Below are 56,815 nucleotides of genomic sequence, written 5' to 3' on the forward strand. Positions count from 1 at the left end.
GGAGTGAGCATCAGGTCGTAGCGGCCGAACTGCGCCCGGGTGTTCTCCTGGAAGCGTGCCAGCACGGACAAAGCTTCCGCCAGCACCTCGGGCTTGCGCTTCGCGGCCCGGCGCCGGAAGGCCCGGGTGAGCGGCATGAGCTGATGTTCGCGCCCGGCCTCCAGTTCCAGCCGGGCCAGGCCGGAGGTCCACACCGTGGCGAAGGCATCCGGGTAGCGGTTGTCGTAGCGGATATTAGCGTCCGCCAGGTCGTGGCCCAGCCCCTGGAGCAACTCCATGGCCGTCTCAAGCGCCTGGCGCGCTTCCGGTTCCAGCCAGAGCGGGTAGGCGGACTCGAACGGCGAGTCGGTGCTCACACCGATCCGGAAGCGGCCTTCGGCGCGGAGCGCGGCACCGAGGAAATCCGGTTCCCCACCGGAGGCTGCCCGGGCCAGTGGTTCGTCGGCCATGGCATCCATGAGCAGGCCCGCGTCGGCTGCGGTGCGGGCCAAAGGGCCGGCCACCACCAGCTGGCCGGCGTCGTCGCCGGTGGTGCCGGCGGGCAGCCGGCCGCGTCCAGGCTTGAGCCCCACTAGCCCGGTGGCGGCCGCGGGGATCCGCACCGAACCGCCGCCATCCGAGCCCGGGGCAAACGGCAGCATGCCCGCGGCGACGGCGGCAGCGCTACCGCCGGAGGAGCCGCCCGGACTCAGCGCAGGATCCAGCGGGTTGCGGGCCGGAGGCGCCACGCGGTTCTCGCTGTAGGAGGTCAGGCCGAACTCCGGCACCTGGGTCTTGCCCAGCGTGATGCTGCCGGCGGATTCGAGGACATCGACCAGCGGGTGGTTTGCCAGCGCCGGCCGGTGTTCCAGTGCGGCGCTGCCGTGCGTGGTTGGAAGGCCTGCCACATCGCTGAGGTCCTTGTACGCCAGCGGGAGCCCGTGCAGCCGGCCCAAGGTTCCGCCGCGGACCTGGTGGTCGTCCGCGGCCCGCGCCTGCTTGAGCGCCTGGTCGGCACAGACCGTAATGAAGGCGCCGAGCCGCGGATTCAGGGCATCGATCCGGCGCAGGTAATGGTCGGTCAGTTCCCGCGCGGACACTTCGCCGCGGGCCACGGCGTCGCGCTGGGCAACGGCCGTCAAGTCGTGCAAGGCAGTCATCGCCCGTAAGCGTAGCCCCGCGCCACGGTCCGGGCCAATCCCTTTGCGGCGTGCTGTGTGGAACCCGGCGCGCATTCAGCCGAGTAAGCGGGCTTCTATCGGTTCCTCCACTGCGATGGCTTCCGGTCCGTCGCCGGCCTGGGCGGTCACCCGGTAGGCCAGTTTGCCTTCGGTCTCGCTGACTGCCTCGGTCAGCTCGATGCCGTGGTAGACCAGTCCCACGCCGTCGTCGGTGCAATGCGTTTCGCCCAGGATCCCGTCTGCCACCAGCCGGTGCACCAGCGGCCGGCGTTGTGGCTCGGAGTCGTAATGGACGCCGTTGTCATAGGGCAGCAGCGCCAGGCCGTTGGTGACCGGCCGCAGGTCCGGGCCGAAGGAGTCGGTGGTGCCGCCGCGGAACCAGCAGATGGAGCCCGCGGAGACGCCTGCCAGCACCACGCCGGCGTGCCATACCCGCCGGAAAATGGAATCCAGTCCGTGGACCCGCCACACGGCCAGCAGGTTGGCCACTGAACCGCCGCCCACCCACACCACGTCCTGGCCGAGCAGGTGCTCTTCGATGTCGGGCACGTTCGGCATGGTGAACAGGTTGAGGTGGCTCAGGTCGTAGCCGGCCGTCCGGGCGGCCTCGTCCAGTTCGGCCTGGACCCAGCGCTGGTCGCCACCTGCCGTGCCCAGGTGCGTCAACCGCGGCGCCCGCCCGGCTGCCCCTGACAATTCGACGGCGTGGTGCACCAGATGGTTGAAGGCCAGCCGGCTGCGGACCCCGGCTTTGATGCCGCCGGACGTGGCCAGGATGGTCGGCTGGTCTGCGGCCATGGATACCCCTGTCTCATTAAGGTGCAGCGGACGATCCCACTATAGGCTTGTGGTGCGGCCGAATTGCCGGGGCGCGTGCTAAAGAAATCATCAGCGGCGGCAGTGGCTGCCGCGCAATGCGGAGGTTGCCATGAGCGATGTCGAGAACGTGGACGTCAACAGCGTAGGCGGCGACGCCACCATTTTGGACGTCCGCGAGGATTATGAATGGGAGGCCGGGCACATCGCCGGCGCGGTGCACATCCCGCTCAACGAGTTGCCCCTTCGGCTAGAGGAGCTGGACCCGGATGTGGACCTGCACGTGGTCTGCCGCAGCGGCGGCCGCTCCTTCCGGGCCACCGAGTGGCTGAACGGAAACGGTTATTCGGCGGTGAACATCCACGGCGGCATGGGTGCCTGGCTGGATGCGGGCAAGCCGATCGTGTCGGAGAACGGGCAGGAGCCCCGGGTCCAATAATGACCGGCGTCTATACCTTCCTGGGGCCGGAGGGCACTTTCACCGAAGCAGCCCTCCTCCAGGTCCCCGGGGCCGAAGACGTGCGCCGAATTCCGGCAGCCAATGTCGAAGCCGCCCTGGATGCGGTCCGCTCGGGCGAAGCCGGCGCGGCTATGGTTCCGATTGAAAACTCGGTCGAGGGCGGAGTCAGTGCCACGCTGGACGCGATAGCCGGCGGCGAGCCGCTGCAGATCATCGGCGAACAGCTGGTGCCCATCCGGTTTGTGCTGGCCGTCCTTCCCGGGACGGAGCGCCACGCGATCTCCGTGGTCTCCACCCATCCGCATGCCTGGGCCCAGTGCCGAACCTGGTGCACCGCCAACATTCCGCAGGCGGAATATCTCCCCGCGTCCTCGACAGCGGCGGCGGCAGTGGGCCTGCTGGAACCGGGCGCCAGCCACCAGGCCGCGATCTGCTCTCCGCTGGTCGCCCGGCAGCGAGGCCTGCAGGTGCTTGCCGATGACATCGGCGATATTCCCGATGCCGTCACCCGTTTCATACTGGTCAGCCGGCCGGGTGCCCTTCCGGAGCCGACCGGAGCGGACAAGACCACGCTTGTGGTTCCGCTGCCGCAGGACCATCCGGGGGCGTTGGTGGCGATCCTGGAACAGCTTTCCAGCCGGGGCGTGAACCTGAGCCGAATTGAGTCGCGGCCAACCGGACAGTTTCTCGGCGACTATTTTTTCAGCCTGGACGCGGAAGGTCACCTGGCCGAGGAGCGCGTGGCCGACGCGGTGCGCGGGTTGCACCGGCTCAGCCCAGGGGTGAGGTTTCTTGGCTCCTATCCACGGGCCGACCGCCGCGGCCTCACGGTTCCGCGCAACAACCAGGACGAAGCATTCCTGAAGGCCGATGACTGGGTCAGGAAACTGCTGCAGGCCCGCTGAGAACCGGCGGCAGGCTATCCGCCGGGTTGTTATGGTCAGTATGCTGAGGAAAACCGGCCTCGGGATCAAAGATCGGAGCAGCATGACACAGCAGAACGATAGGGACCAGTACCACGACGGCGAGCCGACACCGGAGGAGGCGCTGACCCAGACCTCCAGCGAAAGCCGCGTGGGGGACATCGGAGACCAAGGAAACGACCTGCGCTTCGCCGAGGAGCAGCAGTTGATCAACCAGCAGGCAGCCGGTGAGTTCCCGATTCCGCCGGAGGAAGACCTGCAGCAGCCGGACGCGGACCTCCCGGCGCTGGAAGCCGACGAACAGGCGATCGACATCCCGGGCGAGGAGCTGCACGACACCAACCAGGGTGACGCCAGTGACGATCCGCTCAACGCGGGCGGCGACGACACCTAAACTCCCTGCCCTCAAACACCCTGCGCCGGCAGCGGCTGGCACCGTCCTAAGCGGCGGGGCGGACGCTGCCGGCTGCCGGGACCGACTCGGTGCGCACGGCCAGTGACCGCGGCCGGACCTCAACGGTCAGCGACGTCACCGGCCCCGAGTGGTCGCCGTCGAGCTGGGTGCCCATCTGCTCGTGCGCGGTGATCCGAACGGTGCGGCCGCGGTGGTATTCGATTACCGGAATCGGCGCGGTGTGCCGCACCAGGGTCTTGGCGGCGATCCAGAGCCAGCCGACCACGCTACGCGGGCTGAGCACCACGATGTCCAGTTCGCCGTCGTCAATTTCCGCGGTGGGGATGAAATCGATCCCCGCCGGCAGCCTGCCGCAGTTGGCCAGCAGGATGCTGCGCACCCTGCGCGGTTGAGCCGGGCCACCGTCAATGCTGACCATGACCCGCTTGCGCTGCCCGGCAAGGTGGCGGACACCGGCCTCGGAGTAGGCCACCCAGCCGAACCGGCGTTTGAGGTCGTCCCGGGTGTCGGCCAATACATCCGCATCCACCCCGATGCCGGCGATCACCAGGAAACTGTCCCGGACGCGCGCTCCGGTGGCCTCGTTCTCCAGCGTGATGTCCGCGGTGTCGATCTTGCGGATGACACCGTGCAGCGCCACGTTGATGTTGGCCTGCAGGGCACTAGGCTCAAGGCCGAGGTTCCGCGCCAGCAGGTTGCCAGTGCCCAGCGGCAGCACCCCCATCGGCACCTGGGTGCCGGCCAGTTCCGAGGCAACCACACGGATGGTGCCGTCCCCGCCGCCGGCAATGACGACGTCGGCGCCCTCCTCGAGAGCGCGTCTGGCCTGGCCACGGCCCGGGTCGTGGGGACTGGTTTCCAAGACCAGCGGAGGACTCCAGCCGGCGGCAGCGCAGGCAGCTTCCACTTGGACGCGGGCTTCGGCCGCGCCGTTCTTCACCGGGTTCAGGATGAACACCACGCGCTGGTCGGGCAAGGCAGGGGGCGACACCGGATTGACGGGCGCTGCCTCCGTGCGGCGCCGCGAGGTCCGGCGGACACCCCGCCACATCGCCACCACGGCGGCAGCCGCTGCGGCTACGGTGAGGGCGAGTATCCATTCGGCAGGCATGGTGCTCCTAGGATATCCAGCGCCGGCTCGGAGCAGCCTTGTGGGCCAGCTGCCGGTGCCGGGCGCCGCAGATCGAGGGCGCAACGTCTTTTTCGGTACCCTTAGCAAGTGATCGATGTAAACGAACTCCGCGCCAATCCAGAGATCTTCCGTGCCTCGCAGCGCGCCCGGGGCGCCGACGAGTCCGTCGTCGATGCCGTCATCGCCGCCGACGTGGCCCGCCGGGAAGCAATCAACCGGTATGAGGGACTGCGCGCCGAACAGAATGTCTTCGGCAAGAAGGTGGCGCAGGCCAAGGGCGAGGAAAAGGCTGCACTGCTGGCGCAGGTCAAGGAGTTGGCGGCATCGGTCAAGGAGGCGCAGGCGGCATCGGATGCCGCCCACAACAAGCAGGAGTCGCTGCTGCGCAGCATCCCCAACCTGATCGAGGAGGGGGTTCCCGCCGGCGGCGAGGACGACTTCAACGTGATCAAGACGGTGGGCAAGCCCCGCGATTTCGGGCCGGACGGCTTCGAGCCCAGGGACCATCTGGCCATCGGCGAATTGATCGGCGCCATCGACATGGAGCGTGGGGCCAAGGTCTCCGGCTCGCGCTTCTACTTCCTCAAGGGGGTGGGCGCCCGGCTGGAGATCGCGCTGATGAACATGGCGCTGGACCAGGCGGTATCTAATGGCTTCATCCCGATGATCACCCCCACCCTGGTCCGCCCGGAAACGATGCAGGGCACCGGCTTTGATGTGGAGCACGACGACGAGATCTACCGTCTGGAGCGCGACAACCTGTACCTGACGGGTACTTCGGAGGTGGCGTTGGCGGGCTACCACGCGGACGAGATCCTTGACCTCTCCGCCGGCCCGACCCGCTATGCCGGATGGAGCTCCTGCTACCGCCGGGAGGCCGGTGCCGCCGGCAAGGACACCCGGGGGATCATTCGGGTGCACCAGTTCAACAAGCTGGAAATGTTCATTTACTGCCCGGTCGAGGAAGCCGCCGACGAGCACGCACGGCTGCTGGCCTGGGAAGAGGAAATGCTGGCGAAGGTGGAACTGCCCTACCGGGTGATCGACACCGCCGCCGGCGACCTGGGCATGAGCGCGGCCCGCAAGTTCGACTGCGAAGCATGGGTGCCCACGCAGCAGGCCTACCGCGAGTTGACCTCCACTTCCAACTGCACCACCTTCCAGGCCCGCCGGCTGAACATCCGCGAACGCCAGGTCTCGGCAGAGGGGGAGCGGAAGGGCACCCGGGCGGTCGCCACGCTGAACGGCACCCTGGCCACCACGCGCTGGATAGTGGCCATCTTGGAACACCACCAGAACGCCGATGGCTCAGTGAACGTGCCGGCCGCCTTGCAGCCCTATTTGGGCGGCATGGAGGTGCTGCCGGTCCTCGGCTAAGGCCCGCTCCCGGAGCCCGATTCCCGGCCTCTGCTGCGCGTTGCAGTCTGCCGTCCGTTCACCGGCCCGTCATTCGCCGGTAGAAAAGTCCCTACCGGTCCGTAGCTATCTCATGCTTCACTAGGTGGATGACAACTACAGCTGATAAGGCTCACGCTGGCATCGACGACCAGCGGATAGCAGCAGAAAACAAGACAGATCAGTCCCGCGCGGCGAGGCGGGACAATTTCGTCGAGAACGGGGCCCGCAAGCTGGTGGCCTTGGACGTGGATGGCACCTTGGTCAACCACGACGGCCACATGAGCGATGCGGTGCGCGAAGCGGCCCGCGCCGTCGTCGACGCCGGCCACGAAGTGGTCGTGTCCACCGGGCGGTCGCTGAATGCAACGCTGCCGATCATCGAGCTGATCGGCCTGACCAAGGGGTACGCGGTCTGCTCCAACGGCGGCGTCACGCTGCGGATCGACACCTCGCTGGACAACGGCTACGAGGTGGAGGACCGGGTGACGTTCAACCCCGGCCCAGCCCTGCGGGTGATGCGCTCGAAGCTGCCCACCGCCAAGTTCGCGCTGGAAGACGAGGAAGGCAACTTCCTGGCCACCGAACGCTTCCAGGACGCCAGCTTTGGCATCGAAGCCAAGGGCGTGGACTTCGAAACACTGCTGGAATCCACCGCCGTGCGCGTGGTGGTATCCAGTGCCGAGAACACTCCGGAAGAGTTCAAGGCAGCCATCGACACCGCCGGGCTCAAGGGAGTGACTTACTCAGTCGGCTGGACGGCCTGGCTGGACATCGCGGCCAACGGAGTGACCAAGGCCAGTGCCCTGGAATCGCTGCGCCGGAAGCTGGATATTGAGCCGTCGCACACCGTGGCGATGGGCGACGGGCGCAACGACATTGAGATGCTGGACTGGGCAGCCCGCGGCGTGGCCATGGGGCAGGCGCCCGAAGAGGTCATCGCCGTCGCCCACGAAGTCACCGGCACGGTGGAAGAAGACGGCGCGGCGCGCATCCTGCGCAGCCTGCTGGACTAAACCATCCAGGCCTGACCGAGCCCCGGGTGCTGCCGCACCCGGGGCTCGCTGGTTCTCACCGGCAGGTCAGGCTGCGCTGATCCCGAAGAGGCCGATAATCAGGGCCATGACGAGGAACGTGACCAGTTCGTGCACGATGTTCAGCACGGTGAGCCCGACCGGCCGCCCCTCGAAGGCGTCATGGGTGACGAATCGGGCTGCGGTAAAGCCGGCCCAGAGGATCACAGCGGTCAGCACGGTGTTCCACAGGAAGTTGCCGCCATAAAAGTCCTGCGCAATCGCAGCCGAGCCTGCCAGCACCCAGGCACTGATGAAACTGACAATGACGGTGATGATGATGGGGCGCACGGCGTTCTTGCCTTCACCGGGACTCACCTCGGCGACCTTCATCCAGTAGTTGCCGAAGACCTTCGGCATGTACCAGATAAACCCGACGATCATGGTCGAAATGGTGGCCACGATGACCGCCCAGACGTTAATTTCAGGGACCATTTGTGCACTCCTTTGTTCCACGCCACTGACTGGAAGTCGGCGGCATTCTCAGACGGAGTCTAAACGCCGCACGGATCTGTTGCAGTGCACGCCCGTCAGTAGGGCAGTGCGGCAGCCGGTAGCGAGCGGGGCCCGTAGACCAGGTCCAGCAGCCGCGCTGCTGCCGGACGGCAGGCCCATTCCTCCACCCAGTGCGACCGGACCACCGCCTTGCTCACGGCCTGGCTGGTAATGCCCAGCTCCTCGGCAATGAACTTTTGCTGGCCACGCGCGCCCGGGGTCATCAGGTCCAGGACTTTCCACTCCGCGTCGGTTCGGGTGGCGACGATTTGGCCGAGCAGCCGCAGCACAGCCTCTGCCTCGGCCGCGACGTCCGCGTCGGGGCCGGCCACGGCCAGCGGGACGCGCTCGCCGGTTTTCTGCGCGCGGTTCACGGCACGGCGCGCGTACACCAGCCCGTACCCTTCGGCGTCCTTGATCTCCGACGGAAGCGGCAGCCGCAGTTCACCTACGCCTAGCCCCACATGCCAGCGCCGGCTGCGCAGCGCGATCAGCGCCGCGTCGATTGCCGTCGATGCTACCTCGACCGCACCGATGGCCTCATCGCCGACGGAGCGCTGGAAGGGGATGGCCGCCGGCAGGTGGCGCAGCGACTTGATCAGCTCGGGCACCAAGTCGCCCACCTCGCGGGAATCGCGCTGGTTGATGGTGAGCACATACATGGCACCAGTATTGCTTCCACCACGTTGAGGACAACCGATTTCGGTTGATGGCGTGTCCGCTGCGCAGCAGCTGAGCCGCAACGGCAGGCGGCCCGGACCTGCAAGGCCCGGACCGCCGTCGTTGTTGCCGCCGTCGCCGCGCGGGCCGGCGGAAGGGTCAGCTAGACGTCGCGGCCCTGCGGCTCGTCGTCGGCCGAGTCCTCGCCCTGCGCGGCAAAGCGCTTGATCGAGGCTTCCAGCTCGGCTTCGGCAGCGGCGCGGTCGGCCCAGCCCTCGGCCTTGACCCACTTGCCCGGCTCCAGGTCCTTGTAGCGGGTGAAGAAATGCTCGATCTCCTTGACCAGGAACTCCGGCACATCGGAGAGCTCCTGGATGTGGTCGAAGCGCTTGTCGGCCGGAACGCACAACACCTTGGCGTCGCCGCCGCCGTCGTCGGTCATGTTGAAGACGGCGATGGGGCGGGATTCAACCAGCACACCCGGCAGCAGGTCAAAGTCCTGCAGCATGACCATGGCGTCCAGCGGATCGCCGTCTTCGCCCAGCGTGTCCTCGAAGTAGCCGTAGTGGGTGGGGTACTGCATGGAGGTGAACAGCACCCGGTCCAGGCGGAGGCGGTGGGTTTCGTGGTCGATTTCGTACTTGACCCGGGATCCCTTGGGGATCTCGATGGTGACGTCATGCTGCATGGCTTCGCTCCTTGGAGACGTTCAGACTTTTGGTTTCGGCGCCGCCGGTGCACAACCGTTGCCGGCGCCGACTACGCTTAACGATATCGGTCCTGCCTTCGCCCCTCGGCATCGGGGATGAGCCGGGCGTTAAGCAACAATCACAATCCGCAGGAGGGGCAGCATGGGGCGTGGCTTCCGTGTGCTCACCTCAGGGCTGCTGGCCTTAGTGTTCGCCGCGCTGGCAGTGCCCGCCGGATTCAATCTGGCGCAGGCCATCGAGTGGCCTCAGCCGGAGCCGGTGATCAGCACGCCGGCCGCGCAGTTGCCGCCCACCGAACTGGACCCGCCGGCGGCCGGACCGAGCGACACGGCGCCGCTGCCCGATCCGGCCCTGCTGAAGCCTGCGCTGGACAAGGCCCTGGCGTACGACGGCGCCGGCAGCTTCACCGGGACGGTCACCGATGCGACCAGCGGCGAGGTGCTGTACAACAAGGCCGCCGCCGACCCGGTGGTGCCGGCGTCGAACTTGAAGACACTCACCGCCGTCGCCGCGCTGGAATCGCTCGGCGCGGACCGGCGGCTCACCACCGCGGTCAAGCGCGGCAGCAACCCGGGTGTGCTGTACCTGGTCGGCGGCGGCGACGCCCTGCTGGGAGCCGGGGAATCACGGCCCGGCGAAGTCTGGGGTGAGGCCGGACTGGCAACGCTGGCCGCCCAGGCCGCCGGGAAATTGACCGCCAGTGGCTACACCGGAAAGCTGACCGTGGTGGTGGATGATTCGCTCTACTCCGGGCCGACCGTCAGTGCCGCGTGGGATCCGGGCGACGTGGCGAACGGAGAGATCGCGCCGGTCTACCCGCTGGCGCTGTACGCCGGACGTGCACAGGCCGACGGCGGGGGCGACCTGGTGGCCGATGCGGCCGGCCTGGCCGGGGCCGCTTTCCGGGATGCGCTGGCCCACGCAGTAGCCGGCAAGGATTTGACCGTGGCGGCCCAGCTAGGTCGCGATGCGGCACCGGCGGACGGGACCGTGCTGGCGGAGGTGCGGTCCGCCCCCGTCGCCGACCAAGTGGCCTACATGATGCAGCACTCGGACAACTACGTGGCCGAGGTCCTGGCACGCAACACGGCCGTAGCAATGGGAAAGCCAGGCTCCTTCGGCGGCGGCACCGAGGCCGTGCGGGAGGCGGCCGAACGGCTGGGCATTCCGGTGGAGGGGATGGTACTGGCCGACGCCAGCGGGCTCTCGATGAAGAACCGGGTCAGCCCCGCCCAGCTCGCCGCGGCGGTTTCCTTGATTGCCACTGCCCAGGATGCGGATTTGCGGGCAGGCATCGGTTCGCTGCCGATCGCCGGCCTCTCCGGTACCCTGTCCGGACGGTATCTGGACGCCAACAAAGGCGGCGCCGGCCTGGTCCGCGCCAAAACCGGCACACTGAATTCGGTCACATCGCTCAGCGGCTACGTGGCCAGCAGGGACGGGCGGCTCCTGGTTTTCGCCTTTGTGGCCAATGGGCTGAACGGGTCGATCGACGCCGCCCGCGCCGCCGCCGACCGGGCCGCCAGCGTGCTGGCCGGCTGCGGTTGCCGCTGACCGGGCACCGATCCGGGAAAGGGCCGGTAGTGACCGGCTTGGCGGTGATGTGATCTGATGGGACGCATGGACAGCAGCGCACCCGCCCCCAGTGAAACCGGCGCCTCCTCTGGACCGCCCCCACGCCTGGTCAACTGGGAACTGGCCGCCTCCACCGCAGCAAAACTGACTCCGGCCGGCCCGAAGCTGAAGGGCGCGGAAATCCGCGGCGCCGTGGAAGAGCTGCGGCGGCTTGCCGAGGAATCGGTGGACCACGTGCACCGCATCACCGGACTGGACGCCGCCCGCGACCTCCGCGATTCCGAGGTGCTGATTATCGACCGCGCGGCCTGGTCAAAGGCCAATGCCCGCAGCTTCGAAGTCATGCTGGCCCCGGCCCTCACTGCGCTCGCCGAGAAACGCCCGGACCAGCTCAAGAGCGCCACCACGGCCGTGGGCAGCGCGGTTACCGGCACCCAGATGGGCGCCATCCTCTCCTTCCTGTCCAGCAAGGTGCTGGGCCAGTACGACCCGTTCTGCTCGTTGTTGCCCGGCGGCCCGGCGGCCGGCCGGTTGATGCTGGTGGCCCCGAACATCGTGACGGTGGAACGCGAACTGAATGTGGTGCCGTCCGACTTCAGGCTGTGGGTGTGCCTGCACGAGCAGACGCACCGGGTGCAGTTCGCTGCGGCGCCCTGGCTGCGCGACCACATGATGGAGCAGATCGGCGAGCTCTCCTCGTCGCTGGTGGCAAAAGCGGACACCTTGGGCGACCGGCTGCAGCAGGCCGTCAAGGCCGCCGTCGCCGCAACCAGGGACAGCGGGAAGGGCGACGGCGCAGGGCCGGGTTCTTCGCTCAAGGGTTCGATCCTGGAACTGATCCAGGGCCCGGAGGAGAAGGCGGTGTTCTCGCACCTGACGGCCGTGATGAGCCTGCTGGAGGGCCACGCCAACGTGGTGATGGACGCGGTGGACTCCTCGATTGTTCCGACCGTAAAGACCATCCGCCAGCGATTCAACGCCCGCGGCCAGAGCCGCAGCGCGCTGGAGAACTGGATCCGCAGGCTGATGGGGCTGGACGCCAAGGCTCGGCAATACTCCGACGGTGCCAAGTTCGTCCGTGCCGTGACCCGGCAAATCGGCATGGAAGGCTTCAACGCGGTGTGGGAGCGTCCGGAAAACCTGCCCACCGAAGAAGAGATTCACCATCCCGACCTGTGGATCAGCCGCATGGACCTCAGCCGCGCATGAGCGGTGTGGCAGCGGACCGGCGCAAGCCCCGGCTTCACCCGCGGGTGGGGGCCGTCCGTCACCAGCTGCGCCAGGCATTGGAAGAGTTTGGGCCGGCACCCGCCACCGCGGACTCCGCCGACGCCCCGCTGTTGCTGGTGGCCTGCAGCGGCGGGCCGGATTCGCTGGCCTTGGCCATCACCGCGGAATACTTCAACCGGCCCGCGCGCAACGGCGTCCGTCCCTACCGGGTGGGAGCCGTCGTCGTCGACCACGGATTGCAGGCCGGCAGTGCCGAGGTGGCCGAGGGGGCACGGCTGCAGCTGGAATCGCTCGGCCTGGCGCCGGTGCAGGTGCGCCGCGTGAGCGTGGAGTCCGCCGGGATGGGGCCGGAGGCCGCGGCGCGGACGGCACGCTACGCAGCCCTGGATGCGGCGGCGGCGGAACTAGGGGCGGCCGCAGTACTGCTGGGGCACACCCTGGACGACCAGGCCGAACAGGTGCTGCTAGGCCTCGGGCGCGGCTCCGGCACCCGCTCGCTGGCCGGCATGCCGGTGAAGCGTGGCCGGTACCTGCGTCCGTTCCTGGCGCTGCGCCGGCGAGACACCGAGGAAGTCTGCGCCTTGGCCGGACTGCAGCCCTGGCACGACCCCAGCAACACGGATCCGCGCTACATGCGCTCGCGGATTCGGACCCGGGTGATGCCGTTCCTGGAGGACGAAATGGGACCCGGCGTGGCAGAGGCACTGTGGCGTTCGGCTCAAATCCTGGCCGCGGACGCGGAGTACCTGCAGGCGCAGGCGGCCGAGGAATACCGCCGGGTGCGGCTGGTGACGCCGGAGGGAGTGGAGTTGCAGCGGGACGGCATGGAACGGCTTCCGGCCGCCATGAAGCACCGCGTGATCGCCTTGGCGGCCGCAGAATTGGGCGGCGAGAATCCCAGTTACGAACGGCTGCAGGCGGCCGAAACGCTGCTGCGCCGCCAAGGTTCCGCCGGTCCCGTGCAGTTGGCCGGATTCGTCAGCGTCTACCGGCGGACTGCTGCCAATACGGTTCCCCAAGATGGCACCGGCTATGGCAATCTTGTGTTGAGAGCAACTGGCCGCAGCCCCGGTCAGTCAGACCGCTAGACCCGGGAGCAAGTGGTGGATTCCAACGACGTCCAGGCAGACCTCAAGCACGTCCTCTACACCAAGGAGCAGATCCAGCAGCGCATTAACGAGCTGGCTGCCCAAATCGATGAGGATTATGAAGGACGCGATCTGCTGATCGTCGGCGTCCTCAAAGGCGCGGTGATGGTCATGGCAGACCTGGCGCGTGCCCTGCACAGCCACGTCAAGATGGACTGGATGGCTGTCTCCTCCTACGGCTCCGGCACCCAGTCCTCGGGCGTGGTGCGGATTCTGAAGGATTTGGAGACGGACCTGATGGGCAAGCATGTGCTCATCGTGGAGGACATCATCGACTCCGGCCTGACGCTGTCCTGGCTGAAGACCAACCTGATTTCCCGCGGTCCGGCCAGTGTGGAAATCTGCACACTGCTGCGCAAACCCGATGCCGCCAAGGTAGAGATCGACGTCAAGTACGTCGGCTACGAAATCCCCAACGAATTCGTCGTGGGCTACGGGCTGGACTACGCCGAGCGTTACCGCAACCTGGACTTCATCGGCACGCTGGCGCCGCACATTTACGAATAACCGCTGCGCCGTCTTCCGCAGGCCCCGCTACGCCGAGAGGGAACTAATCGGCTCCGCCGAGCGTGAATGAAGACGGACGGTGTATAGCTGTAGTAGCCCACCGGGCTGCCATCACGCGCGGACAAGCAGGAGGGACGGGCGCAAGCCCCCAAGTCGCATGAAATTGAAGAACCTTTTCAAGGGACCAATCATCTGGATTGTCCTGGTCTTGGTCATCCTCCTGATCGCCGTACCCAACCTGGCCGGGCCGCAGTCATCGCGGGTCGATACCAGCGTGGGACTTTCGCTGCTGCAGGACAAGAAGGCGGAGCAAGCCCGGATCAACGACGGCGCGCAAAGCGTCGACCTGACGCTGCGCGACGATCTGGTCATCGACGGCGCCAACAAGGGCAAATCGGTCACCTTCTTCTACAGCCGCGACCGCGGACCGGACATCGTGGACGCGATCAACGCCTCCGGAGTGGACAACTTCACCGACCAGCCGGTGGAGAACAACTGGTTCATGAGCTTCATCAGCCTGATCCTGCCCATCCTGATCATCGGCCTGATCTTCTGGTTCCTGCTCTCGCGCATGCAGGGCGGCGGCTCCAAGGTCATGCAGTTCGGCAAGTCCAAGGCCAAGCTGATCTCCAAGGACATGCCGCAGGTGACCTTCGCCGACGTCGCCGGCGCGGACGAGGCGGTGGAGGAACTGCACGAGATCAAGGAGTTCCTCTCCGAGCCGGCCAAATTCCAGGCCGTGGGCGCCAAGATCCCCAAGGGCGTGCTGCTTTACGGTCCGCCCGGTACCGGCAAGACCCTGCTGGCCCGCGCCGTGGCCGGCGAGGCCGGCGCACCGTTCTTCTCCATCTCCGGTTCGGACTTTGTGGAGATGTTCGTGGGCGTCGGTGCCTCCCGTGTCCGTGACTTGTTCGAGCAGGCCAAGGCCAACGCGCCGGCCATCATCTTCGTGGACGAGATCGACGCCGTGGGCCGGCACCGCGGCGCCGGCGTGGGCGGCGGCAACGACGAACGCGAGCAGACGCTGAACCAGTTGCTGGTGGAGATGGACGGCTTCGACGTCAAGACCAACGTCATCCTGATTGCCGCCACCAACCGTCCGGACGTGCTGGACCCGGCGCTGCTGCGCCCGGGCCGCTTCGACCGGCAAATCTCCGTGGAGGCCCCGGACCTGGAAGGCCGGCACCAGATCCTGCAGGTGCACGCGGCCGGCAAGCCGATGGCCCCCGGCGTGGACCTGCGGTCGCTGGCCAAGCGTGCGCCCGGATTCACCGGCGCAGACCTGGCCAACGTGCTCAACGAAGCGGCGCTGCTGACCGCACGCTCCAACGCCCAGTTGATCGACGACCGGGCACTGGACGAAGCCATCGACCGGGTGATGGCCGGCCCGCAGAAGCGCTCGCGCGTGATGAAGGAACACGAGCGCAAGATCACTGCGTACCACGAAGGCGGCCACGCGCTGGTCGCGGCCGCGCTGCGCTACTCCGCCCCGGTCACCAAGGTCACCATCCTGCCCCGCGGCCGGGCCCTGGGCTACACCATGGTGGTGCCGGAGGATGACAAGTACTCCGTGACCCGCAACGAGCTGCTGGACCAGTTGGCCTATGCCATGGGCGGCCGGGTGGCCGAGGAGATCGTCTTCCACGATCCGTCCACCGGCGCCTCGAACGACATTGAGAAGGCTACCGGCACCGCGCGGCAGATGGTCACGCAGTACGGCATGAGCGAACGCGTCGGTGCCGTGAAGCTGGGCCAGGGCGGCGGCGAGCCGTTCCTGGGCCGCGACATGTCGCATGAACGCAACTACTCCGACCACGTGGCGTTCGTGGTGGACGAGGAAGTACGCCGGCTCATCGACGACGCCCACGACGAGGCCTACGCGATCCTGACCGAAAACCGCGACGTGCTGGACCGGCTGGCCCTGGCCTTGCTGGAGCGCGAAACGCTGAACCAGCGCGAGATCGCCGAGATCTTCCATGATCTGCGCCGCCGCGACCTCCGCGACGTGTGGCTGTCCAAGGAGACCCGTCCGGTCCACGACATCCCGCCCGTGGTCTCCCGGCGGGAGCGTGAAGCCGCTGCCAACGGCCAGCAGGAAGAAGAAAGCCATGCGGCGGTGATCGTGGACCCGAATCCGGCCGGCGGAGACCTGCCGGAGGACGACAGCCGAGGCGGCGTTTTGGGCACCAGCGGCTAGGATCGCATACGTGACCGAATACGATGACGTCGTTGCCGAGCTGGAGTTTGACCCGCAGATCGACCTGCCGCGGATCGAGAAGGCGGTGCGTGAGATCCTGATCGCCGTCGGCGAAGATCCGGACCGCGAAGGCCTGCAGGAAACCCCCCAGCGGGTGGCCCGTTCGTATGCGGAGGTTTTCGCCGGATTGCACCAGGATCCGGGCGAGATCCTCGGCACCACGTTCGATATCAACCACGAGGAAATGGTGCTGGTCAAGGACATTCCGTTCTATTCGACCTGCGAGCACCATTTGGTGCCCTTTCACGGCACCGCGCATATTGGCTACATCCCGTCGCATGAAGGTAAGGTGACCGGGCTGAGCAAGCTGGCCCGCCTGGTGGAGATCTACGCGCGCCGCCCGCAGGTGCAGGAACGGCTCACCACGCAGATCGTGGAGGCGCTGGTCAAGTACTTGGAACCCAAGGGCGCGATCGTCGTCGTCGAGTGCGAGCACATGTGCATGTCCATGCGCGGGGTGCGCAAGCCGGGGGCCAAGACGGTCACCTCGGCCGTGCGCGGCCAGTTGCGCGAGCAGGCCACCAGGGCCGAGGCCATGAGCCTGATTATTGGACGATAGCGAAGAGATAGAGACGGTAGAACTAGATGGATTCACTCGCCGCAGTCCCCGGAACCGGGCCCGCCACCTCGCCCCTGCCCGTGCTGCGCAAGGCCCGCCAGCCCAAGAAGTTCGCGGACCTGCCCACCGACCGTGCCATCGTCATGGCCATTTTGAACGTGACGCCGGATTCGTTCAGCGACGGCGGTGAGCACGCCAACAGGGAAGCGGCGATCGCCCACGGGCTGAAGCTGCTGTATGGCGGTGCCGACATCATCGACGTGGGCGGGGAATCCACCCGCCCGAACGCCGATTCGATCACCCCGGCCGAAGAGCAGCAGCGCATTCTGCCGGTCATCGAGGCGCTGGCCAAGGCCGGTGCGCTGATCAGCGTGGACACCATGCACGTGGAGACCGCCGCGAAGGCGCTGGACGCCGGCGCAGCCATTGTCAACGATGTGTCCGGCATGACCTTCGACCCTGACATGCCGGCCCTGGTGGCGGAGCGGAAGGTCCCCTACATCCTGATGCACCGGCGCGGCGACGCCCGCCATGCCGATCCGCAGGCGGACTACCAGGATGTGGTGGCCGAGGTCCTCGCGGAACTGACTGACCTGCGCGACAAGTTCGTTGCCGCCGGCGTGGCGCCGGAGCAGATCATCCTGGATCCGGGCCTGGGCTTCTCCAAAAACGCTGAACATAACTGGGAACTGCTGCGCGCCACCGGGCAGTTTGCCCAGCTGGGACACAAACTGCTGATCGGTGCTTCGCGCAAGCGGTTCCTGGGGTCGTTGCTGACTTCCGCGGGCAAGGCCGCCGCGCCCAAGGAACGCGACGAGGCGACGCTGGCGGTCTCCGCACTGGCCGCGGCCAACGGCGCCTGGGGCGTGCGCGTGCACGACGCCGGTGCCACCCTTGACGCTGTCAAGGTCGCCGCCGCCTGGGCCAAGTAGGGCGGCCATGGCTGCGGGAGGGCCGGCGCGCCCGGACATCATCAAGCTCACCGGCATTTCCGCCGTGGGCTACCACGGCGTGCTGGAACACGAGCGCCACGACGGGCAGCCGTTCATCGTGGACGTTGCCTTGCACACGGACATCCGGCCCGCGGCAGCCGGCGACGACCTGACGAAGACGGCTAACTACGCCGAGCTCGCGGACCAGGTGGAAGCGATCATCACCGGCGAGGCGCTGCAGCTGATCGAAACCCTGGCCGAACGGATTGCGGACCACGTGCTGCGCACGTTCTCCGTGGCGGCCGTGGAGGTCACCGTGCACAAACCCCAGGCGCCCATCCAGGTGGAGTTCTCCGACGTGACGGTGAGCATCTACCGGGAGCAGCCATGAGCAGCGTGCGCGCTGTCCTGGCGCTGGGCAGCAACCTCGGCGAACGCAGTGACACGCTCTCGCATGCGGTGGCGGATCTGGTGGACACGCCCCATGTGCGGCTGCGTGAAGTGTCGGCGGTGGTGCAGACCAAGCCGGTGGGCGGTCCCGAGGACCAGCCGGATTACCTGAACATGGTGCTGGAAGTGGAGACCGACTTGGATCCGCACCAGTTGCTGGCCCATTGCCAGGCGGTGGAGAACAAGCACCACCGCACGCGCGAAGTGCGCTGGGGCCCGCGGACACTGGACGTGGACATCATCACTTACGGCGACCTGACCCTGGACGACGAAGACCTGACCATCCCGCATCCGAGGGCGCATGAACGCGCCTTTGTTCTGGCACCTTGGGCGTGGATGGACTCGAACGCCACGCTCAACGGCGTACCGGTAGGCGAACTGGCGAAGGCGGCCGGGGACTTGGACGGTGTAGAGCCCTACGAAGCCGAACCGTTCGAAGCTGGTCAGTAGTGTCCGGCGGAGTGGGGGCTTCGTGAGGACCATCAGGTACCGCTGGCTGGCGACCATCGCCGTCGTCACCGCCGCGCTGGGATGGCTGGGCAACCAGGTCACCGAGCGCAACGGGCTGCCGGTGCCGTTCCTGCATCTCTCCTCGCTGGTCACGATGGCAGCCATCGCCGTGTTCACGCTGGTGCTGGGCCTGAAGGTGCGCCGCTGGCGCAACGGCAAACGGGACAAGGAACTGAATCCGGTGCTGGCGGCGCGCACGCTGGTGTTGGCCCAGGCCTGCGCCTATGCCGGGTCGCTGATTTTCGGCTGGCACGCCGGCATCCTGGTGGACCAGCTCGTCCTGCTGCTGTACCGGCCCGGCCTCGGTGCACTGCCGTCCGTGCTGGCTATGATGGGCGGTGGCCTGATCATGGTGGTGATAGGGCTGGTGGTGGAGCGCTTCTGCAAGCTCCCGCCCGAAGACACCGACGTGGCCAAGAACAACGGAACCGAGGCCCAAGGCGAGGGGGAGTATGCCTAGCGAAGCGATCGATCCGGCAGGCATTAGCTGGATCCGGGTCTCGCCCAAGTACATCACCGTGGAACTGATCGGCTGGGCGATCCTCACCGTGGTTGAACTCGCCGTGCTGTCTGTGCCGCTGGTCCTGATGCTGACCGGTGTGTGGCCCGATTTCCCGGCCTGGCTCGCCTGGCTGCTGAGCGTGGGCACCCTGGTGATCCGGATCTGGATGGGACTGTTGATCCCGCGCCAGGTCAGGGCCATCGGCTACGCGGAACGGGACGAAGACCTGCTGATCCGGCGCGGCCTGTTTTTCCAGCGCGTCATGGTGGTTCCCTACGGCAGGATGCAGTACGTGGACGTTGCCGTGGGCCCGCTCCAGCGCGCCTTCGGCCTGTGCTCGGTGAAGCTACACACTGCCAGCCCGCAGACCAATGCCAGCATCCCGGGGGTGCCGGCGGCCGAAGGCGCACGGCTGCGCGAACAGCTCTCCGACCGCGGACAGGCAAGGCTGGCGGGGCTATGACCACTCCCGGCAGCACCGGGCAGGACCCGCCCCACGGGCGGGACCCGCTGCTCGGGCGGGACCCGCTGCTCGGGCGGGGACCGGAAGCGTCCGGCGAAGTGGTGCCGGCCTCCCAGGGCGTGCCGCTCACCCCGGACACCACCGGCACCTGGCACCGGGTGCATCCCATTTCGCCGCTGGTGCGCGGCTGGATTGCGCTGGCGGCAATTGCCTACTTCTTTGGCCGCGACTGGTTTGAGACCGTGTTCCGCGGTGAGGAATTCTGGGGGCTGACCGGCGGCCGCGCCGTCTGGACCGTGCTGGTCGTGGCCGGTGTTGTCCTGCTGCTGCTGGCCGGGTTCTTCCTGTCCTGGTGGTTTACCCGTTACCAAGTGACCGACGACCACGTCCGGGTGAACTCTGGCGTGCTGTTCCGCCAGCACCGTCAGGCCCGGCTTGACCGGGTGCAGGCGATCGACGTCATCCAGCCCCTGCTGGCCCGGATCTTCGGCCTGGCCGAACTCAAATTCGAGGTGGCCGACGCCGGCGAGTCCGCCGTGCGCCTCGCATACCTTCCGCTGGCCTCGGCGCAGGAACTTCGGGCCACCATCCTGGCCCGGGCCGCCGGGCTGACCAGTGCGCCGGGCCATGCCCAGGATCCGGTACCCGAGGCCCCCGAACAGCAGATCCTGGCCGTGCCGGGCAGCCGGATTGTCGGCGCCGCTCTGCTCTCCGGCACCACGGTGTTCCTTGCCATCATGCTGGCCGCGGCGGTGCTGTCCACCTTGGTCTTCGACGCAGCGTTCGGCCCGGCTTTGCTGCTGCCCGCCGCGTTCGGTGTGGCAGCCGGCTACTGGTCAACCTTCAGCACCGGCTACAACTTCCGTGCCGCCCTCTCCCCGGACGGCATCCGGCTGCGCTACGGGCTGCTGGAGACCCGGGCGCAAACCGTTCCGCCGGGCCGGGTGCAGGCAGTGGAAATCATGCAGTCGCCGCTGTGGCGCTTCAAGGGCTGGTACCGGATGCGCGTCAACGTGGCCGGCTACGGTGTCAGCACGGAGAATTCCGGGGCCCGCACCACCTTGTTGCCGGTAGGTACGCAGCAGGAAGTCATGCAGATGCTGGCCCTGGTGCTCCCGGACCCGGGCACCGAGGACCCCCTCACCGTCTTCGCCGCGGGTCTGGACGGGATTGCAGCGAGCGATCACAACGACGGCGGTGCCTCCGACGGCGGCTTTGTCACCTCGCCGCGGCGCGTGCGCTGGCTCTCTTGGCTGACCTGGCGGCGCAACGGTTTTGCCGTCACGGGCACCGCGTTGCTGGCCCGCAGCGGCCGGCTGTGGCGCAGCCTCGCCGTGGTGCCGCACGAGCGGACCCAATCCATCGCGCTGCACCAAGGCCCGTTGGCCCGGCGCCTGCACGTGGCCGACCTGCGGCTGCATACCACCGCAGGGCCGGTCACGCCGGTGATTTATCAGGTGGACGCGGACACCGCCCGCCGGCTCTTCGACGAGCAGGCGGCCCGGGCCGCCGTCGCCAGGCGCCGCAGTCTTCCCGAGCGCTGGCTCGAGGCCCGACCGGGGTCCGCGGCGGAGCCCCAGCCCGAATCCACGCCCGCACCCCGACCCGAATCCACGCCCGCACCCCAGCCCGAATACTCGGCCGAACCGCGGCCCGAATTCAGCAGCGGGCCGAAGGCAACCATCGAGCGTCCGGGCGGCCAGTTCGGTCCCGGCCACCCGGACAAACACCAACGGCAGCAGAACGGACCCCAACCGGAGCAGGAGAGCCGCCATGGCGGGCAGCACTAGGCCCGGTCGGCTGGGCATCGGCGTGATCGGTGCTGGCAAGGTCGGGGCCGTCCTCGGCGCCGCGCTGCGCGGCGTCGGACACGCCGTCGTCGGCGTTTCCGCAGTGTCAGAGGACAGCAAGGAGCGGGCGGAGAACCTGCTGCCCGGCGTGCCGGTGCTCCAGATCCCGGAGATCGTTGAACGGGCCGAACTGGTCCTGCTGGCGGTGCCGGATGATGCGCTGCCGGAACTGGTGGACGGCCTTGCCACGGCAGGGGTCTGGCAACCGGGCCAGCTGGTGGTGCACACCTCCGGACGCTTCGGCACTGGCGTGCTCGCGCCGGCACGGGCGAAAGGAGCCATCCCGCTGGCCATCCACCCCGCCATGACCTTCACCGGGATGAGCCTTGACCTGGCCCGGTTGACTGACTGCAGTTTCGGGGTGACCGCCGAAGCCACGGTGCTGCCGATAGCGCAGGCGCTGGTGGTGGAGATGGGCGGCGAACCGGTGGTCATCGCCGAGCGGGACCGCACGCTATACCATGCGGCCTTGGCGCATGCCTCGAACCATCTGGTGACTATTGCGGCGCAGTCCGCCCAGCTGCTGGCCGAGGCTGGCGTGGAGCAGCCGGACCGGGTGCTCAGCGCGCTGATGCGGGCATCCTTGGAGAACGCGCTGGCCTCCGGCGAATCGGCACTGACCGGGCCGGTGGCGCGCGGCGACGTCGGCACGGTCCGCAGCCACCATGAAGCGCTGCTGCGCCGTGAAGTGGACTCGGGCAGCACCGACATCCGGCTGGCCTACGAGGAGTTGGCCCGCGCCACCGCCCAGCGCGCGTTGGAGCGGGGCCTGCTGAAAGACGCTCAGGCCACTGAAATTTTGGACATTCTGGCCCAAACCCATCCGGAGGAGAACCCGTGACCCGTCCGCAGCTGGTGGAAACCCAAGCCGAACTAAAGGAAGCCACCACCGGACTCCTGGCAGCAGCCGGAGCCGGCGGACGGCCGTCACTGGGACTGGTACTGACCATGGGTGCGCTGCACGCCGGCCATGCCGCCTTGGTGCGCGCCGCGCGGCAGGCGAGCGACGTCGTCGTGGTTTCCATTTTTGTGAATCCGCTGCAGTTCGGGGAACAGGAGGATCTGGACCGGTACCCGCGCACGCTCGAGGCCGACCTGGACCTGCTGGCGGAGTGCGGCGCGGACGTGGTGTTTGCGCCGAGCGTGGACGAGGTCTATCCGGGCGGCGCGCCGGTGGTCAGGATCACCGCCGGGGAACTCGGCGCGAAGTTCGAGGGGGCCTCCCGCCCCGGCCATTTCGATGGAGCGCTCACCGTGGTGGCCAAGCTGCTGCATCTCGGGATGCCGGCCGCTGACGCGGACTATCGGACGTATTTCGGCCAGAAGGACGCCCAGCAATTGGTGCTGGTCAAGCGGATGGTGGCGGACCTGAACTTCCCGGTGGAGGTGGTGGGAGTGCCCATAGTGCGCGACGACGACGGGCTGGCTCTCTCCAGCCGCAACCGCTTCCTCTCCGAAGCGGAGCGGGAGGCCGCGCTGGTGCTGTCCCGCAGCCTGGCGTACCTGCGCGGACAGGCAGACCGCCATGAAGCCCTCGACATCGACGGCGCCCTGGCCATGATCGACTCCGCGCCGCAGGTGCGGCCGGACTACCTGGAAGTGGTGGACCCGACGACCCTGGAGCCGCTGGCCTTCAACTGCCGGGAAACCCCGTTCACCGGCGAGGCCCTGGCGCTGGTCGCGGCAAAGGTCGGCCCGGTGCGGCTGATCGACAACGTGCAGCTGGGTTACTGAGCCAGGGGCGTTTGGCTGGCCCGGCCCGGGTACCGGTACCCTTAACTACCGTGACCCGCGAAAATTCCCCCACCCCACATCCCGCAGCCGAAGCTGCAGACGCCTCCGAGCAGATGCACGTGCGTATGGCCAAGCGCGCCAAACTTTTGGAGCGCGGTGTGGAGGCCTACCCGGTGGGTGTGGACCGGACCCATACGCTGGCCGAAGTTCGTGAAAAGTACGGCCACCTGGAGGCGGACGAAACCACCGGTGACATCGTCGGGGTGTCCGGTCGGGTGGTCTTCATCCGCAACACCGGAAAGCTGTGCTTTGCCACCTTGCAGGAAGGCAACGGAACCCGGCTGCAGGCCATGCTGAGCCTGGCCAACATCGGCGAGGAAGCGCTGGCGGACTGGAAGGCGCTGGTGGACCTGGGCGACCATGTGTTCATCCGCGGCGAAGTCATCAGTTCCAAGCGCGGCGAGCTGTCCGTCATGGCCGACACCTGGCAGATGGCCTCCAAGGCGCTGCGTCCCCTGCCCGTGCTCCACGCCGGCCTCAACGAAGAGACCCGCGTGCGGCAGCGCTACGTGGACCTGATGGTCCGCGACGAAGCCCGGCAAATGGTGTACACCCGGGCAGCCGTGATCCGTTCCATCAGGGACACCCTCCACTCCCACGGCTATGTGGAAGTGGAGACGCCCATGCTGCAGCTGATCCACGGCGGCGCCACAGCCCGCCCCTTCGAAACGCACCTGAATGCGTTCAACCAGGACATGACCCTGCGCATCGCCACCGAGCTTTACCTCAAGCGTGCGGTGGTCGGCGGCATTGACCGGGTCTTTGAACTCGGCCGGATTTTCCGCAATGAAGGTGTGGACTCTACGCACAGCCCGGAATTCACGACGCTGGAAAGCTACGAGGCCTATGCCGATCAGTTCGTGATGGCTGACCGCATCAAGGAGATGATCCTTAATGTGGCCGACAGCTTGGGCACCCGCGTGCTTGAAACCCCGCAGGGCACCATCGACCTTAATGGAGAATGGCGCTGGCTGGGGGTCTACCCGGGATTGTCCGAGGCGGTGGGCCGGGAAATCACCCCGGAGACCGGCGGCGATGTGCTGCGCCAAATTGCCGACGAGCACGACGTGAAGATCGACCCCAAGTGGGATACCCAGAAAACAGTGGTTGAGTTGTTCGGCGAAATCGTCGAGCCCACCCTGCTGCAGCCGACCTTCGTCTACGATTATCCGCCCGCGGCGCAACCGCTGGCGCGAAATCACCGGGATAAGCCGGGGCTGATTGAAGCGTGGGATCTCATTATCGGCGGAATGGAACGCGGCACGGCGTTCTCCGAACTGATTGATCCGGTGATCCAGCGCGAACGCCTGACCGAGCAGTCCCGCCTGGCAGCGGCCGGCGACGAAGAGGCCATGCAGTTGGATGAAGACTTCCTGCGCGCCCTCGAATACGGCGCCCCGCCGATGGGTGGCATAGGGCTGGGCATTGACCGGTTGGTGATGCTCTTCACCCAAGTCGGAATCCGGGAAACCATTCTGTTCCCGCTGCTGAAGCCGGAGGTGGGTTAAACATGGAATATCTGTGGGTACTTGCGCCGTCGCTTGGCGTCGGGCTCCTGTTCTATTTCGTGATGAAAGCCATATTCAATGCCGACCGCAAAGAACGTGAAGCATTGGCGGAGGCGGAGCGTGAAGCCGATAGGCGCGCCGCTGAAGGCGGCGCCGAATAGAGGCGAACAACCTCGGAAGATTTCGAACGTCCGAGGTTTCTCCTTTAAGCACTACAGCGAATGTGGTTTGGCCTACATTATCGTCAAACCGATATAGCTCATGCCTGATTCTCTCAGATTTTGATTAATCGGTCCGTATTGCCTTCAAATGGAGTGTGCTGCAATAATCAATTTGGCTCGGTAATCCCGGCCAAATAGATCCACTCACTAAAGGAGCCTTCCGTGGCGCAAGAAGTAAAAATCATTCTGGTTGACGATCTGGATGGTGGCACGGCGGATGAAACGATCCGCTTCAGCATGGATTCCAACAGCTACGAGATTGATCTTTCTTCATCGAATGCCGCGGCCCTTCGCGACGCTCTTAAGCCGTACATTTCCGCCGGTCGGAAGATTCCTTCCCGTGGTGCAAGGGCCGGCAAGCCGGCCAGCAGCCCCCGCAGCCAGGATGCCTCGGCAATCCGGGCTTGGGCGCGGGACAACGGCTACAACGTCAGCGACCGCGGTCGCGTGCAGTCGGAGATCATCGAGGCCTACAAGGCCGCCCACGGGGGATAACGGGCGGCCCGTTCCCTGACGGGCAATCGATCGGCGGGGCGGACAGTCAACTGTCCGCCCCGTTTTGCGCTGTTACGGCAGGGCATTACCCCTAGGGCGAACAGACCTCCCAAGAGGCAGCCTGGCACGTAGCATCAAAGTACGCAGTAGCTAGGAGTGTGCGAGATGTTTGAGAGATTTACCGACCGTGCCCGTCGCGTTGTCGTGCTGGCTCAAGAAGAAGCCCGCATGCTCAACCACAACTACATCGGCACCGAACACATCCTCCTGGGTTTGATCCACGAGGGTGAGGGCGTTGCCGCCAAAGCACTGGAGTTCCTCGGCGTCTCCCTGAACGGCGTTCGCGAGCAGGTCCAGGAAATCATCGGCCAGGGCCAGCAGGCCCCGAGCGGTCACATTCCGTTCACGCCGCGCGCCAAGAAGGTCCTGGAGCTATCGCTGCGCGAAGCCCTCCAGCTTGGCCACAACTACATCGGTACCGAGCACATCCTGCTGGGCCTGATCCGCGAAGGCGAAGGCGTGGCCACCCAGGTGCTGGTCAAGCTGGGCGCGGACCTCAACCGCGTGCGCCAGCAGGTTATCCAGCTGCTCTCTGGCTACCAGGGCAAGGAGCCGGTCACCGCCGGCCAGCAGCAGGAGGGTACTCCTGCCGGGTCCGTCGTGCTGGACCAGTTCGGCCGCAACCTGACCCAGGCCGCGCGTGAATCCAAGCTCGACCCGGTGATCGGCCGCGAGCATGAGATGGAACGCGTCATGCAGGTCCTCTCCCGCCGCACCAAGAACAATCCGGTGCTGATCGGCGAGCCCGGCGTCGGCAAGACGGCCGTGGTTGAGGGCCTGGCCCAGGCCATTGTCCGCGGCGACGTGCCCGAGACCATCAAGGACAAGCAGCTCTACACCTTGGACCTGGGGTCCCTGGTCGCCGGTTCCCGCTACCGCGGTGACTTCGAGGAGCGGCTGAAGAAGGTCCTGAAAGAAATCCGGACCCGCGGTGACATCATCCTGTTCATCGACGAGATCCACACACTGGTCGGGGCGGGTGCGGCCGAAGGTGCTATCGACGCTGCTTCCATCCTCAAGCCAATGCTCGCCCGCGGCGAACTGCAGACCATCGGTGCCACCACGCTGGACGAGTACCGCAAGCACATTGAGAAGGACGCCGCGCTGGAGCGCCGGTTCCAGCCGATCCAGGTTGAGGAACCGTCCGTGGAGCACGCCGTGCTGATCCTCAAGGGGCTGCGTGACCGCTACGAGGCACATCACCGGGTGTCCATCACCGACGGCGCCTTGGATGCCGCCGCGCATCTGGCACACCGCTATATTTCCGACCGTTTCCTGCCGGACAAGGCCATCGACCTGATCGACGAGGCCGGCGCCCGGCTGCGCATCCGCCGGATGACCGCGCCGCCGGAGCTCAAGGACATCGACGAGCGCATTGCCCAGCTGAAGAAGCAAAAGGAATCGGCCATCGATGCCCAGGACTTCGAGGGTGCAGCCACGCTCCGGGACCAGGAAAGCAGGCTGCAGGACGAACGGGCGGAGAAGGAACGCGCCTGGAAGTCCGGCGACCTAGACGAAATTGCCGAGGTCGACGAAGACTTGGTGGCCGAAGTGCTGGCCAATTCCACCGGTATCCCGGTGTTCAAGCTGACCGAGGAAGAGTCCAGCCGCCTCATGCACATGGAGGCGGAGCTGCACAAGCGCGTGATCGGCCAGGACGAGGCGATCAAGGCGATCTCGCAGGCGATTCGACGCACCCGCGCCGGCCTGAAGGACCCCAACCGCCCCTCCGGCTCGTTCATCTTCGCCGGCCCCACCGGCGTCGGCAAGACCGAGCTGGCCAAGGCCTTGGCGGAATTCCTCTTCGGTGAGGAAGACGCGCTGATCACCCTGGACATGTCCGAGTACTCGGAGAAGCACACCGTCTCGCGGCTCTTCGGTGCCCCTCCGGGCTACGTCGGCTACGAAGAGGGCGGGCAGCTGACCGAGAAGGTGCGCCGCCGCCCGTTCTCCGTGGTGCTCTTCGACGAGGTGGAGAAGGCCCACGCGGACCTGTTCAACTCGCTGCTGCAGATTTTGGAGGACGGCCGCCTCACGGACAGCCAGGGCCGTGTCGTGGACTTCAAGAACACGGTGATCATCATGACCACCAACTTGGGCACACGGGACATCTCCAAGGGCGTCATGACCGGCTTCCAGTCCGGCACTGACACCAAGACCGGGTACGAGCGGATGCGCGCCCGGGTGCAGGATGAGCTCAAGCAGCACTTCCGGCCCGAGTTCCTCAACCGCGTTGACGACACGGTGGTCTTCCCGCAGCTGAGCGAGGAAGAGATTGTCCAGATTGTGGATCTGTTCGTTGAGCGGCTGCGCAAGCGGCTGACTGATAAGAACCTCAAGATCGAGCTGAGCGATCCGGCCAAGGTGCTGCTGGCCAGCCGCGGCTACGATCCCACGATGGGTGCCCGTCCGCTGCGTCGGACCATCCAGCGGGAGATCGAGGACCAGCTCTCGGAGAAGATCCTCTTCGGCGAGTTCCATCCCGGCGAAACCATCCACGTGGACGTCGACGGCGAGGGCGATGCGGCGACGTTCGTCTTCACCAGCACCGGCGCCCCCAAGGCGATCGAGGAAGTTCCGGACACCCCGGCCCTGTCCCAGTAGCTGGCACTGCGCAGGGAGGACCCCGGTTTCGGCCGGGGTCCTCCCGTGTTAATCGTCCGGACGCGGCGGAGAGCCGGAAGCGATTGGTGCCGTAATCTGTGATCCGCGGCACAAGTAGTGTTTACTGAATCCATGAGTTCTGAAGCACTTACTTCCGATATGCGGTCGGAGGCACCCCTCGAGCAGGCTCCCGCCACCCCGTTCAGCGACCTCGACCGCTACATCGCGCTGCCGCGGCTGGGGTCGCTGGCACTCAGCCCGGATGGCAGCCGGCTGGTTACCTGCGTGGGCGTGTTGAACTCCGCCGCCACCGAATACGTCTCGGCGCTCTGGGAGGTCGATCCCGCCGGAGAGCGCCCTGCCCGCCGGCTCACCCGCAGTTCCAGAGGCGAGTCCGGGCCAGCCTTCGCCCGCAACGGCGATCTCTACTTCACCTCCGCCCGCCCTGGTTCCGATGATCCCGCTGAAGAAGCGGTTCCGGCGCTCTGGCGCCTGCCGGCGGCCGGCGGCGAGGGCCGGGTGGTGCTGTCGCGTCCCGGCGGCGTCGCCGCGGTGCGCTGTGCCCGCGAAGCAGACACTGTGGTGGTCGATGCCCAGGTCCTGAGGGGATCCGACGGCGAAGAGGGCGACGCGAACCTGCGGGCCGCCCGCAAAGACAAGAAGGTCTCCGCGATCCTGCACTCGGGGTATCCGGTGCGCTTCTGGGACCACGACGTGGGGCCGGGGGAGAAGCGGCACTTCGTCCTGCAGGAAGCCGCGGTTGAAGTAACGGCGGCTTTGACCGTGGATGACGAGCCGAACGTCAGCCTGCGCAACATCACGGACTGGGCAGGCAATTCCCTGATGGAAACCGCGGCGGAGCTCAGCCCGGACGGCACCACCCTGGTAATCAACCTCCGGCAGCCGCGGCCACGAGGAGACGCCCGGAGCGTGCTGGCCGCGGTGGACACGGCCACCGGCGGGAGGCGGATCCTGTTGGAAAGCCCGGACACCGATTACTCGCCCGGTCCGGTCAGCCCGGACAACGCAACCGTGGTGGTGGTCTGCGAATCCGTCTCCGGGCCGGATACGATTCCTTCGGTCCGCCTGGCGCTGCTCCCGCTGGCCGGCGGCGAACTGCGTCCGCTGGCTGCGGACTGGGACTGCTGGCCCCACCCCGCCGCCTGGCTGCCCGACGGGTCGGGACTGCTGGTGACAGCCGATGACGGCGGCCGCGCTCCGTTGTTCTGCATCGACGCGAGCACCGGCTCGGTGCAGAAGCTGACGCACGACGATGCGGCGTACTCCGACGTCGTGGTCAGCCCGGACGGACGGTTCGCCTACGCGCTGCGCAGTTCCTACCTGTTTCCGCCGGAGCCGGTGCGCATCGACCTGTCCTCCGGGGACACCACGGTCCTGCCCGCGCCTGCGCGCCGACCGGAACTGGGCGGACGGCTGGAAGAGATCACGACGACGGCCGGCGCCGATGGCGCGCAGGCCCCGGTACGCGCCTGGCTGGCGCTGCCTGACGGCGCTTCCGCGCAAAACCCTGCTCCGCTGCTGCTGTGGGTGCACGGCGGCCCGCTCGGCTCGTGGAATGCGTGGAGCTGGCGCTGGTGCCCGTGGCTACTGGTGGCCCAGGGCTATGCCGTGCTGCTGCCTGATCCGGCTCTCTCCACCGGCTACGGGGACGACTTTATCCGCCGGGGCTGGGGGCAGTGGGGCCAGGCGCCGTACACAGACCTGATGGCCCTCACCGACGCCGCCGTGCAGCGGGAGAACATCGACGGCTCCCGGACGGCCGCGATGGGCGGTTCCTTCGGCGGCTACATGGCCAACTGGATTGCCGGGCACACCGACCGATTCCGGGCCATTGTCACCCACGCCAGCCTGTGGGCACTGGACCAATTCGGCCCGACAACTGACGTCTCCCCGTATTGGGAGCGGGAGATGACCCCGGAGATGGCACTGGAGAACTCCCCCCATTTGCATGTGCAGAACATCAACACGCCGATGCTGGTGGTGCACGGGGACAAGGACTACCGGGTACCGATCGGCGAGGGGCTGCGGCTCTGGTATGAACTCTTGTCACGGTCGCAGCTGGCCGCGGGAGAGGACGGGGAGACGCCGCACCGGTTCCTGTACTTCCCTGACGAGAATCATTGGGTGCTCTCACCGCAGCACGCCAAAATCTGGTACTCGGTTGTCAACAACTTCCTGGCCCGGCACGTGCTGGACCAAGAGACGGAGCTACCGGCCGAACTGGGGCTTTAGACTGACTGGGTGACCGACGCCTTCAAGATCCGCCCCGCCCGCACCTCCGACGTCGCGCATATCCGCCGCCTGGTGAAACCGCTGGCCGATAAGCGGGTGCTGCTGGAGAAGGAAGCGGTGGCGTACTTCGAAGGCATCCAGGAGTTTCGGGTCGCCGAGACGCCGGAGGGCGAAGTGGTGGGCTGTGGCGCCGTGCACGTCATGTGGGAGGACATTGCCGAGGTGCGCACGCTGGCCACCGCGGCGCACTGGCGCGGCAGGGGAGTGGGCCACGCCTTGCTGGACGATCTCATTCGCGCCGCCAAGGAGCTGGGCGTCAGCCGCGTGTTCTGCCTGACGTTCGAGGTGGACTTCTTCACCCGGCATGGTTTCGAAGTGATGGCCGACCAATCGGTGGTGGATCCGGACGTGTATTCCGAACTGCTGCGGTCAACCGACGAAGGTGTGGCCGAGTTCCTCGACCTGGCCCGGGTCAAACCCAATACGCTGGGCAACACCCGGATGATCCGCAAGCTGTGACCGGCGGGCGCGCTCCCGGCGGAGACGCACGGCTCCCTACCGGTTGAGGCGCCCCGGCTCGGTCCGGTTAGCCGGGAAGGCTGATGCCGCCGCCTGCCGTGACGGCCAGCCCGTCCGCCAGCAGCCCGTCCAGGGCACGGACCAACTGTTCCTCGCCGGCCGGCAGGGCGCGAAGCGCCGCCAGGGGCGTGTGGTAGCCGGCTGGCAGGGCCGCCAGTTCAAGGGTGCCCAGCAGGATCTCGCGCGGAACGGCTGATTCCGCCTCGCGCAGGACGGCCATCATGGCGCCGCGCACTTGCCGGTCAGTGCCCGCCCAAGCCTGCCCCTTGGGGACGTAATGGGGCTCCGGACGCCCGGCTGCCACCCAGGCGCAGCGGTCCATCACCGGGCAGGCGTCGCACCGCGGCGACCGCGCCGTGCAAACGAGAGCACCAAGTTCCATGGCGCCGGCGTTCCATTCTTTGGTGCCGCTGGCCGGCATCAATTCCTGCGCCAGACGCATTTCGGCGGCACTGAGAGCTGGCGCGGGGAGGGCAGCGCCGGTCACCAACCGGGCATGCACGCGGCGGATGTTCGTGTCCACCACGGTTTCCGGCAGCCCGAAGGCGAAGGATGCCACCGCAGCTGCCGTGTAGGTTCCGATGCCGGGGAGTTCCAGCAGGCTGGCGTGGTCGTCCGGCACGCGGCCGCCGTGCCGGTCCACGATCGCAGCAGCTGCGGCATGCAGGCGCAGCGCACGGCGGGGGTATCCCAGCCGTCCCCAGGCCCGGACTGCTTCGCCGGCCGAATCGGCGGCGAGGTCGGCCGGGCGCGGCCAGCGCTGCATCCACTGCTCCCAGACCGGCAGCACCCTGACCACAGGTGTCTGCTGCAGCATGAATTCGCTGACCAGGATGCCCCAAGGGCCGCACTCCGGGCGACGCCAGGGCAGATCCCGGGCGCTGGCCGCAAACCAGTCGCGGACACGGCGGTGCAGCAGGCTTGCTTCTGCCGGTTTGATTGAAGAAGCCGGAGCGGCGGCGTCGGGACGGGGCATGGAACTCCTACGGTGTGACCAACCAATACTGTACTGCCCGGCGTGGTGGTGACTGGCCGGGCCGCTGCGGTCTCTTAACCTTGAGGTATGGCAGGCAGCGGCACATCCGGCGGGCGCGGACGGGGTTCATCCGTCCGGCGGCCCAGCCCTGCAGTCTACCGTCGCCGGCGCCTGGTAGCGCTGGCCCTGGCCGTTCTGGTTGTCGCCGCCATCGTGGCTGCCGGCTCCTGGCTTGCCAGCCTGGTGGGAGCGGGACAGGAAGAAGCCCCGGCCGAGGCGGCCGGGGCGGCAGTTCCCAGCTCCCCTGCCCCCAGTCCCGCAGGCACTGCAGGCACAGCAGGCTGTGAGGACTCGGACGTGGTTGTGCGTGCCGAAACCGACGCCCCGGCTTACGGAAGCGGGGAGAATCCCACGCTGATTCTGGAAGTGGCCAACAAGGGCAAGAGCCCCTGCGAAGTCAACGTCGGTACGGACGCGATGGAATTTTTGGTCACCAGCGGCGACGATCGCATTTTCTCCTCGGCGGACTGCCAGGTGGACCCCGAGCCATTGATGATGACCCTAGAGCCGGGCAAGAGTGAGCAGGCGCGCTTTACCTGGGAGCGGAACCGGACCGCGCCTGGCTGCACCTCGGTGGAGGCCAAACCGCAGCCGGGCACCTACGTCCTGACCACCAAGCTGGATAAGAAGTCCAGCAAGAAAACAGTGTTCGAACTGCGCTAGCGGAGTCCCTGGGCCCCGGAACCTAAAGGAACCGGTCCAGCAGGCTGGTTTCGGCAATCCGGGACAGGCCCTCGCGGATCACGCGTGCCCGCTGCTCGCCGATGCCGTCGACGGCCATCAGATCGTCGATGTTGGCGGCCATCAACGACTGCAGGCCGCCGAAGTGATCCACCAAACGGTCAGCCACCGCCCGCGGCACCGACTTGACCCCCGCCAGCAACCGGTAGCCGCGGGGCTGGACCACCGCGTCCAGGGAATCCTGGCCGGGCTGGATGCCGACCACGCTGGCCACCCGGCCCAAATCGATCAGATCGTTCGACGTGAAACCGCGCAGTGTCTTGAGCGCGGTGTCGACGTCGATGCCGCCCTTGATTTCGGCGTAATCGCGCAGAATCATTTCGCTGTCCGGACCCAGCCCCGAGGTCAGCTCGTCCAGCTGCAGCGAAAGCAGCCGGCCGTCCACGCCGAGCTCGAGTACGTATTGGGAGATCTCGTCGGAGATGCGGCGGACCATTTCCTGCCGCTGCAGCGTCACCGCCACGTCCCGCACGGTGACCATGGCCTCGATCTCCAGCGCGGACAGCGAGCCGGTAACCTGGTCCAGCCGGGCGCGGTAACGCTCCAGAGTGGCCAGCGCCTGGTTGGCGCGGGCGAGCACCGGTTCGGAGCCCTCCAGGACATGCCGGATGCCTTCGACGTACAGCGCGATGATCTGCATGGACTGGCTGACCGAAATCACCGGCAGCCCGGTCTGGATAGCGACGCGTTCGGCGGTGCGGTGCCGGGTGCCCGATTCCTGGGTGGCAATGGACGGGTCCGGGACCAGCTGCACGGCGGCCTTGACGATGGTCCCCGCGTCCCTATCGCAGACGATGGCGCCGTCCATCTTCGCCAGTTCGCGCAGCCGGGTGGGCGAGAACTCGATTCCGATGTCGAACCCGCCGCTGCTGATCCTTTCCACCTGCTGGTCATAGCCGAGCACGATCAGCGCGCCGGTGCGCCCACGGAGGATCCGTTCCAACCCGTCGCGCAGCTGGGTTCCCGGAGCTACACGGGCCAGTGTCGCCTTGAGGGCGTCCTCGGGGCTCTTGACCATGTGGGCGTTTCCTTAAGGCAGGCGGGCATGGGAGCGGGGCCGCCGTCCGGACAGCCTCAGGCTCCATGATAATGCCGGATCCCGGCTATCCTTCTCCCCGGGTGTTCAGCGGAACAGCGTGGACAGGGCTTCGGAGACGGTGTGAACTTCCTTAACCGTGAATCCGGCCGGAACCTGGCCTGTTCCATCCGGGGAAGCTGGAACGATTGCGTGCGTGAACCCGAGCCGTTCGGCCTCCTGGATCCGCCGTCCGATTCCCGGCACCGGCCGCACCTCGCCGGCCAGGCCCACCTCGCCGAAGGCGATCAATTGCGCCGGCAATGGCTGATTGGTCTTCGCGGAGGCAATGGCCAGCACGGTGGCCAGATCGGTGGCCGGTTCGCTCAGCCGGACCCCGCCCACCGTCGCCACATAGCTGTCGTCCTTGTGCAGCGACATGGAAGCCCGGCGCTGCAGCACGGCCATCATCATCGCCACCCGGGAAGAGTCCAGCCCGCTGGTGGCTCGCCGCGGCTGCGCGTTGGAGGTCTCGGCAAGCAGGGCCTGCACCTCCGCCACCAGCGGCCGGCGGCCTTCGAGCGTGACGGTGATGCAGGTGCCGGAGACCGGGTCCTTGGTCCGCGAGACGAACAGGCCGCTCGGGTCGGTCAGCCCCTCGATGCCGCCCTCCGTTAGATCGAAACAGCCGACCTCGTCGGTGGGGCCATAGCGGTTCTTGACCGCGCGCACCAGCCGCAGCCGCGAATGCCGGTCGCCGTCGAACTGGCACACCACGTCCACCAGATGTTCAAGGAGCCGCGGCCCAGCGATGGAGCCATCCTTGGTCACATGCCCCACCAAGATGGTAGTCATGCCTTTGGTTTTGGCGGCGTTAATCAGCGACGCCGCGACCTCGCGCACCTGCGTCACGCCGCCGGCAGCGCCTTCCACGGCACTGCTGCTGAGCGTCTGAACCGAATCGACGATCAACAACGACGGCTGCAGCTGCTCCACATGGCCCAGCGCGATACCCAGGTCCGTCTCGGCGGTCAGATAGAGGTTGTCCGCCACGGCGGAGATCCGTTCGGCCCGCAGTTTGACCTGGGCCGCAGACTCCTCGCCGGTCACGTACAACACGTCTCGATCCTGCCGGGCCACCCGCGCCGCGACGTCGAGCAGCAGCGTGGACTTGCCGATGCCGGGCTCGCCGGCCAGCAGGATGACCGCCCCCGGCACCAGGCCGCCGCCGAGCACCCGGTCCAGCTCGCCCACCCCGGTGGCCCGGAAGGCGGCGTTCGTGGCATCAACGTCGGCGATCCGTTCGGCCGGCCGGGAGACCGCCGCCGCGGCCGTGGTGCGGGCCGCCACCGGGGTGGCCTCCTCAACCGTTCCCCACGCCTGGCACTCGCCGCAGCGCCCCACCCATTTTGCCGTGCTCCAGCCGCACTCGGCGCAGCGGTAGGCAGGGGATTTGGAACGGGTCTTGGTGCTCATGCACCCAGCGTAACCGGGGCGAAAGACAATCAGAGTTTGGGCAGGTAGGACGCGGCGTCGTCGTGGCTGAGCCCGGCGGCCTCAAGCAGATCCACCATTAGCGGCCGGAAGACCAAGACCAGGCCCTCTCCTTCCATGGTGGCTATGCCCAGGTGCTTGGGGTGCAGCCGCGTGGCGATCTCGGCCAGATCGTTCCTGGCCCCGGAGAGCCGGCGCTCGCGCGCTCCCGAATCGCGGTCGGAGAGGCCTTCGGCCAGGATTTCGACGGCGTCGGCTGTCTCTTGCAGTACTTCGGAGAAGGCTTCGATCGCTTCGTCCGTCATGGCCGCGTGGTTGATCACCGAGGTTAAGCGGCGGGAGAAAACCCGGCTGTTGCGCATGGCCAGATCGGCCATCTCGGCCGAGTCCTGCAGGTCCCCCACTTCGTCGCGGTGGCGGCGGTAGGCCAGGGAGATCCGGGCAACCTCCCGCGCCGAGGAGAAGCTGCCGCGCACTTCGTCGATCAGCGGCTGGCTGGCCCGCGCCCGGACCAGCGCGTGCCACGCCTTCGTGGAGTCGCTCTGCGCCAAGGCATCTGAGCACTCGCGCAGCACTCCGGACAGTTCGTCCAGCAGCTTCTGCAGGTGCGAGCGTGGTTCCGAACGCGGGTCCCCGGGAATCAGCATGGTCACGATCAGCGCGAAGGCCCCGCCGATGACGGCATCCAGGCTGCGGGTGAAAGGTCCGCCAACCGGCGCGGGCAGCAGCACCACCAGCACCGACTGCAGCGCCATCTGGGTCGTGAAGATGGTGCCGCTGTCCAGAAACCTGGCCAGCAGGATGGAGACTAGCAACACCAGGGCGGCCTGCCAGATGCCCGGGCCGAGGAAGTGCAGCAGCAGGTCGCCGACGGTGATGCCCAGCGTGCAGCCGATGGCGACTTCGAGCACTTTGCGCACCCGTGGCCCTTTGGCGAAACCGAGCGCGATGATGGACGAGGTGGCTGCGAACAGCGGGCCCTGGTGGCCCAGCACCTTCTCGGCCACGACGTAGGCGGCGACGGCGCAGAAGGTAATCCGCAGCGCGGGCATGAACGAGGACTTGCTGCGGCTGAAGCCGGCACGGCCTCGCCTGCGCAGGAACGACCGGGCCTCTGTTAACCGGGTGCCTGCGCTCATGCTCTCAGTCTAGGCGGGGCCGATCGGAGATTCTGCCGGACCGCAATCGCTCCGCTGGAGCCCGCCGGCCAAACGCAGTCCTTAGTATGAGGCCGCTCACGAAGGCAAGGCCTGCACGCGGTTCGTTAGCAAACGGTCCGGCCTTGTTCACCTTGCGTTCACTTTAGTCGTGCACATTCTTTACGTGGCGCCCATAGCGTCAAAGGAGCACGACACGGGGGAAACCATCCGGTCGTCGTGATCCGTTCTCACCCTGAAAGGGACCATACTCGTGAAGGCAATTCGCATCGGCCGCGCGGCCGCCGTCCTCTCCGTTGCAGCGCTGGCACTGACCGCATGTGGCTCGGACAACGCCACCGGAAACCAGCCAGCTGCCGGCAGCACCGAGTCCGCGTCGACCGTTTCCGGCACCCTGTCCGGTGCCGGCGCTTCCTCACAGGATTCCGCGATGCAGGCCTGGATGGCCGGCTTCACCGCGAAGAACCCCGAAGCCAACGTGCAGTACTCGCCTGACGGCTCCGGCGCCGGTCGCGACGCGTTCCTCGCTGGCGGCGTGCAGTTCGCCGGCTCGGACGCCTACCTGGACGACGAAGAGTGGAAGCAGGCCCAGGAAGTCTGTGGCCCCGACGGCGCGATGAACATCCCCGGCTACGTCTCGCCGATCGCCGTCGCCTTCAACCTCAAGGGCGTTGACTCGGTGAACATGGACGCAGAGACCATCGCAAAGGTCTTCCGCGGCGAGATCACGAAGTGGAACGACGAGGCCATCGCCTCGCAGAACGAGGGCGTCGAGCTGCCCGATACCGCCATCACCGTGGTGCACCGCTCCGACGAGTCCGGCACCACCGAGAACTTCGTGGAGTACCTGTCCGCCGCCGCCGCCGATGTCTGGACCGACGAGGTTTCCGGCGACTGGCCCGCCAAGCTGCAGGCCGAGAACGCGCAGGGCACCTCCGGCGTGGTCTCCACCACCACCGCCACTGACGGCGCCATCACCTACGCGGACGCTTCCGCGGTGGGCGGGCTGGGCACCGTGAAGGTCAAGGTCGGCGACGAATACGTCGAACTCAGCGCTGAGGCAGCCTCCAAGGCCGTCGAGGTAGCCACCCCGGTTGAGGGCCGCAGCGACGTCGACATGTCCCTGGACCTCAAGCGCGACACCACCGAGTCCGGCGCCTACCCCATCGTGCTGGTTTCGTACCACATCTACTGCTCCACTTATGCTGATCAGAACACCGCTGACTTGGTCAAGGCCTTCGGCAGCTACGTGATCAGCGAAGAAGGACAGAAGGCCGCCCAGGATTCGGCCGGCAACGCTCCGATTTCTGAGACCCTGCGCGAGCAGGCCCAGAAGGCTATCGACTCCATCTCGGTGAAGTCTTAGTCCTTATCGAGTCCCGGTTGGCCCCGCGCCGTCGCTATTTGACGCGCGGGGCGCAGCCGTGTTCCGGCCCCGGCAAGATTGCCGGGACGGGGCGAACCAGCAAGACTGGCAGAACCGCCAGACGAAGTACAGAAGGAACCCGAAGGGTTGTGAAGTGTCCCAAACATTGACCGAGACAGGCAAAGGCCGGGCCGGCGACAAGGTCTTTTCCGGACTGACGCTTGCCGCAGGGTGTCTGATCCTCTTTGTGCTGTTCTGCGTGGCGGCGTTCCTGCTCTGGCAGGCTCTGCCGACGTTTGGGGCGGACGCCGCGGCGATCACCGGCGGAAAGGGCTTTTGGGCCTACATCTGGCCCATAGTCATCGGCACCTTGATCGCGGCAGTCATTGCCTTGGTGTTGGCCACCCCGGTGGGTGTGGGCGTGGCCCTGTTCATCTCCCATTACGCGCCGCGCCGGCTGTCCAACGGCCTGGGTTACGTGGTCGACCTGTTGGCCGCCATCCCGTCGGTGGTCTACGGTGCTTGGGGCATCGCGGTCTTGGCCCCGGCGTTGGTGGGGCCCTACACCTGGCTGGCAGAAAACGCCGGCTGGATTCCGATCTTTGAAGGCCCGGCCAGCCAGACCGGCAAGACCATGCTGACGGCCGGCATCGTGCTGTCCGTGATGATTCTGCCGATCATCACCTCGCTCAGCCGCGAGATCTTCCTGCAGGCGCCCAAGCTCCATGAGGAGGCCGCCCTGGCCATGGGGGCCACCCGCTGGGAAATGATCAAGATGGCCGTCTTCCCGTTCGCGCGGCCCGGCGTGATCAGCGCCGTGATGCTGGGCCTGGGCCGCGCGCTCGGCGAAACCATGGCGGTGGCCATGGTGCTGTCCGGCGGCGCGCTGATCCCCAGCCTGATCAAGTCGGGCAACCAGACCATCGCCGCGGAAATCGCGCTGAACTTCCCGGAAGCGTACGGTTTGCGGCTGTCCGAACTCATCGCCGCCGGCCTGGTGCTGTTCCTCATCACCCTGGCCGTGAACATGATTGCCCGCTGGATCATTAGCCGGCACAAGGAATTCTCGGGAGCCAACTAATGCCCACATTGCTCACTGACGCCCCCGCGCCGACCAAGCGCAATACACTCACCAAGAACCAGATGCCCGGCTGGGCCATTTGGGCGGTCGCAGGAGGTTCGCTCGTTCTCGGCGCGGCGCTGTCCTCGCTGACCGGCTTCAACCTGGTCTCTTGGGCACTCTTCTCGGCCGTGATCTTCGTGATTGCCGGATACGTGGTCACGCTGTCGGTGGAGGGTTCCCGCAAGGCCAAGGACCGTTTCGCCACCAACCTGATCTTCGCCGCGTTCATTATTGCCGTGGTGCCGCTGATTTCGGTGATCTGGACGGTGCTGCAGAACGGCATCGCCGGACTGAGCTACAACCTTGTCTTCACCTCCATGAACGGCATGACCGGCATGGTCGACAACGACACCGTCGCGAACGGAACCGAAGTGCTCGGCGGCGCCTACCACGGCATTGTCGGCACACTGCTGATCACCATGTGGGCCACCATCATCTCGGTCCCGATCGGCCTGCTCACGGCGGTCTACCTGGTCGAATACAGCAAGGGCGGCCCGCTCTCGCGCGGCATCACGTTCTTCGTGGACGTGATGACCGGCATCCCGTCGATCGTCGCCGGCCTGTTCGCCGCCGCGCTGTTCGGCCTGGTTTTCGGGCCGAGCACCCGTACCGGGTTCGTGGCCGCCGTCGCGCTCTCCGTGCTGATGATCCCGGTGGTGGTCCGCTCCACCGAGGAAATGCTCAAGATCGTGCCGAACGAACTCCGCGAGGCATCCTATGCGCTCGGTGTGCGCAAGTGGCGAACCATCCTGAAGGTGGTCGTGCCGACGGCGATTTCGGGCATTGCCTCCGGCGTCACCTTGTCCATTGCCCGCATCATCGGCGAGACCGCCCCCTTGCTGGTCACCGCCGGCTTCGTCAACAGCATCAACTGGAACGTGTTCGGCGGCTGGATGACCACGCTGCCAACCTACATTTACCGCCAGCTGATGAACCCGACCTCGCCCACCAATGTGGATCCCAGCATGCAGCGTGCCTGGGCGGCGGCGCTGATCCTGATCATCTTCGTGATGCTGCTGAACCTGATTGCCCGGCTGATCGCCCGCATCTTCGCCCCCAAGACCGGCCGCTGAGCCAGAACCAAAGAGAAGGAACCCCATGTCCAAACGCATCGACGTCAAGGACCTGAACGTCTACTACGGCAACTTCCGCGCTGTTGAGGGCGTCAACATCAACATCGACGCCCGGTCCGTGACCGCGTTCATCGGCCCCTCCGGCTGCGGCAAGTCCACCTTCCTGCGGACGCTCAACCGGATGCACGAAGTGCTGCCCGGCGCCCGGGTGGAGGGCGAAGTCCTGCTGGACGGCGACAACCTCTACGGCCAGGGCGTGGACCCGGTGACCGTGCGCAGCCAGATCGGCATGGTCTTCCAGCGCCCCAACCCGTTCCCCACCATGTCCATCCGCGACAACGTGCTGGCCGGCGTCAAGCTGAACAACAAGCGGATCTCCAAGTCGGAGTCCGACGCTTTGGTGGAGAAGTCGCTGACCGGCGCCAACCTCTGGAATGAGGTCAAGGACCGGCTGAACAAGCCCGGATCAGGCCTCTCCGGCGGCCAGCAGCAGCGCCTGTGCATTGCCCGAGCCATCGCGGTTTCCCCGCAGGTGATCCTGATGGACGAGCCGTGTTCGGCACTCGACCCCATCTCCACGCTCGCCATTGAGGACCTGATCGAGGAACTCAAGACGCAGTACACAGTGGTGATCGTGACCCACAACATGCAGCAGGCGGCCCGCGTGTCCGACAAGACCGCGTTCTTCAACATCGCCGGCACCGGCAAGCCGGGCAAGCTGATCGAATACGGCGATACACCCACGATCTTCAGCAACCCGATGGAGAAGGCCACCGAGGACTACGTCTCCGGACGCTTCGGATAAGCCTCCTCAGCCAGCGCACGATGGCGGTGCCTCCCACGCCCGGGAGGCACCGCCGTCGTGGTTAAGCGGCGGCGGGATCTCCACGCAGGCGCAAGCGCCTTTGGTCGATCGCCGGGGCGTTGCAGCGCTCCCTGTTCCGGCTCAGAGCACCGGATCCATGGCCAGCAGCAGGATGGCGCCGAGCAGCGAGGTGGCCACCAAGGTCAGCACCCAGGTGGCCAGCACGCGGATGGCGACCCGCCAGCGCACCGCATGCAGCTTCTGGCTCGCACCGGCGCCCAGAATCGAAGAGGTCATGGTGTGCGTGCTGGAGAGCGGCATGTGCAGGCCAATCGCGCCGATGAACAGCATGGCAGAACCGACTCCCTGCGCGGCGGCCCCGTGCAAAGGATCGATCCGGACCAGCCGGGAACCGAGGGTGTGCGCGATCCGCCAGCCGCCGAAAAGCGCGCCCACCGCCAGCAGGATCGCCGCGAAAACTTGTACCCAGATCGGCATCTGCTCACCGGTCGCATAGCCGGCAGCCACCAGCGCCAGCAGCACCACAGCCATCGTCCGCTGGCCGTCCTGCAGCCCGTGCCCCAGCGAGAACGTCCCCGCGAAGACCGCCTGCGCCAATCTGGTGGTGCGGCCCACTTCACGCGGCGTCCGGTACCGGGCCAGCCAGGTCAGCGGCACCATCACCAGGTAGGACAACACGAACGCCACCAGCGGGGACAGCAGCAACGGCAGCACCAGTTGTGCCCAGATCGGATTATCGGTGGCGCTGATGTTCTCGCCGCCCAGGACGGTGGAGGCCGCTCCGGCCCCCACAAGGCCGCCGAGCAGCGCGTGCGTGGACGAGGAAGGCATCCGCAGCCACCAGGTGAACACTCCCCAGGCACTGGCGCTCAGCAGCCCGGCCAGCAGGATCGCCAGTCCGGACTGCCCGGCGGGCAAGCCGATCCAGCCGGTACTGATCACCAACGCCAGCGTGCTGGAAAGCAAGGCACCGGCCAGGTTGCAGACGGAGGCCAGAACGACGGCGATGCGCGGCGTGAGTGCGCGGGTGCGCACGGCGGTTGCTACGGCATTGGAGACGTCATGAAAGCCATTGATGAACGCAAAGCAGCCGGCGAAAGCAACGACCAGCACCAGCAGGACAAGCTCCACCTACGATTCCTTGACCAGGATCTGCCCCACATGGTGGGACGCCTGGCGCAGGGTCTTGGTGGCAGCTACCAGCTGGTCGGCCACGTCGCGGTGCCGGGCCAAGGTGGCCCCCTTGTGGTCCGACAAGAGCTCCGACACCCACACCCGGTGGGTGCGTTCGGCGCGTTTGGCCAGCCGGACCATCTCGATGCAGTACTCCTCGAGGTCCTCCAAGGAGTTCAGCCGCGGCATGGCGTCCCGGGTCATCTCCGACATCCGGCCGATGACTTCCAGCTGCTCGGAGGCCCGGGCAGACAGGCGCTTGACCCGGTTCAGGGCGATCAGTTCAGCGGCGGCGTCAAGGTGTTCGAAGGTGTGGACCAGATGCAGCGAGAGCTGGAACATGTCCTCGCGCGGAAGGGGATTCACGAAGCTGGTGCGCAAGGTGGTGAGCAGTGCGAAGCGCAGGCGGGAGACGTTGCCGTCCCGGTCGTGCAGCTCTTCGGAGAGTTTGTCGTAGTCGTCTGCAGGTGCCCCGAGGATTTCGGAGAGGGTCTTCACTCCTGCCATGAGCTCTGCTGCCGTCTGTGCGAGCAGTTCCAGGCTCTTGGTGTCCTGCGGGAAGAGGCTTAACTTCATGTCACCGGCGGTTTTCTCACTGGTCCGAACGGCGGAAGGGAAGCATCCGCCGTGCCTAGATTATCGCCTCTGGGTGAACATGATTAATGGTGCCGAACCGGGAGCGCCTCTCGGCGGAAGGCCGCTCGAGGCGGCTAGAAGTTGGAGCCCGGGGCTGCCACGGTTCGACACCACCTTCAGTTTTCTACGCCTCAGAGCCGATGTCAACAGCCGCGGAAAACCGGGGAAAAACGTGTCAACTCGGCCTATTTGTGGTACACGCGCGCGTCATGTTGGGGCACCGTTCGCAGTGCTTTGGGCCCTCCGCGGAGGTCGGGTGAAGCCAGTGGCGAAGGCACGAAATCGTGCCCGGTGGGCGAGCATGCCGGCGCTCCAGCCGTCGGTCGAGATCGCCGCGGCGCGTTAGTCGAGTTAGGCCGCGTCAGTCGAGTTCGCCGCGGCGCCACGCTGCGGCCGCCGCCTCAAGGTCCTCGGCGGTCTTCACCAGCCGGTGCGAATTCAGCGTCAGCTTGGTGGCGTGGTTCTCGTTGGCAGGCTCGGCTGAGTCAGCGTGATGGGTCTGGCCGAGCGCGACAATCCGGCAGAAGGCCGCGGACCGGTCCAATGCCACGTCGAAATCGCCGTCGAAGGCTCCGGACAGGATCGTGTCAGCCATGGCGCGCACCTCGTCCGCGCCGGGCGGCTCGGCCACGCCCGCTATCACCTTGGACACTTCCGCAGATGAGGTGCCCGCCTTGAAGAACGCCGCCAGCTTGTCCGGATGGGACTGGACCGCGGCGCGGATGGCATAGAGCCGCCAGAGCGCACCGGGCAGCGACCGGGCCGGGCTTTCGGACCACATCTCGGCTATGGCCTCGAGCCCCTGCTGGTCCGCGAGCTTGACCAGGCGCTTGGTGACCTCGGGATCATCGGAGCCGCGGCCGCGGTGCACCAAAGCCTGGGCTGCCAGATGGGCAGCCTCGGAAACCCGCGCCGGGTCGGCGCCGCCGGCGAAGTTCTCAAAATCCAACGGGGCAAAAGGCTTCGGCTTGTGCGGCCTGGGGACGTCATTTCCGTTGTTCGGGCTCATGCCACGACCTTACTCCCGCCTCTGACGCCGGTACAGGGAGGCGGTCCGTTGGGGTTGAGGCAGGCCGCAGCGAGGCGAACGCCACCGCCGGCACGGCGGATTCGAATGAGCGGCGGCTGTTGCGATAAACTGTGAATCGGCCAAATCCGCCCACCTCCCGGTTTCCACCAGGATGGACGGAACAGGCTGGCGGGCCTTTAGCTCAGTTGGTAGAGCATCGGACTTTTAATCCGCGGGTCGCGGGTTCGATCCCCGCAGGGCCCACCGCGAAAGCGGCTTCGACTGGTTGTTACCGGTCGGAGCCGCTTTTCCTTTGCTCGGCTCCGACGTCCACCTGACGGCTCACAGGGGGCCCATGACACCGATTTCAGCAGGGAACGAGCAGTCCGTCACCAAGCCGATGTCACGAAATGATAACGAAAGAATGAGGGCAGGGCACCGCCGTCGTGATTCCGCTGGAGGGCAACTGGCACAAGGGATCCGGCGGGAGCGGGCGGCGCCGACCCGGTCGCGAATCTGCCGGAAACCCTTGTCAAATCGGCGGAGTGCCGGTTGATAACGCTTCGATCCTCGTTAGGTTGGAGGTGATGGTTGAAGAACTAGCAGAAACCCAGACCAGTCCGAGGATCAAAGCAAAATTCCGTAAACCAACCCTGAATGACGGGCAGTCCCTGTGGCGCTTGGCCAAGGACTCACAGGTCCTGGACCTGAACTCGTCCTACTCCTACCTGTTGTGGTCCCGCGACTTCGCCGAGACGTCCGTTGTGGCCACAGTGAATGGCGAGCCGGCCGGCTTCATCACCGGCTACATGCGCCCCGACGAACCGGGCACGCTGATGGTGTGGCAGGTCGCCGTGGACCACGAATTCCGCGGCCGCAAGCTGGCCGCCGAGATGCTGGACCGCTTGGCCGGGCAAGTGCGGGCCGAGCGCGTGGAAACCACTATCACGGCGGACAATGAGGCCTCCATCCGGCTGTTCGCCAGCTTCGCGTCGCGCCGTGAGGCGCCGATGGCACGCGAGCCGCTGTTCACCGCAGAGCTCTACCCGGACGGGCACGACACCGAGTACCTGTACCGGATCGGCCCACTTAACTAATGCCCGCCGGCGTCCAGCCTGCTGTGCGCAGCGAACGCCGACCAAACACCAATTGCACCAACGCACATCCGCACGAAATCGACCTGCGGCTGCTGTGGCGATGTCCCGTACCCGGGACGGTATGCGGCCGCGCTGAGGAAGGAAGCGTTTTCATGACTGACATTTTCGAAACCCTGGAGTCCGAGGTCCGCGGTTACTGCCGCAGCTGGCCCGCCGTGTTTACCCGCGGCGAGGGCAGCACCCTGACCGCCGAGGACGGCCGCACCTACCTGGACTTCTTCTCCGGCGCCGGCGCCCTCAACTATGGGCACAACAACCAGCAGCTGCTGCAGCCGCTGCTGGAGTACCTGGCCAGCGGCGCCGTGGTCCACTCGCTGGACATGAAGACCCCGGCCAAGCGGAAGTTCCTGGAGACCTTCCAGGACGTCATCCTGCAACCGCGCAATCTGGACTACAAGGTGATGTTCCCCGGCCCCACCGGCACCAACACGGTCGAGGCGGCGCTGAAGCTGGCCCGCAAGGTCACCGGGCGCCAGCACATCCTGTCCTTCACCAACGCCTTCCACGGCATGACCTTGGGCTCGCTCTCGGTGACCGGCAACTCGATGAAGCGGCGGGGCGCGGGCATCCCGCTGACCAACAGCTCCAAAATCCCCTACGATGACTACTTCTCCGGCGAGACCACGGACTTCCTCTGGCTGGAACGCGTGCTCGAAGACAGCGGATCCGGCGTGGACAAGCCGGCGGCCATCATTGTGGAGACCGTCCAAGGAGAAGGCGGCCTGAATGCAGCGCGCGCCAGTTGGTTGCGCGGCCTGTCCGAGCTGTGCCAGAAGCACGAAATCCTGCTGATAGTGGACGATGTGCAGGCCGGCTGCGGGCGCACCGGCACCTTCTTCAGCTTTGAAGAAGCAGGCATCACCCCTGACATCGTCTGCCTGTCCAAGTCCATCTCCGGCTTTGGCCTGCCGATGGCGCTCACGCTGTTCCGTCCCGAGCTGGACGTCTGGGACGCCGGCGAGCACAACGGTACGTTCCGCGGCCACAACCCGGCCTTCGTCACGGCGACGGCTGCGCTGGAGACGTACTGGCGGACCGGTGAGTTCCAGCAGCAGGTCAAGGCCCGGATCACCCAGCTGCACGAGGGCCTGGAACGGATCGCCGCATCGGTGGAAGGCGCCAGCGTGCGCGGCCGGGGAATGCTGGCGGGAGTCAAATTTAGCGACGACGAGACCGCCGGCAAGATTGCCGCCGAGGCCTACCGAAACGGGCTGCTGGTGGAAACCTCGGGGCCGGAGAGCGAAGTAGTGAAGCTGATGCCGGCGCTGACCATCAGTGCGGCAGACCTGGACCGCGGCCTGGACATCCTGATCGACGCCACCCGTGCCGTCACCGCGGTTCCGGAACTGGTCGGCGCGCGCTAGATCCCGGCGGCAGGCGCGCTGGATCCCCGCGGCAGGGCCGCACCGGTCCCGGCGGCCGCCGCATGGGCAGCACAAACGACTGCCGCATAACCGACTTGTAGACCAACCACCCACATTGAGGAGTTCCCATGATTGTTACCAACCTGAATGACCTGAATGACACCGACCGCGACGTGAAGTCGGAGACGTGGCGGAGCCGCCGGATGGTGCTGGCCGGGGAAGGCGTGGGCTTTTCCTTCCACGACACGGTGATCTACGCGGGCACCACGTCCACGTTCCACTACGCCAACCACATTGAGGCCGTGTACTGCGTCCAGGGCGAGGGCACGCTGACCAACGAGGAAACCGGCGAGGTCCACGACTTGCGCGACGGCACCATGTACCTGCTGAACGGGCACGAGAAGCACACCGTCCGCGCCACCACTGAACTGCGGATGGCCTGCGTGTTCAACCCGCCTGTTACTGGCCGCGAAGTCCACGACGAGAACGGCGTGTACCCGCTCGTCGAGGCTGAGCCGGTTCACTGATTCCGGCGGCAGGAGGGCCCGGTCGGCAACTTGCCGGCCGGGCTTTTCCGCACCCGGAACAAGATTGGTAAAAACCGGCACATAACGACGGCGTGGCTCGCCTTCCGCAGGACATCGGCGGACGTGGGCCACGCCGCATCAACTCCGGGCTACCGCCATCAAGCCCGCCGGCGCCCCGCCCCGCCCCGCCCCGCTGGCCGCCCCGCCGGGAGTACGTGATACGCCACATTGTGGAAGAGGAACCTCGGCACGATCCGCAAAAGCGGAAGAATCCACACAGAACCCCCGCATCTAGGCCACTACTGCCGGCTTATGTGAGGCAATGTGGCGTATAACGTACGCGGCCGCCCAGTCTTCTTGCAGCCGGACTAGGCACCAAGCGTACGCGGCCGCCCATCTTCCGGCTGTCCGGACTAGGCACCCAAACACGCAACGACGGTGCAGAACCAGCGGACGGATCAGAGCCGTCAAAACCTAGCTATCGCGAGGGGAAGACACCCGCCGGTGCCGGTCGGTAGTGTGAGCTGCATGCAAGCGGTTCACGGGACTGCGGTGGACGGCGCGGCGGCGGCCAGCGTGATCGAGGCGCTGCGGCGGAACGGAGTGGCGGACGTCCGGGACGACGCGACTACCCGGGACATATATTCCTCCGACGCCTCGCTCTTCCGGGTGCGGCCGGCGGCCGTGGCCTTTCCGCACGACACGGACGAAGTGCTGGCGGTGCTGGCAGCCTGCCGCGAGGCGGGCGTCCCGCTCACCTCGCGCGGAGCCGGCACCTCCATCGCGGGCAATGCGGTGGGCCCTGGCGTGGTGTTGGAATTCAGCCGGTATATGAACCGCGTGCTCCAGTTGGACCCGGAAGCCCGCACTGCCACCGTGCAGCCCGGCACCGTCCACGCCACGCTGCAGCGGCTGGCGCTGGCCCAGGGAGTGCGGTTCGGACCGGACCCGTCCACGCACACCCGCTGCACCGTCGGCGGAATGATCGGCAACAACTCCTGCGGCGCACGCACCCCGGCCTACGGCCGCACCGTGGACAACGTGGAGCACCTCCAGGTGGTCACCGGTTCGGGACGCCGGCTGCGACTGGACGCCGGGCCGGTTCCGGACGCACCGGAAACCGGGGCGCTGCGTGAACTGGCTGCCGGACACCTGGAGACGCTGCGCACGGAATTCGGCCGCTTCGGCCGCCAGGTCTCCGGCTATGCCCTCGAGCACCTGCTGCCGGAGAAGGGGTTCGACGTGCGCAAGGCGCTGGTCGGCAGCGAGGGGACCCTCGCCGTCGTACTGGAAGCAGGCGTGCGGCTGGTCAAGGACCCGGCGCACAAGACGATGGTGGCGCTGGGGTTTGCCGACATCGGCACCGCCGCGGACGTGGTGATGGACGTGATGGCGTTTTCGCCGACCGCCTGCGAGGGGCTGGATCGCCGGATTGTGGACGTGGTGCGTCGCCGGAAAGGACCGGGATCCGTGCCGGAACTGCCCGCTGGCGCCGCGTGGTTGTTCGTGGAATTGGCCGGCGATGACGCCGCCGAAGTGTCCGACCGGGCCGCCCGGCTGCTTCGGCTGCCCGAGGCCGTGGAAGCCAAGGTGGTGGGCCAACCGGCCGAGGCGGCGGCGCTGTGGAAGATCCGCGAGGACGGGTCCGCGCTGTCGGGACGGTCACCGGCCGGCGAGCCGGCGCACTCCGGCTGGGAGGATGCCGCCGTGCCGCCAGAACGGCTGGGCGCCTACCTGCGCGAATTCGACGACCTGGTGGAGCGGCACGGGTTCAGCGGATTCCCGTATGGACACTTCGGCGACGGCTGCGTGCACGTGCGGCTGGACTTCCCGTTCGGCAACCGCGGCCCCAACGAAACCGACGGCCGCCCCGAATACCGCGCCTTCATGAGCGACGCCGCCGATCTGGTGGCCAGCTTCGGCGGCTCGCTCTCCGGCGAGCACGGAGACGGCCGGGTCCGCAGCGAACTGCTGCCGCGGATCTATTCGCCGGAAGCCATCCGCCTGTTCGGCACGGTCAAGGGCATTTTGGATCCGGAGAACCTGCTCAACCCGGGCGTGCTGGTGGATCCGCGGCCGCTGGATGCGGACATCCGCACCGCCGCCGTGAAGCCGGTCCGGATTCCACTGGGCCTTTCCTACCAGCACGACGGCGGTGACTTCAGCCGTGCGGTACACCGCTGCACCGGGATTGGCCAGTGCCGCACGGACGCGTCGACCCGTCCGGGCATGGTGATGTGCCCGTCCTACGTGGCCACCAAAGAGGAGAAGGATTCGACCCGCGGCCGCGCCCGCGCGCTGCAGGAAATGATCCTGCGTGGCTCGGGCGGTCATGACGACGGCGAGGCCCGGCTTGGCGACGGCGGCGCGGGCCCGGGCGGGGCAGGGCACGGAAGCGGCGGTCCGGCCGAGGCCGCACCGGACTGGCGCTCGCCGGCAGTACATGAGGCGCTGGACTTGTGCCTGTCCTGCAAAGGCTGCCTCTCCGACTGTCCGACGGGAATCGACATGGCCTCCTACAAGGCCGAGGTCCTGTACCAGAGCTACCGCGGGCGGCTGCGGCCAGCGTCGCACTACTCGCTTGGGTGGCTGCCGCGCTGGGCCAGATTGGCCTCGTTCGCACCGACGCTAGCGAACCGGCTGCTGAAGGTCCCGGGCCTGCGGCAAGCCGGCTTACGGCTGGCCGGGGTGGACGCACGGCGCGGACTTCCGCAATTTGCGCAGGAGACGTTCGATCAGTGGTTCCGGTACCGGGATGCATCGGCTGGCTCATCGCCGAACGGGCCCGTGCTGTTGTGGGCCGACACATTCACCAACTACTTCTCGCCCGAGGTCGGACAGGCAGCCGTCAGGGTGCTGGAGCATGCCGGCTACGAGGTGCTCGTTCCAGGGCAACGGCTGTGCTGCGGGCTGACCTGGATCTCCACCGGACAGCTGGACACCGCGCGTAGGATCTTGGACCGCACCGTTGATGCGCTCGCCGCGTACGCTGCCGCCGGCGTGCCCGTGCTGGGACTGGAACCGTCCTGCACCGCCGTGCTGCGGTCCGATGCGCTGGAGTTGCTCGGTGGCACGGCGCTCCCGGTCGCCCAATCCACCCGGACCCTGGCGGAACTGCTCTCGGGCACCCCGGGGTGGGTACCGCCGTCGTTAGCGGGGGAGGAGATAGTGGCCCAGCCGCATTGCCACCACCACGCCGTTCTCGGCTGGGGAACCGACCAGGCCCTGCTGCGCGATGCCGGTGCCAACGTCCAGAGCCTGGGCGGGTGCTGCGGGCTGGCCGGCAACTTCGGCGTCGAGCGCGGCCACTATGACGTTTCTGTGGCCGTCGCGGAGACCCAGTTGCTGCCGGCGGTCAGGCATGCCGGGGCCGATACCGTGCTGCTGGCCGATGGGTTCTCCTGCCGGACCCAGCTCGCCGATCTGTCCGAACGCCGCGGAGTGCATCTGGCACAGCTGCTGGATGGTGCGTCGGGCCCCAACCGGGCCGGCCGGGAAACGGGGCCGGGAACGCCGGAAGAGTGACGGAGGGAAGGCGAGTGGGCACGGCTCGAAGCGTCAGGCGGGGGAATGTGGGGTCGACTATCCTGCCCGCCCGCGCTTGAGACGGCCGTGCAAGAATGCAGCATAGGCAAACGATCGAAGGGGACGTCGTGGCCATCAAGGACAAGCTGGCGGGGGCCCAGCGCAAGCTGAAGAAGTATGCGGCGCGGGCGGGCCAGGTCCGCGTGCGGGAGAGCGACTCCGGTCCGACGTACAGTGCGCAGACCGCCCGGGTCTCAGTGGTCATCCCCGTGTTCAATGCAATGCCGTACCTCAAGGAACTGCTGGACTCGCTGGCTGCGCAGGATATGGACCCTGCGCTGTTTGAGGTGGTGGCGGTGGACGACGGCTCCACCGACGACGGCGGGAAGCTGCTGGACCAGTACGTGGCGCAGCATCCGAACTGGCGGGTGATCCACCAGCACAACAGCGGCTGGCCGGGCAAACCGCGCAATGTGGGGATCAACGCCAGCACGTCCGACTACGTCTTTTTCTGCGACGCCGACGACAAACTGGGTGTTGAGGCGCTGCGCCGGATGGTGGCTTTCGCCGACCAGCATCAGGTGGATGTGCTGGCGCCGCGCATGGTCGGGATCGGCGGCCGGCGGGTCCAGTCCTCGCTTTTCACCGAGACCATCCCCGACGTTCCGGTTCGGAAGATCCTCGGTACGCTTTCGCCGCAGAAGCTGATCCGGCGCGAGCTGCTGGACACCCACGGCATCCGTTTCCCGGAAGGCAAAGTCCGCCTGGAAGACGGCATGATGCTGACCCGTTGTTATCTGGCCTCGCGGCGGAATGCGATCGCGGCCGACTACGACTACTACTTCATCCGTACCCGGCAGGACGGTACGAACATCAGCTCGCAGATGGCCATCCCGGAAAGCTACACCGGCTCGGTGGCAGAGATCGCCCGGATCATTACCGAGAACCATGACGACGCCGGTGAAGCAGAGCTGCTGGTGCTGGACTTGTACCGGCGTAAACTGCTTCGCACGTACGTGCCCTCCCGCTACCGTTCGATGCCCGCCGGTATCCGGAAACGCTGGGTGGCAGCCCATGCAGACTTCGTGGACCGGTACATCCCGGAGCGGTTGGAGGCACAGCTGGGCTTCCCGTTCCAGCAGCGCTCGGAGCTGGTCCGGGCACGGGATGCGGAAGGCCTGCTGAAACTGGCGGCGACGGAGGAAGCTCTGAAGCCGACAGCACGCGCCCGGCTGCCGCAACTGGACGAAGAGTCCGTGGCGTTTGGTCTGCGCTTTGAACCGACAGCCGAATTCGAATCCGTCCGGGTGGTGGCGCGTGGGCGCGGTACTGCTGAAGAACGCACGTTCGACGTCAAGCGCGACGCCGGCGAGTATCGTGCCGTCCTGCCGCGGGCCGATCTGGCCGGACTGGGCAATGTGCTGGTGGACCTCTTTGTGCAACTGGGGCTTGATGGTGTGGAGGGGCCTCCGCGGCGGATCCTGGCGCCTGGGGAGGGGCTGCCGGTGAAGTCCGCCGGTCTGCGTGTCTACGCCACCATCCACGGAAACCTCAGCCTGGACCAGCGCCGCTGAGCATCTCGGCGTTCGATAGAGGCGCGCGGATACGGCGGCGCTCGATGGACGCGCGGTGTCCTGTCGGTGGTCGATGGAGGCGCGCCAGCGCCGAGTAGAGACCCGAGGGGCATCCAGGGTCTCCACGCGCTCGCTGGGGCTCGCTTGGTCGACCACCGGAGGAGAGGGGCGCTCGCTTGGTCGACCACCGGGGGCGAGGCGCGCGAGCTTGGACGACCACCGGAGGCTAAGCGCGCTCGCCGCTGACCTTCCGGGCGGTTTCCTCCAATACTTTCCGGAGCGCAAGAATGGCGGGCCGATTGGCCGAGGCCCGGCGGGCGGAGGTAAAGACGGTCCGGCGCGGATGATCCGGCAAGTCCAGCATCCGGCAGGTGGTGCCGCGGCCGCTCCAGACCAGATCCGGCAGGAAAGCCACCGCATTGCCGGATTCAATCAGCCGGATCTGGGCCTGCAGATCAGCGGTCTCGTAGCGAACATCCGGCTCAAACCCGGCTTGGCGGCAAGCCTGCTCGGCCCAGTGCCGGGACGCTGCCCCGCGCGGTTCCATCACCCAGGGCAGGCCGCCGGCATCCGCAAGGGATCTAACCTCCCCGCCGGCCAGGCCAATCGGCGGGACGGCGAGCCGGATGGCGTCGGTGGTGAGTCTCTTGCGGTCCAGTTCCTGATGGTGCGGTGCCGCGTGGCCCGGGTACTGCTCGGCTACCACCAGGTCGAAATCACGCGCCCACGTCTCGTACAGCGCGGTTTCCGGTTCCCGCTGGACCATTTCGATCCGCACTTCCGGGTACTGCTGACGCATGCTGGTGAGCGCGTCCGGCAGCAGCGCCAGTGCAGCGGACTGGAAGACCGCCAGTCGGACGCTTCCGGTCACCGTGGTCAGGGATGCGGACAGGTCCGTTTCGGCTTGTTCGAGCCGGGACAGCAGCGACTCGGTGTGGGCCACCAGGATCTCTGCCTGCGGTGTGAGCTGTACGCGGCGGCCGGCCTTCCGCAGCAGTTCCACGCCGGCCTCTTTCTCCAGCAGCGTCAGCTGTTGAGATACGGATGACGGGCTCAAATTTAATGCAGTCGCCGCTTCGGCCAACGTGCCGCGCACTTTGACCTCCCGCAGCAGCCGCAACCTCCGGACGTCCAGCATGAGGGCTCCATGGATCACGAAAGTTGATGATTACCGGTCGAAAAAGATCGCTTTTTCTTCACGAAGTCTAGTCCCATACTGGTCCTCAACGGGCAATGCAATTACGTTGAAAGGACTGATGCTGCCGTGACCGACGTCCTCAAGGAGGAACCGATGCAGACCACAAGCTTGGCGGATTCCCAGGTAGCTGACCTCGCCGCCGACACCATCAAGTTGGTCCGGCACTGGCTAACCGAGGCAGAAAAAATTCCGGCCGATGCCGCGGCCGAGCAGTTGGCTGGGGTGTTGAACGATCCCAATGGTCTGGGTTTCACCGTCGGTTTCGTCGACGGCGTGATCCGGCCCGAGGATCTGAGGGTTGCCGCCCGCAACTTGGCGGCGCTGGCGCCGAAGGCTCCGTCCTTCCTGCCCTGGTACATGCGCGCCGCCGTGCGCGTGGGCGGCACCATGGCGCCGGTGTTGCCGCAGGTGGTCATTCCCGCAGCCCGCAAGGTGCTGCGGGAGATGGTGGGCCACCTGATAGTCGATGCCACCGACGCCAAACTGGGCCCGGCGATCGCCAAGATCCGCAAAGATGATGTCCGGCTGAACATCAACCTGCTGGGCGAAGCGGTGCTGGGCAGCCGCGAGGCCGAACGCCGCCTGGAAGGCACCAAGCACCTGTTGGCCCGGGACGACGTCGACTACGTCTCGATCAAGGTCTCGTCCACCGTGGCGCCGCACTCTCACTGGGCTTTCGATGAGGCAGTGGAGCACGTCGTCGAAAGCCTCACCCCGCTCTACCGACAGGCCGCCAACTCCCCGCAGCGCAAGTTCATCAACCTGGACATGGAGGAATACAAGGACCTGGAGATGACCATGGCGGTCTTCACCAAGATCTTGGACCAGCCCGAGTTCGAGCAGTTGGAAGCCGGCATTGTGCTTCAGGCCTACCTGCCGGACGCGCTCAAGGCCATGATCCGGCTGCAGGAATGGGCTGCCGCCCGCCGTTCCCGCGGCGGCGCCGCAATCAAGGTGCGGGTGGTCAAGGGCGCCAACCTGCCCATGGAGCAGGTGGAAGCGTCGCTGCACGGCTGGCCGCTGGCCACCTGGGAAACCAAGCAGGACTCAGACACCAACTACAAGCGCGTGATCAACTATGCCCTGCAGCCGGAGCGGATCGGCAACGTCCGCATTGGCGTGGCCGGGCACAACCTCTTCGACGTCGCCTTCGCCTGGCTGCTCGCCAAGCAGCGCGGTGTGGAGGCGGGCATCGACTTCGAGATGCTGCTGGGCATGGCGCAGGGCCAGGCCGAAGCGGTGAAAAAAGACGTCGGTTCGCTGCTGCTCTACACCCCCGTGGTCCATCCTGCTGAATTCGATGTGGCGATCGCCTACCTGATTCGCCGGCTGGAAGAGGGCGCCAGCAGCGAGAACTTCATGTCCGCCGTCTTCGAACTCAGCAAGAACGAACGGCTCTTCGAACGCGAAAAGCAGCGCTTCCTCGCATCACTGGAGGCGCTCGACGACGACGTGCCGGAACCGGCCCGGCAGCAGGACCGCTCGAAGCCGGAACCGGCCCGTCCCAGCGACTCCTTCGACAACATTCCGGACACTGACCCGTCGCTGCCCGCCAACCTCGCCTGGGGCCGGGAGATCCTCGCCCGGGTGCCGTCATCGACGCTCGGCCTTGACACCGTCGCGGCCGCCCAGGTCAAGGATGAGGCAGAGCTGGAGCAAGTGATCGCCAAGGCCGTGGAGCAGTCCAAGAGCTGGGGCGCGATGAGCGGGGCCGAACGCGCCGAGGTGCTGCACAAGGCCGGCGACAAGCTGAACGCCAACCGCGCCCGGCTGCTGGAAGTGATGGCAGCCGAGGCGGGCAAGACGCTGGACCAAGGCGATCCGGAAGTCTCCGAGGCGGCCGACTTCGCGCATTTCTATGCCGAGCTGGCCCGGAAACTGGACACCGTGGACGGAGCCACGTTCATCCCGTCGCGGCTGACGGTGGTGACCCCGCCGTGGAATTTCCCGACCGCGATCCCCGCCGGAGGTACCCTCGCCGCGCTCGCCGCGGGCTCCGCCGTCGTTATTAAGCCTGCCCAACAGGCCGCACGCACCGGTGCCGTGATGGTTGAAGCCGTGTGGGAGGCGCTGGACGAGGCCGGCGTGCCGCGCGACGTGCTGCAGCTGGTGCAGCTGGGCGAGCGCGAACTGGGCAGGCAGCTGATCTCGCACCCCGAGGTGGACCGCGTGATCCTCACCGGCGCCTACGAGACCGCCGAACTGTTCCGTTCCTTCCGTCCGGACCTACCGCTGCTGGCCGAGACCTCCGGTAAGAACGCCATCATCGTCACCCCCAGCGCCGACTTCGACCTGGCCGCCAAGGACGTGGCGTACTCCGCGTTCGGCCATGCCGGGCAGAAGTGCTCTGCGGCATCGCTGGTGATCTTGGTGGGATCCGCAGCCAGCTCGCCGCGGTTCCGGAACCAGCTGGTGGATGCGGTCACGTCCATGAAGGTGGGCTACCCGGAGGACGCCACATCGCAGATGGGCCCGATCATCGCGCCGGCCGAAGGCAAGCTGCTGGACGGGCTGACCACGCTGGGCGCCGGGGAAAGCTGGCAGATCCAGCCCCGGCAGCTGGACGATTCCGGCAAGCTTTGGAGCCCGGGCGTGCGGACCGGAGTGAAGCGCGGATCGCGCTACCACCTAACCGAGTTCTTCGGTCCGATCCTAGGGGTGATGACCGCTGAAACTCTGGAAGAAGCCGTGGCTATCACCAACGACATCGAGTACGGGCTGACCTCCGGCCTGCATTCGCTGGATGCGGATGAGCTGGATTACTGGCTGCAGAACATTCAGGCCGGCAACCTTTACGTGAACCGGGGAATCACCGGAGCCATCGTGCGGCGGCAGCCGTTCGGAGGCTGGAAGAAATCCTCGGTGGGCGCCGGTACCAAGGCCGGCGGGCCCAACTACTTGATGGGGCTGGGCGAGTGGGAGACTGCGCCGTCCACGGCAGCGGCGGAGATGCACGGTGCCGCAGCCAAACTGCTGGAGGCCGCGCGCAGGGCCGGGCAGGCACTGTCCGCCGAGGAACTGCGCGGACTGGAGCGTTCGCTGTGTTCCGATGCCGCGGCCTGGGCCGACGAGTTCGGCGTGGCCAGGGACATCTCCGGGCTGACCGCCGAGCGCAACGTCTTCCGCTACCTGCCGGTCCCGGTCACCGTCCGGCTGTCCGAAGGCGAACCGCTGGCACAGCTGGTCCGCGTGCTGGCTGCCGGCGTGCTGGCGGGCTCCGAGGTGGCGGTTTCCACCGCCGTCGCGCTTCCTGCGTCATTGCAGGCGGTGGCCACGGAGCTGGACCTTGCCGTGACGGTGGAGGACGACGGCGCCTGGCTGGCTCGGGCGCCCCGGCTCGGCGCCGGCAGGATCCGCCTGATCGGCGGGGATGCCAAGGCGCTGGCCGTCGCTACCGGCGGACGGCCCGATCTGGCGGTCTATGCCCATCCCGTGACCGAAGCCGGCAGGCTGGAAATGCTGCCCTTCCTGCACGAGCAGGCCGTCAGCATCACCGCGCACCGGTTCGGTACACCAAACCATCTGGCCGATGGCCTGATCTGACCGCTGCGGCAACCCGCCCCGACGAATGATCAGCAGGCGCCCTTTTCCGGTGTGGAAAGGGCGCCTGCTGGGTAGTGGATGCCCGTCGCCCGGATCGGCAGCCGCGTCGCTCAGGCGTGCCGCCGCGCTTGGCGGTGACCCGCTTAGCCGTTCCGGCGCATCCAGCCGACCGCATGCAGGGTGAGCACACCGGCGATCGTGACCAGCCCGGCGACCAACACGTTGGGTGCCACAGAGGACAACATGAAATACCACGGCGGTCCGAACGGGCTGGTCGGCGCCGTGCCTTGCATCTCGATAACGTACGGCGCGACCGACCACCACGCTCCGAAGGCGGAAAGCGCCAAACCCAGCAACCAGAGCGCGACCAGGTAGGGATTGATCTTCCGGCGCGCAGCGGGAGCGCCTTCCAGCTGGACCTGTGGTACAGCTCCCGGTGGAACGACCTCGGCAATGTCGGTGGACTGGGCGGCGACGTCGGCGGAAGGCTCTACAGCTGCGGTCCGGACTGTTGGGCTGATGGTGTCGGGCCTGCCGCCGGC

At 66.9% G+C, this 56,815-nt stretch carries 51 protein-coding genes and 1 tRNA gene (2 of these 52 cut by a window edge); 37 read left to right on the forward strand and 15 right to left on the reverse strand.

The window, feature by feature from the left end:
* Both AC5RWX_RS13760 and AC5RWX_RS13765 read right to left on the reverse strand, forming a co-directional pair.
* On the reverse strand, positions 1 to 1,139 hold the 5' portion of the coding sequence (locus AC5RWX_RS13760; protein WP_494097546.1) for an amidase. Its footprint begins 244 nt before the window's first position; the window shows 1,139 of its 1,383 coding nt (coding positions 1-1,139); it begins with the start codon at positions 1,137 to 1,139; its stop codon lies off the left edge, out of view.
* 75 nt (positions 1,140 to 1,214) lie between these two features.
* A complete protein-coding gene (locus AC5RWX_RS13765) occupies positions 1,215 to 1,958 on the reverse strand; it encodes a Type 1 glutamine amidotransferase-like domain-containing protein (protein ID WP_493940157.1) in 744 nt (247 codons plus the stop codon).
* A gap of 130 nt (positions 1,959 to 2,088) precedes the next feature.
* Here AC5RWX_RS13765 and AC5RWX_RS13770 point away from each other — a divergent pair, with 130 nt between their 5' ends.
* The 3 genes from AC5RWX_RS13770 to AC5RWX_RS13780 all read left to right on the forward strand — a co-directional run bounded on the left by AC5RWX_RS13770 (position 2,089) and on the right by AC5RWX_RS13780 (position 3,753).
* Entirely contained in the window at positions 2,089 to 2,415 is a 327-nt protein-coding gene (locus tag AC5RWX_RS13770; protein ID WP_493940158.1) for a rhodanese-like domain-containing protein, read from the forward strand.
* On the forward strand, positions 2,415 to 3,341 hold the full coding sequence (gene pheA, locus AC5RWX_RS13775; RefSeq protein ID WP_493940159.1) for a prephenate dehydratase: 927 nt from the start codon (positions 2,415 to 2,417) through the stop codon (positions 3,339 to 3,341). The genes AC5RWX_RS13770 and pheA overlap by 1 nt, the downstream gene beginning before the upstream one ends.
* Before the next feature lie 82 nt (positions 3,342 to 3,423).
* Positions 3,424 to 3,753 (forward strand): hypothetical protein, encoded by a 330-nt coding sequence (locus tag AC5RWX_RS13780; RefSeq protein ID WP_493940160.1) that lies wholly within the window; start codon positions 3,424 to 3,426, stop codon positions 3,751 to 3,753.
* 46 nt (positions 3,754 to 3,799) lie between these two features.
* Here AC5RWX_RS13780 and AC5RWX_RS13785 read toward each other — a convergent pair whose 3' ends face one another.
* Positions 3,800 to 4,885, reverse strand: a complete 1,086-nt coding sequence (locus AC5RWX_RS13785) for a diacylglycerol/lipid kinase family protein (RefSeq protein WP_493940161.1) — start codon at positions 4,883 to 4,885, stop codon at positions 3,800 to 3,802.
* A 108-nt stretch (positions 4,886 to 4,993) separates the two neighbouring features.
* Here AC5RWX_RS13785 and serS point away from each other — a divergent pair, with 108 nt between their 5' ends.
* Both serS and AC5RWX_RS13795 read left to right on the forward strand, forming a co-directional pair.
* Entirely contained in the window at positions 4,994 to 6,283 is a 1,290-nt protein-coding gene (serS, locus tag AC5RWX_RS13790) for a serine--tRNA ligase (RefSeq protein WP_493940162.1), read from the forward strand.
* Between the two features lie 128 nt (positions 6,284 to 6,411).
* Positions 6,412 to 7,317, forward strand: coding sequence for an HAD family hydrolase (locus AC5RWX_RS13795; RefSeq protein WP_493940163.1), 906 nt, complete (start codon positions 6,412 to 6,414; stop codon positions 7,315 to 7,317).
* A 66-nt stretch (positions 7,318 to 7,383) separates the two neighbouring features.
* Here AC5RWX_RS13795 and AC5RWX_RS13800 read toward each other — a convergent pair whose 3' ends face one another.
* The 3 genes from AC5RWX_RS13800 to AC5RWX_RS13810 form a co-directional block, all read right to left on the reverse strand.
* Positions 7,384 to 7,809 (reverse strand): DUF1761 domain-containing protein, encoded by a 426-nt coding sequence (locus AC5RWX_RS13800; RefSeq protein ID WP_493940164.1) that lies wholly within the window; start codon positions 7,807 to 7,809, stop codon positions 7,384 to 7,386.
* 95 nt (positions 7,810 to 7,904) lie between these two features.
* Positions 7,905 to 8,531, reverse strand: coding sequence for a hypothetical protein (locus AC5RWX_RS13805; protein ID WP_493940165.1), 627 nt, complete (start codon positions 8,529 to 8,531; stop codon positions 7,905 to 7,907).
* A gap of 161 nt (positions 8,532 to 8,692) precedes the next feature.
* Positions 8,693 to 9,217 carry an inorganic diphosphatase gene (locus AC5RWX_RS13810; protein WP_493940166.1) on the reverse strand — a complete coding sequence of 175 codons (525 nt, stop codon included), beginning with the start codon at positions 9,215 to 9,217 and terminating at the stop codon, positions 8,693 to 8,695.
* A gap of 163 nt (positions 9,218 to 9,380) precedes the next feature.
* Between AC5RWX_RS13810 and dacB the strand changes: the two genes are divergently transcribed.
* The 20 genes from dacB (at position 9,381) to AC5RWX_RS13910 (ending at position 30,676) form a co-directional block, all read left to right on the forward strand.
* Positions 9,381 to 10,793, forward strand: coding sequence for a D-alanyl-D-alanine carboxypeptidase/D-alanyl-D-alanine endopeptidase (gene dacB / locus AC5RWX_RS13815; RefSeq protein WP_493940167.1), 1,413 nt, complete (start codon positions 9,381 to 9,383; stop codon positions 10,791 to 10,793).
* A gap of 57 nt (positions 10,794 to 10,850) precedes the next feature.
* On the forward strand, positions 10,851 to 12,023 hold the full coding sequence (locus AC5RWX_RS13820) for a zinc-dependent metalloprotease (RefSeq protein ID WP_493940168.1): 1,173 nt from the start codon (positions 10,851 to 10,853) through the stop codon (positions 12,021 to 12,023).
* The gene (gene tilS, locus AC5RWX_RS13825) at positions 12,020 to 13,132 is read left to right on the forward strand and encodes a tRNA lysidine(34) synthetase TilS (RefSeq protein WP_493940169.1); all 1,113 of its coding nucleotides are present in this window, start codon (positions 12,020 to 12,022) and stop codon (positions 13,130 to 13,132) included. Before AC5RWX_RS13820 ends, tilS begins: the two co-directional genes overlap by 4 nt.
* A gap of 15 nt (positions 13,133 to 13,147) precedes the next feature.
* A complete protein-coding gene (hpt, locus tag AC5RWX_RS13830) occupies positions 13,148 to 13,699 on the forward strand; it encodes a hypoxanthine phosphoribosyltransferase (RefSeq protein ID WP_493940170.1) in 552 nt (183 codons plus the stop codon).
* A 157-nt stretch (positions 13,700 to 13,856) separates the two neighbouring features.
* Complete coding sequence (gene ftsH, locus AC5RWX_RS13835; protein WP_493940171.1) at positions 13,857 to 15,896, forward strand: ATP-dependent zinc metalloprotease FtsH; 2,040 nt, start codon at positions 13,857 to 13,859, stop codon at positions 15,894 to 15,896.
* Between the two features lie 10 nt (positions 15,897 to 15,906).
* Entirely contained in the window at positions 15,907 to 16,515 is a 609-nt protein-coding gene (gene folE / locus AC5RWX_RS13840) for a GTP cyclohydrolase I FolE (protein ID WP_493940172.1), read from the forward strand.
* A gap of 26 nt (positions 16,516 to 16,541) precedes the next feature.
* The gene (folP, locus tag AC5RWX_RS13845) at positions 16,542 to 17,447 is read left to right on the forward strand and encodes a dihydropteroate synthase (RefSeq protein WP_493957805.1); all 906 of its coding nucleotides are present in this window, start codon (positions 16,542 to 16,544) and stop codon (positions 17,445 to 17,447) included.
* Positions 17,448 to 17,454: 7 nt separating this feature from the next.
* A complete protein-coding gene (folB, locus tag AC5RWX_RS13850; protein ID WP_493957806.1) occupies positions 17,455 to 17,838 on the forward strand; it encodes a dihydroneopterin aldolase in 384 nt (127 codons plus the stop codon).
* Positions 17,835 to 18,347: a 2-amino-4-hydroxy-6-hydroxymethyldihydropteridine diphosphokinase gene (folK, locus tag AC5RWX_RS13855; protein ID WP_493940175.1), complete on the forward strand. Its 513-nt coding sequence runs from the start codon at positions 17,835 to 17,837 to the stop codon at positions 18,345 to 18,347. The genes folB and folK overlap by 4 nt, the downstream gene beginning before the upstream one ends.
* A 22-nt stretch (positions 18,348 to 18,369) precedes the next feature.
* A complete protein-coding gene (locus tag AC5RWX_RS13860) occupies positions 18,370 to 18,867 on the forward strand; it encodes a DUF3180 domain-containing protein (protein ID WP_493940176.1) in 498 nt (165 codons plus the stop codon).
* Positions 18,860 to 19,372, forward strand: coding sequence for a PH domain-containing protein (locus AC5RWX_RS13865; protein WP_493940177.1), 513 nt, complete (start codon positions 18,860 to 18,862; stop codon positions 19,370 to 19,372). The genes AC5RWX_RS13860 and AC5RWX_RS13865 overlap by 8 nt, the downstream gene beginning before the upstream one ends.
* Positions 19,369 to 21,162, forward strand: a complete 1,794-nt coding sequence (locus tag AC5RWX_RS13870) for a PH domain-containing protein (RefSeq protein ID WP_493957807.1) — start codon at positions 19,369 to 19,371, stop codon at positions 21,160 to 21,162. Before AC5RWX_RS13865 ends, AC5RWX_RS13870 begins: the two co-directional genes overlap by 4 nt.
* A complete protein-coding gene (locus AC5RWX_RS13875; protein WP_493957808.1) occupies positions 21,146 to 22,063 on the forward strand; it encodes a Rossmann-like and DUF2520 domain-containing protein in 918 nt (305 codons plus the stop codon). The genes AC5RWX_RS13870 and AC5RWX_RS13875 overlap by 17 nt, the downstream gene beginning before the upstream one ends.
* A complete protein-coding gene (gene panC / locus AC5RWX_RS13880) occupies positions 22,060 to 22,956 on the forward strand; it encodes a pantoate--beta-alanine ligase (protein ID WP_493957809.1) in 897 nt (298 codons plus the stop codon). Before AC5RWX_RS13875 ends, panC begins: the two co-directional genes overlap by 4 nt.
* A gap of 50 nt (positions 22,957 to 23,006) precedes the next feature.
* The gene (lysS, locus tag AC5RWX_RS13885) at positions 23,007 to 24,524 is read left to right on the forward strand and encodes a lysine--tRNA ligase (RefSeq protein WP_493940181.1); all 1,518 of its coding nucleotides are present in this window, start codon (positions 23,007 to 23,009) and stop codon (positions 24,522 to 24,524) included.
* Positions 24,525 to 24,526: 2 nt separating this feature from the next.
* Positions 24,527 to 24,685, forward strand: coding sequence for a hypothetical protein (locus AC5RWX_RS13890; RefSeq protein ID WP_493940182.1), 159 nt, complete (start codon positions 24,527 to 24,529; stop codon positions 24,683 to 24,685).
* Between the two features lie 222 nt (positions 24,686 to 24,907).
* A complete protein-coding gene (locus AC5RWX_RS13895; protein WP_493957810.1) occupies positions 24,908 to 25,240 on the forward strand; it encodes a histone-like nucleoid-structuring protein Lsr2 in 333 nt (110 codons plus the stop codon).
* 165 nt (positions 25,241 to 25,405) lie between these two features.
* Positions 25,406 to 27,904 carry an ATP-dependent Clp protease ATP-binding subunit gene (locus tag AC5RWX_RS13900; protein WP_493940184.1) on the forward strand — a complete coding sequence of 833 codons (2,499 nt, stop codon included), beginning with the start codon at positions 25,406 to 25,408 and terminating at the stop codon, positions 27,902 to 27,904.
* Positions 27,905 to 28,036: 132 nt separating this feature from the next.
* Positions 28,037 to 30,157: a S9 family peptidase gene (locus tag AC5RWX_RS13905; protein WP_493957811.1), complete on the forward strand. Its 2,121-nt coding sequence runs from the start codon at positions 28,037 to 28,039 to the stop codon at positions 30,155 to 30,157.
* 9 nt (positions 30,158 to 30,166) lie between these two features.
* The gene (locus tag AC5RWX_RS13910; protein ID WP_493940186.1) at positions 30,167 to 30,676 is read left to right on the forward strand and encodes an amino-acid N-acetyltransferase; all 510 of its coding nucleotides are present in this window, start codon (positions 30,167 to 30,169) and stop codon (positions 30,674 to 30,676) included.
* Between the two features lie 67 nt (positions 30,677 to 30,743).
* Here the strand turns inward: AC5RWX_RS13910 and AC5RWX_RS13915 are convergent, their stop codons facing one another.
* Positions 30,744 to 31,712, reverse strand: coding sequence for an HhH-GPD family protein (locus AC5RWX_RS13915; RefSeq protein ID WP_493957812.1), 969 nt, complete (start codon positions 31,710 to 31,712; stop codon positions 30,744 to 30,746).
* Positions 31,713 to 31,799: 87 nt separating this feature from the next.
* Here AC5RWX_RS13915 and AC5RWX_RS13920 point away from each other — a divergent pair, with 87 nt between their 5' ends.
* Entirely contained in the window at positions 31,800 to 32,435 is a 636-nt protein-coding gene (locus tag AC5RWX_RS13920; protein ID WP_493957813.1) for a hypothetical protein, read from the forward strand.
* Positions 32,436 to 32,457: 22 nt separating this feature from the next.
* Here the strand turns inward: AC5RWX_RS13920 and disA are convergent, their stop codons facing one another.
* The 3 genes from disA to AC5RWX_RS13935 all read right to left on the reverse strand — a co-directional run bounded on the left by disA (position 32,458) and on the right by AC5RWX_RS13935 (position 36,161).
* Positions 32,458 to 33,531: a DNA integrity scanning diadenylate cyclase DisA gene (disA, locus tag AC5RWX_RS13925; RefSeq protein ID WP_493940189.1), complete on the reverse strand. Its 1,074-nt coding sequence runs from the start codon at positions 33,529 to 33,531 to the stop codon at positions 32,458 to 32,460.
* A 105-nt stretch (positions 33,532 to 33,636) separates the two neighbouring features.
* Positions 33,637 to 35,004, reverse strand: a complete 1,368-nt coding sequence (gene radA, locus AC5RWX_RS13930; RefSeq protein WP_493940190.1) for a DNA repair protein RadA — start codon at positions 35,002 to 35,004, stop codon at positions 33,637 to 33,639.
* A 29-nt stretch (positions 35,005 to 35,033) separates the two neighbouring features.
* Positions 35,034 to 36,161: an FUSC family protein gene (locus tag AC5RWX_RS13935; protein ID WP_493940191.1), complete on the reverse strand. Its 1,128-nt coding sequence runs from the start codon at positions 36,159 to 36,161 to the stop codon at positions 35,034 to 35,036.
* Between the two features lie 271 nt (positions 36,162 to 36,432).
* Here AC5RWX_RS13935 and pstS point away from each other — a divergent pair, with 271 nt between their 5' ends.
* The 4 genes from pstS (at position 36,433) to pstB (ending at position 40,546) form a co-directional block, all read left to right on the forward strand.
* On the forward strand, positions 36,433 to 37,545 hold the full coding sequence (pstS, locus tag AC5RWX_RS13940; RefSeq protein WP_493957814.1) for a phosphate ABC transporter substrate-binding protein PstS: 1,113 nt from the start codon (positions 36,433 to 36,435) through the stop codon (positions 37,543 to 37,545).
* A 154-nt stretch (positions 37,546 to 37,699) separates the two neighbouring features.
* On the forward strand, positions 37,700 to 38,626 hold the full coding sequence (gene pstC, locus AC5RWX_RS13945) for a phosphate ABC transporter permease subunit PstC (protein ID WP_493952508.1): 927 nt from the start codon (positions 37,700 to 37,702) through the stop codon (positions 38,624 to 38,626).
* Positions 38,626 to 39,741, forward strand: a complete 1,116-nt coding sequence (gene pstA, locus AC5RWX_RS13950; RefSeq protein WP_493957815.1) for a phosphate ABC transporter permease PstA — start codon at positions 38,626 to 38,628, stop codon at positions 39,739 to 39,741. Before pstC ends, pstA begins: the two co-directional genes overlap by 1 nt.
* Positions 39,742 to 39,766: 25 nt before the next feature.
* The gene (gene pstB / locus AC5RWX_RS13955; RefSeq protein ID WP_493940195.1) at positions 39,767 to 40,546 is read left to right on the forward strand and encodes a phosphate ABC transporter ATP-binding protein PstB; all 780 of its coding nucleotides are present in this window, start codon (positions 39,767 to 39,769) and stop codon (positions 40,544 to 40,546) included.
* 141 nt (positions 40,547 to 40,687) lie between these two features.
* Here pstB and AC5RWX_RS13960 read toward each other — a convergent pair whose 3' ends face one another.
* The 3 genes from AC5RWX_RS13960 to AC5RWX_RS13970 all read right to left on the reverse strand — a co-directional run bounded on the left by AC5RWX_RS13960 (position 40,688) and on the right by AC5RWX_RS13970 (position 43,385).
* Positions 40,688 to 41,698 (reverse strand): inorganic phosphate transporter, encoded by a 1,011-nt coding sequence (locus AC5RWX_RS13960; protein ID WP_493957816.1) that lies wholly within the window; start codon positions 41,696 to 41,698, stop codon positions 40,688 to 40,690.
* On the reverse strand, positions 41,699 to 42,316 hold the full coding sequence (locus AC5RWX_RS13965; RefSeq protein WP_493942184.1) for a nuclease PIN: 618 nt from the start codon (positions 42,314 to 42,316) through the stop codon (positions 41,699 to 41,701).
* Between the two features lie 421 nt (positions 42,317 to 42,737).
* On the reverse strand, positions 42,738 to 43,385 hold the full coding sequence (locus AC5RWX_RS13970) for a hypothetical protein (protein ID WP_493945031.1): 648 nt from the start codon (positions 43,383 to 43,385) through the stop codon (positions 42,738 to 42,740).
* 191 nt (positions 43,386 to 43,576) lie between these two features.
* Here AC5RWX_RS13970 and AC5RWX_RS13975 point away from each other — a divergent pair.
* The 6 genes from AC5RWX_RS13975 to AC5RWX_RS14000 all read left to right on the forward strand — a co-directional run bounded on the left by AC5RWX_RS13975 (position 43,577) and on the right by AC5RWX_RS14000 (position 51,532).
* Positions 43,577 to 43,649, forward strand: a tRNA-Lys gene (locus tag AC5RWX_RS13975).
* A 323-nt stretch (positions 43,650 to 43,972) separates the two neighbouring features.
* On the forward strand, positions 43,973 to 44,482 hold the full coding sequence (gene ectA, locus AC5RWX_RS13980; RefSeq protein ID WP_493957817.1) for a diaminobutyrate acetyltransferase: 510 nt from the start codon (positions 43,973 to 43,975) through the stop codon (positions 44,480 to 44,482).
* A gap of 152 nt (positions 44,483 to 44,634) precedes the next feature.
* Positions 44,635 to 45,906, forward strand: coding sequence for a diaminobutyrate--2-oxoglutarate transaminase (gene ectB, locus AC5RWX_RS13985; RefSeq protein ID WP_493957818.1), 1,272 nt, complete (start codon positions 44,635 to 44,637; stop codon positions 45,904 to 45,906).
* Positions 45,907 to 46,034: 128 nt separating this feature from the next.
* Positions 46,035 to 46,433 (forward strand): ectoine synthase, encoded by a 399-nt coding sequence (locus AC5RWX_RS13990; RefSeq protein ID WP_493945034.1) that lies wholly within the window; start codon positions 46,035 to 46,037, stop codon positions 46,431 to 46,433.
* Positions 46,434 to 46,961: 528 nt separating this feature from the next.
* Positions 46,962 to 49,958 (forward strand): FAD-binding and (Fe-S)-binding domain-containing protein, encoded by a 2,997-nt coding sequence (locus tag AC5RWX_RS13995; RefSeq protein WP_493957819.1) that lies wholly within the window; start codon positions 46,962 to 46,964, stop codon positions 49,956 to 49,958.
* A gap of 128 nt (positions 49,959 to 50,086) precedes the next feature.
* Entirely contained in the window at positions 50,087 to 51,532 is a 1,446-nt protein-coding gene (locus tag AC5RWX_RS14000; RefSeq protein WP_493957820.1) for a glycosyltransferase family 2 protein, read from the forward strand.
* A 226-nt stretch (positions 51,533 to 51,758) separates the two neighbouring features.
* On the opposite strand, the gene AC5RWX_RS14005 is transcribed toward AC5RWX_RS14000, so the two are convergent.
* On the reverse strand, positions 51,759 to 52,670 hold the full coding sequence (locus tag AC5RWX_RS14005) for a LysR family transcriptional regulator (protein ID WP_493957821.1): 912 nt from the start codon (positions 52,668 to 52,670) through the stop codon (positions 51,759 to 51,761).
* A 153-nt stretch (positions 52,671 to 52,823) separates the two neighbouring features.
* Here AC5RWX_RS14005 and AC5RWX_RS14010 point away from each other — a divergent pair, with 153 nt between their 5' ends.
* Complete coding sequence (locus tag AC5RWX_RS14010; protein ID WP_494097547.1) at positions 52,824 to 56,273, forward strand: bifunctional proline dehydrogenase/L-glutamate gamma-semialdehyde dehydrogenase; 3,450 nt, start codon at positions 52,824 to 52,826, stop codon at positions 56,271 to 56,273.
* Positions 56,274 to 56,416: 143 nt separating this feature from the next.
* On the opposite strand, the gene AC5RWX_RS14015 is transcribed toward AC5RWX_RS14010, so the two are convergent.
* A protein-coding gene (locus tag AC5RWX_RS14015) for a hypothetical protein (protein ID WP_493940632.1) crosses the window boundary here: on the reverse strand, positions 56,417 to 56,815 show its 3' portion. 75 nt of this gene lie beyond the right edge of the window; the window shows 399 of its 474 coding nt (coding positions 76-474); the start codon falls outside the window, past its right edge; the stop codon is at positions 56,417 to 56,419.

It is taken from the genome of Arthrobacter sp. SPT-J7 (genome assembly GCF_059089965.1).

Bases quoted from the DNA above. Each gene is read 5' to 3' on its own strand.
- folK (WP_493940175.1), top strand. From the start codon at position 17,835: ATGAGCAGCGTGCGCGCTGTCCTGGCGCTGGGCAGCAACCTCGGCGAA.
- AC5RWX_RS14010 (WP_494097547.1), top strand. From the start codon at position 52,824: ATGCAGACCACAAGCTTGGCGGATTCCCAGGTAGCTGACCTCGCCGCC.
- AC5RWX_RS13805 (WP_493940165.1), bottom strand. From the start codon at position 8,531: ATGTATGTGCTCACCATCAACCAGCGCGATTCCCGCGAGGTGGGCGAC.
- AC5RWX_RS13870 (WP_493957807.1), top strand. From the start codon at position 19,369: ATGACCACTCCCGGCAGCACCGGGCAGGACCCGCCCCACGGGCGGGAC.
- AC5RWX_RS13990 (WP_493945034.1), top strand. From the start codon at position 46,035: ATGATTGTTACCAACCTGAATGACCTGAATGACACCGACCGCGACGTG.
- AC5RWX_RS13920 (WP_493957813.1), top strand. From the start codon at position 31,800: ATGGCAGGCAGCGGCACATCCGGCGGGCGCGGACGGGGTTCATCCGTC.
- AC5RWX_RS13820 (WP_493940168.1), top strand. From the start codon at position 10,851: ATGGGACGCATGGACAGCAGCGCACCCGCCCCCAGTGAAACCGGCGCC.
- AC5RWX_RS13875 (WP_493957808.1), top strand. From the start codon at position 21,146: ATGGCGGGCAGCACTAGGCCCGGTCGGCTGGGCATCGGCGTGATCGGT.
- pheA (WP_493940159.1), top strand. From the start codon at position 2,415: ATGACCGGCGTCTATACCTTCCTGGGGCCGGAGGGCACTTTCACCGAA.
- AC5RWX_RS14005 (WP_493957821.1), bottom strand. From the start codon at position 52,670: ATGCTGGACGTCCGGAGGTTGCGGCTGCTGCGGGAGGTCAAAGTGCGC.
- AC5RWX_RS13995 (WP_493957819.1), top strand. From the start codon at position 46,962: ATGCAAGCGGTTCACGGGACTGCGGTGGACGGCGCGGCGGCGGCCAGC.
- radA (WP_493940190.1), bottom strand. From the start codon at position 35,004: ATGAGCACCAAGACCCGTTCCAAATCCCCTGCCTACCGCTGCGCCGAG.
- AC5RWX_RS13965 (WP_493942184.1), bottom strand. From the start codon at position 42,316: ATGAAGTTAAGCCTCTTCCCGCAGGACACCAAGAGCCTGGAACTGCTC.
- AC5RWX_RS13770 (WP_493940158.1), top strand. From the start codon at position 2,089: ATGAGCGATGTCGAGAACGTGGACGTCAACAGCGTAGGCGGCGACGCC.
- AC5RWX_RS13935 (WP_493940191.1), bottom strand. From the start codon at position 36,161: ATGAGCGCAGGCACCCGGTTAACAGAGGCCCGGTCGTTCCTGCGCAGG.
- AC5RWX_RS13795 (WP_493940163.1), top strand. From the start codon at position 6,412: ATGACAACTACAGCTGATAAGGCTCACGCTGGCATCGACGACCAGCGG.
- ectA (WP_493957817.1), top strand. From the start codon at position 43,973: ATGGTTGAAGAACTAGCAGAAACCCAGACCAGTCCGAGGATCAAAGCA.
- AC5RWX_RS13900 (WP_493940184.1), top strand. From the start codon at position 25,406: ATGTTTGAGAGATTTACCGACCGTGCCCGTCGCGTTGTCGTGCTGGCT.
- AC5RWX_RS13970 (WP_493945031.1), bottom strand. From the start codon at position 43,385: ATGAGCCCGAACAACGGAAATGACGTCCCCAGGCCGCACAAGCCGAAG.
- ftsH (WP_493940171.1), top strand. From the start codon at position 13,857: ATGAAATTGAAGAACCTTTTCAAGGGACCAATCATCTGGATTGTCCTG.
- pstA (WP_493957815.1), top strand. From the start codon at position 38,626: ATGCCCACATTGCTCACTGACGCCCCCGCGCCGACCAAGCGCAATACA.
- ectB (WP_493957818.1), top strand. From the start codon at position 44,635: ATGACTGACATTTTCGAAACCCTGGAGTCCGAGGTCCGCGGTTACTGC.
- folP (WP_493957805.1), top strand. From the start codon at position 16,542: ATGGATTCACTCGCCGCAGTCCCCGGAACCGGGCCCGCCACCTCGCCC.
- AC5RWX_RS13905 (WP_493957811.1), top strand. From the start codon at position 28,037: ATGAGTTCTGAAGCACTTACTTCCGATATGCGGTCGGAGGCACCCCTC.
- disA (WP_493940189.1), bottom strand. From the start codon at position 33,531: ATGGTCAAGAGCCCCGAGGACGCCCTCAAGGCGACACTGGCCCGTGTA.
- pstB (WP_493940195.1), top strand. From the start codon at position 39,767: ATGTCCAAACGCATCGACGTCAAGGACCTGAACGTCTACTACGGCAAC.
- AC5RWX_RS13765 (WP_493940157.1), bottom strand. From the start codon at position 1,958: ATGGCCGCAGACCAGCCGACCATCCTGGCCACGTCCGGCGGCATCAAA.
- AC5RWX_RS13915 (WP_493957812.1), bottom strand. From the start codon at position 31,712: ATGCCCCGTCCCGACGCCGCCGCTCCGGCTTCTTCAATCAAACCGGCA.
- dacB (WP_493940167.1), top strand. From the start codon at position 9,381: ATGGGGCGTGGCTTCCGTGTGCTCACCTCAGGGCTGCTGGCCTTAGTG.
- AC5RWX_RS13780 (WP_493940160.1), top strand. From the start codon at position 3,424: ATGACACAGCAGAACGATAGGGACCAGTACCACGACGGCGAGCCGACA.
- AC5RWX_RS13800 (WP_493940164.1), bottom strand. From the start codon at position 7,809: ATGGTCCCTGAAATTAACGTCTGGGCGGTCATCGTGGCCACCATTTCG.
- AC5RWX_RS13785 (WP_493940161.1), bottom strand. From the start codon at position 4,885: ATGCCTGCCGAATGGATACTCGCCCTCACCGTAGCCGCAGCGGCTGCC.
- tilS (WP_493940169.1), top strand. From the start codon at position 12,020: ATGAGCGGTGTGGCAGCGGACCGGCGCAAGCCCCGGCTTCACCCGCGG.
- AC5RWX_RS13865 (WP_493940177.1), top strand. From the start codon at position 18,860: ATGCCTAGCGAAGCGATCGATCCGGCAGGCATTAGCTGGATCCGGGTC.
- folB (WP_493957806.1), top strand. From the start codon at position 17,455: ATGGCTGCGGGAGGGCCGGCGCGCCCGGACATCATCAAGCTCACCGGC.
- AC5RWX_RS13890 (WP_493940182.1), top strand. From the start codon at position 24,527: ATGGAATATCTGTGGGTACTTGCGCCGTCGCTTGGCGTCGGGCTCCTG.
- AC5RWX_RS13810 (WP_493940166.1), bottom strand. From the start codon at position 9,217: ATGCAGCATGACGTCACCATCGAGATCCCCAAGGGATCCCGGGTCAAG.